We start from the raw sequence: 41403 nt of genomic DNA on the forward strand, positions 1-41403 counted from the left end.
CTTGTGAGTAGATTTTTTTCTGGGTCATAATTGGGATTTTTCTTGACTACCCCATTTACCCAGATTTTTCTGTTTTGTCCAACCCCTTCCCTACTTACTTTTCAACCACTTGTGTCCGTCAGCAAGCCCGTCGTGTCCGTTTCATCCCGGAGACGAAACCTTAGAAGAGTGGAGCCTTATTTCATGAGTTTTAACCCTTTTTTGCATAGTCTGTCGCCTATAAAGGCTCCACTCTTCTTACGGTAACTTCTGACCCTCCTTAAAAGAGAGGGGTTCTCACGTTCCCGGATATTTGGATAGACCCAGCATTGAGAGGAAAATTGGTCATGGTAGGTGACAACAGGCAACAGGGGATAGGGGATTTGACCCATGATTAATCATTAATTATTAATCCATTATATAGCGTTTATCTTCCGGTTCAGGTAGATTCAATACCTTGAAAGCCCCGTGGAAAAAGCCTTTGGCAGCACTACATCCCGACTCCCGACTCCCGACTCCCGACTCCCGACTCCCGACTCCCGACTCCCGACTCCCGACTCCCGACTCCGATTAACCCAAGACGAAAGTCCCTAAACCCATTGATAACTGCTATAATTGTAAGGTTGTGTTCTGCGATATGGGAATTGATTGAGCGCTACACCCTACCCGAGATGGGGGAATTGTGGACGGATACCTACAAGCTCAAAACCTGGCTTCAGGTGGAAATAGCTGTTTGTGAAGCACAAGCGGAACTGGGTAAGATTCCCGGTGAAGCAGTAGAGGAAATTAAGGCAAAGGCGGATTTTGACCTCAAGCGGGTGCAAGAGATTGAGCAAGAAGTCCGCCATGACATGATTGCCTTTCTGACTAATGTGAATGAGTATGTAGGGGATGTGGGACGCTACATACACTTAGGCTTGACTAGTTCCGATGTTTTAGACACTGCCTTGGCACTGCAACTGGTTGCTAGTCTAAATATTATCCTCGAACAGATCGAGAAGCTTGCTCAAGCGATTCGCTACCAGGCACAACAACATCGCTACACGGTGATGATTGGTCGTTCTCACGGAATTCATGCTGAACCAATTACCTTTGGTTTTAAGCTGGCCGGTTGGTTAGCAGAAGTTTGCCGCCATCGCGATCGCTTAGTGGGTCTGCGTGAAAACATATCTGTGGGCAAGATTTCTGGTGCTGTGGGAACCTATGCCAATATTGACCCTCAAGTGGAAGCGATCGCATGTCAAAACCTGTCACTGCAACCTGATACTGCCTCAACCCAAATTATTTCTCGCGATCGCCATGGTGAGTTTGTCCAACAGTTAGCTCTGTTAGGGGCAACCATTGAACGGTTTGCTGTGGAAATTCGCAATCTCCAAAAAACCGATGTCTTAGAAGTAGAAGAATTCTTTTCTAAAGGACAGAAAGGTTCTTCTGCTATGCCACACAAACGTAATCCAATTCGTTCTGAACGGCTAAGCGGGATGGCACGAATTCTGCGGAGTCATGCGGTGGCTGCTTTAGAAAATGTTGCCCTATGGCATGAGCGGGATATTTCTCATTCTTCTGTAGAACGAGTCATTCTGCCAGATGTGTGTATTTTAACTCACTTCATGTTAGTGGAAATCACAGATTTAGTGAAACACTTGTTGGTTTATCCAGAAAACATGAAGCGGAATATGAATGTTTATGGGGGTGTGGTCTTTAGCCAAAAGGTGTTGTTAGCGTTAGTAGAAAAGGGGATGAATCGGGAAGATGCCTACAGTATTGTTCAGTCTTGTGCCCATCAAGCCTGGAATCAACCTGAGGGAGACTTCTACAATTTGATTACTAAGGATCCTGAGGTTACTAGTAAGCTAACTCCTTCAGAAATAGAGGAATGTTTTAATCCCCAGCATCATTTTCAACATTTGGACGAGGTTTATCAACGGTTGGGAATCTAGGCCACTGATTGTAAGCATATGCGCTACGCGCACGCTACTTGAGGTGCCGTCAGCTGTCAGCCGTCAGCTTAAAATAAACCTCGTTTCCCGTAGGGTGACCCAAAGGTCAAGGCCAAGGCTGATAGCTAAATGCTTACTACTTATTTTAGCAGTTCTTAATTGGGTATTTAGAACTGCTAAAATAAGTAGTAAGTATACCTAAATCATTGTAAGTATTCAGCTATCAGCTATCAGCTAAAGGCTGACCGCTGACGGCTATCAGCTAAAGGCTGACCGCTGACGGCTGACCGCTGACGGCTGACCGCTGTTCGCGTAGCGTGCGCGTAGCGCATATGCTTACAAATCATTTCCCAAGATGAGGTTGTCATGACCCAGAGCTTAGAGCGCACAGGTCTAACTATTTCGTTACCGGATCATACTCAACTACCAGAATCCAATGGCGAATTTGTGAAGAACTTCCATGAGCATCCCCAAAGCATTATTTTAACTGATTCTATTGAACCGGTTCTCCAGAAAATTCATCCGGACAGACAATACGCTATTGGTCAAGACTCAGGTATCTATTGGCGGATCACAGAACCTTTAGAAAGAGGAGCAGAAGCTCCGGATTGGTTTTATGTACCGGGAGTACCTCCTCTGTTAGATGGTAAAATTCGTCGTTCCTATGTACTTTGGCAAGAACACCTAGCACCTCTGATTGCTCTGGAATTTGCTAGTGGCAATGGAGACGAGGAAAGGGATTCTACTCCTTTATCTGCTACTGGGGAAGAAAAAACTAAACCAGGTAAATTCTGGGTTTATGAACAAATTATTCGCATTCCCTACTACGGAATCTATATATTTGATACTGGGGAGTTAGAAGTCTATCATCTAGTTAATGGTAAATATCACCAGATGAAGACTAATCAAAGGGGACATTATCCTATTGAACAGTTAGGGGTAGAATTAGGTGTATGGGAAGGCTCATATCAGAATCTTAATCAGAATCACTTGTGGCTAAGGTGGTGGGATACGGAAGGTAATCTACTGCTGATGGGCAGTGAACGAGCGGAACAAGAAAAACAACGGGCTGAGCAAGAAAAACAACGAGCTGAGCAAGAAAAACAACGAGCTGAGCAAGCTGAACGTTCACAAAGAGATGCTATTCCTAAGCTATTGGCAATGGGACTAACAGTGGAGCAAGTGAGTTCAGCTTTAGGCTTGTCTATTGAGGAAGTAGAGAATGAAGAATGAAGAATTTAGAATTTAGAATTTAGAATTTAGAATTTAGAATTTAGAATTTGGAATTTAGAATTTGGAATTTAGAATTTAGTTGGGACAGTCCGTCCCGTAAGGCACCACCGGGTCAAACAGCAAATATGAGATGCACCCGATTGCTGTAGCAATAGTAGAGTGGGTAAAGCTTTTCCTTACCCACTCTATCAGCTCTCCATGGCACGGCTTTTGAGTGCGACACCTAACGGGATTTTACTTATCCGTTAACTGGTTTAACCAATTGGTCAAATCCACTTCAGTTTCAAAATCTAACAACGCTTCTCCTAAATCCTCCAACTGCTCAAAGGATAACTGCTCAATTTGATTTTGTAATTGGGGATTTATCTTACCTAAGCGACGGTTAATTTGACGGATAATCAAATTAAGCTCATTTCTTGATGCAGTCGCTCATGGGGGAAACCCCCAAGACCGCGCTGCATCGCTGCGCTTTCCTTGTTCTAATCCCTGTCCTAATCCTTGTTCTAATCCTTGTTTTAATCCTTGTTTTAATCCTTGTTCTAATCCTTGTTCTAATCCTTGTTCTAATCCTTGGCGAATAATTCGTTGATAAACTACTGACTCTTGCATCATATCCTCCCGAAAATAAGCTTGAATTAACTGTTCATCAAATTTAACCCCAGCCAACAGTTGCACGCAGGCAGATAGGTTACGCTGCTGTTGTCTATCTTCAATCATATCGATTCTGGCTGCTACCTGGGATAGCAAGGTTTCCCCCATGAGCGACTGCATCAAGACAATGTCAAACATCTTAATGGGTAGTACTATATATAGTATTTCTAGCTAATTAATGAATAATATTGCTGATTTAGGATAACATCAAAAACTATTCGGATATCGTTTATTCTGTTCCCTGTTACTTTTTTATATCGCGCAAACTTTCTAGATTCTTACGGATGCTTACAGTGTTAGGATGATTTGACCCTAACTTCTGTTCTGCAATCTCCAAAGCCTGGACAAATAGGGCTTCGGCCTGATCATAGCGCCCCTGATTACAGTAGAGTAATGCCAGGCCGTTGAGACTTTTGGCCACCGAGGGATGGTGGTGATCCAGCAGCTGCTTTTTCATCTCCAAAGCCTGTTGATAGAGGGGTTCCGCCTGGTCATAGCGCTCCATTGACTGGTAGAGAAATGCCAGGTTGTTGAGACTGGTGGCCACCGAGGGATGGTGGTGACCCAGCAGCTGCTTTTTGATCTCCAATGCCTCTACATGGAGGGGTTCGGCCTGTTCATAGCGCCCCATTAACTCGTAGAGTCCAGCCAGGTTGTTGAGACTGGTGGCCACATCGGGATGGTGGTGACCCAGCAGCTGCTTATACATCTCCAAAGCCTGTTGATAGAGGGGTTCCGCCTGGTCATAGTGCCCCATTGACTCGTAGAGTCCAGCCAGGCCGTTGAGACTTTGGGCTATATCGGGATGGTGGTGACCCAGCAGCTGCTTTCTGATCTCCAAAGCCTGTTGATAGAGGGGTTCGGCCTGGTCATAGCGCCCCATTAACTCGTAGAGTCCAGCCAGGTTGTTGAGACTGGTGGCCATATGGGGATGGTGGTGACCCAGCAGCTGCTTTCTGATCTCCAAAGCCTGTTGATAGAGGGGTTCGGCCTGGTCATAGCGCCCCATTGACTTGTAGAGTGCAGCCAAGTTATGGAGACTGGTAGCCACATGGGGATGGTGGTGACCCAGCAGCTGCTTTTTCATCTCCAAAGCCTGTTGATAGAGGGGTTCGGCCTGGTCATAGCGCCCCATTGACTTGTAGAGTGCAGCCAGGTTATGGAGACTGGTGGCCACATCGGGATGGTGGTGACCCAGCAGCTGCTTTTTCATCTCCAAAGCCTGTTGATAGAGGGGTTCGGCCTGGTCATAGCGCGCCATTGACTTGTAGAGTAATCCCAGGTTGTTGAGACTGTCGGCTACATCGACATGCTCCTCACCCAGCAGCTGCTTTCTGATCTTCAAAGCCTGTTGATAGAGGGGTTCGGCCTGGTCATAGCGCCCCATTGAGTAGTAGAGTCCAGCCAGGTTGTTGAGACTGGTGGCCACATCGGGATGGTCTTGACCCAAGCGGGTTCTGGTTATCTCTAAACATTGCTTACACAACGCTTCAGCCTGGTCATAGGTACCTTGACCTTCATAGAATCTTCTTAAGCCAACAAAAGGCCATATTAAATCTTCATCCCTGAGCCAATCAGTTAGGACTGTGGCAGTTTCAACTAAATGAGGGATGGCGGGGTTAACTGCTGCAATGATTTCCTGAGTTGGTGTCTGGGGAATCAATTGAGCTACAGCCACCATTACCTGACAAAAGCTTTGCTTGTAGCCATCGGCCTCTGGTAATTGAGCCAGCTTGGTCTGGAAAAATTCTCGAATTAGTTGATGGAGTCGATAGGTTTGCTGTTCGGTCAGTTGCAATAGATTACGATTGACTAGGAAACTATCCCGTAATTCTTCCAAGTCTTCTTGTTCTTCTTCCCATTCCTCCTCATCTTCAGTTTCGATAACACAAGACTCTACTAGTGACCAATCAAAAGGAGCAGGAGCAAACAAACTCAAACGACATCCCAACTGTTGGGCTTCTGGAGACTCTTCCAAATCTTCCCAGGATAACTCAAAGGCTGCTGCAACTCCCAACTGGGCTGTGATCTCCCCTTGTTCTGTTTGATAAAGTAATGCCTTTGCTGCTAATTTCTTTTTCTCTAAACGTTTCTGAACTTTAGGGATAGTTAAATTTGGATGTATATCTAAATATCGTCCGACTAACTCCAAAGCTAAGGGCAAATAACCCAACCATTCACATAACGCTTGTGCTTCTTTTCGTTCCTGATCAATGCGCTCTTTTCCAACAAGGGATTCCAATAATTCCAATGCTGCTTCTGGGGATAGTACATCCAAGTCAATTCGTCGGTAAGAAGCCCCTGGACGCTGACGGCTGGTGACCAGTACTTTGAAGCGGGATTGGGCTGGAGGTAAGTAGGGCTGAATTCTCTGTTTGTAGTCGTTGCTGAAAGAAGGCACATCATCCAGCACGATCAATGCTGTTCCTTCTGGCCAATGCCCCCAGCAGTATTCTACCTGTTGGTTGAACTCTAGTTGATCTGGAATGGTTAATCCTAATTTAGTACGGGCAAAATTGACAACTTGAGTCCCGAGATCCAACCCTCGCACTGGGAACCAGCACAAACCACCAGGGTAGTTGTGCTGATTGTTCAGAGCATATTGTAGAGCTAATTCGGTTTTGCCCACACCGCCCATTCCGGCAATGGCACAAATCACTAATTGATTGGTCTGTTCAAATTCCCGATGGAGCTGCTCAAGTTGAGGGTCCCTACCGACAAAGTGGGGAGTGCCTCGATTGATAATGTTACTGGGGGGATTTAATTTTGTCCGTTTTTTTTTACTTCTATTCCATTGATGTTATACAGCCACCCAGGAGTTTTGAGGCATTCTTTGATAAATTTCTTGACACTAAGATAGAGCTCACTGTCTGGAGACTTGGGTTTGGATATCGAAATGTGGTCATCTGGCATGGCAACCGGCTTCACTCCTGCAATGCCTGGGTTGGCACTATCCTCGTCTACAACCAAAATCCCTTTCAAAGGCTGGGTTTCGTAATAGACCTTTGTGTCAATTCCTAAACGAGGAGCATTTTGTGTATACCACTGATTTAATTCCCTTAACTGAGGGGCATGAGCTTTGAGTTCCTCCACACTTACTGTAGTTCGTGTAACAATGCGAATTTTATCAATTACATCAGCTAGATCAGATCCAGTGTGGGGAGTACCCAGAAATACTATTCCTTTAGTCTGCTCAATAATGCCTTTATAGTTATCATAATCATTAGCACTACGAAGCATCTTTTTGACTAAAAGCCCGCCCAGACTGTGAGTAATAAATACTAATGGACGTTTACCCAGATCCCGACTATCTAAGCAATCTAATAAATTACTGGCTTGATCGAAAAGAGGCATACTGCTGTTGCTTTTCCAGTTTGTCGCTTTAGCGTTATACCCAAAAGACCAGATGTTAAGACCTAGCTGATCGTTTCCTAACCAAACTGGCCAGAAGTCATCATCATCCTGTTTTTCCTTAGGATGCCACGTGCTTCTAGCATCCCCTCCCAGCCCGTGAACAAACACGATATCCGCACTGGGCAATGAGTCCTGGTCGCTTGAGATTTTAATGAAGCCCGTCAATTTATTCAAGGATTAGCCTCCAGTTAATTATATAGCATTAACCAGTAGATGCATGAAACCCAATCTCGATTTAGTTTAACACAGGGAAATATAGGGAGTAGGGAGTAGGGAGTAGGGAATAGGGAGCAGGGAACAGGGAACAAAAGTTATAACAATTCATTTTATATACCTATCACAATTTCTATTATATATTTTATTTTTTTTCTTATTTTTGCCGATGATATCAGTAAATTAACTCCCCAAAAAAACGCGATTGACCTGCATGTCACGCTAAGCGAAGGCATTCCCGATTCCCGATTCCCGATTCCCGATTCCCGATTATGATTGGGTATTGGTGGGCATTGCCCATTTCATTAATCGCCGTTCAATCATGATATTTATCGGCAATGCCCACCCTACGATTCTTTTGCTGTTTGACCTGGTGGTGCGTTACGGGGCGGACTATACCAAGGCTGGCGCTTGAGCAAACAATTAGGGCAAGTCCGCCCCTAACGCACCCTACGCAACTGTTCCCGATTCCCAATTCCCAATTCTAAATTCTAAATTCTAAATTCTAAATTCTATTTCTTTTCCGTACATTTTCTTTCAATACCCCTTCAGAAAAAAAATTCTAAAATTCCTTGACAATTTTAACTATAATCGTTATGATTATATTTGTAAACTTCAAACACGAGTTTAATTATGACTGAAGACTTTGTACCAAACGAAAACAACAATCCTGAAGAGACTACTCCCGGTAATACTCCTCAGGAACCTTCTCCAAAAAAATACCCAGTTAAGCACATTTTGAAAGGGTCACGTAAGGCAATACTCAATACCATGTATGCCCTTTATGCACTGCGTTACGCGGAAATCTCGGAGTGGAGCCCCCTTCAGCCCACTGGGATCCCAGGGGAATTCATTACGATAATGACGAAGTACTTAATTATCGGTTAAACTAACTTATGGGGGGTTTTACCCCCTTGGCAAAAAAATCGGGTCTGATGTCAGTAGTCAGCGGTCAGCGGTCAGCGGTCAGCAGTCAGCGGTCAGCAGTCAGCGGTCAGCAGACATAACTCAGATTAAACAAATAGTTACCTGTTTTATTCAAAAGCTGTTGGCGTAGCGCATAAGCTGATAACTGATAGCTGATAACTGATAGCTGATAACTGATAGCTGTTCCCGTAGCGTGCGCGTAGCGCATATGCTTACGGTCTAATCATATCGGATTATGTTGTCTGGTTTGGTTTACAAAGTTGAGTCATAAAGATAAATTCTAGCCGTGGAAAGTATTTCTGCGGCTATTTTTTTGGGGGTTGAAAGTTGTTCGGTTGAAAGTTGTTCGGTTGAAGGTTGAAAGTTGTTCGGTTGAAGGTTGAAGGTTGTTCGGTTGAAGGTTGTTCGGTTTAAGGTTGAAGGTTGTTCGGTTTAAGGTTGAAGGTTGTTCGGTTGAAAGTTGCGTAGGGTGCGTGATAAGACGGGCTCACCCTCATTTTCTGCCTCGTCGTCAGCATTGCTACAGCCGGTCGGTGTAACGCACCACCGGGTCAAACAAGAATCAAACCGGTTAGTATGATTAGTGAAATTGTTAAATGCGTTCGCATAGGGTCGGCGAAGCCGAATCCCATTGAGTATCAGTTAACAACAATTGTTCGATTGTAATTAATTCTTGGTGGGCAGTGCATACCTACGCAAAATCCAAGCCAGATCAATCGGTCTGTTGCACTGCCCACCCTACATCTACTCTTGCCTATTGCTAGCATGCCTATTGCCTATTCAAAAGGGTGACAAACATCATTAACCTCCGAGTTGGTCTTCAAATAATCTTGTATCCAATTGCAACCATAGATTAGTAACTGATCTAAATCGAGGACTTGATCTAAATCCCATATAATAACAGTGTTGTCTCCACTAGCGGAGGCGAGCATCTCACCATTTGGGCTGAAAACTACGGCTAAGACGCCATCGCTATGTCCTTTCAGGGTAGTTAAAAGGGTTCCATCCTGCTTCCAGAGTTTGACGGTTTTGTCATAACTAGCGCTAGCAATTCTGTTACCGTCAGGGCTAAACACTACTGCTAATACCCCTGCTTGATGACCGTTGAGGGTAGTAATCAAGGTACCATCGCGCTTCCAGAGTTTAATGGTTTTGTCCCAACTCGCTGACGCAATGGTTTCACCGTCGGGACTGATGGCAACGCTGTAAACCCGGTCATGGTGTCCTTTCAGGGTAGTAATCAAGGTTCCGTCTGGCTTCCAAAGCTTGACAGTTTTATCCCAACTGGCGGAAGCAATTAGAGTCCCGTCTTTCTTGATGCAGTCGCTCATGGGGGAAACCCCCAAGACCGCGCTGCATCGCTTGCTGAAGGCTACTCCATCAATGCGATCGCTATGGCCCTTGAGGGTATTAATTAAGGTACCGTCCTGTTTCCAGAGCTTAATGGTGTTATCGGCACTAGCGGAGGCAATCATCTCACCGTCGGAGCTGAAGACTACTGCTAAAACGGCGCTGGTATGATTTGTTAAAGTTTTTAGCAAGCTACCGTTTCTGTGCCAGAGCTTGATGGTGTTATCGGCACTAGCGGAGGCAATCATCTCACCATCTGGGCTAATCGCTATTCCGGAAACTCTAGCACTATGGCCAGTTAGGGTTCTTTGTAGGCTACCGTCTTTATTCCACAGTTTGACTGTGTGATCCCAACTCGCCGATGCAATGGTTTTTCCGTCTGGGCTAATGGCCACTGCCCAAACTAAATCACTATGCCCCCTGAGCCTGGTGAGGATGATGCCATCGGGTTTCCAGAGCCTGACCGTTCCATCCCAACTCGCGGATGCAATAGTTTTTTCGTCTGGGCTAATGGCCACACCGTACACTAAATCTTGATGTCCTCTGAGGGTAGTGAGTAATGTGCCTTCCCAACTCCACTGGTTAACGGTTCCGTCCCAACTCGCGGACGCAATGGTTTTACCATCTGGGCTGATCGCAAGGTTGTAAACGCGATCGCTATGGCCCTGAAGGGTGTTTAGTAAAGTGCCATCAGTACCCCAAAGTCTAACGGTTTTATCCCCTGACGCTGACGCAATGGTTTGACCATCTGGGCTGATGGCAACGTTGTAAACGCGGTCATTATGCCCCTGAAACGTCCTTAGTAATTTCCCATTATAGCCCCAAAGTTTAACGGTTTTGTCCCCTGACGCTGACGCAATGGTTTGACCATCTGGGCTAATGGCCACTCCATAAACAGTAGCGCTATGGTCTTTAAGAGTAGTAATCAAGGTACCGTCAGCTTTCCAGAGCTTAACGGTTTTGTCTCCAGACCCTGAAGCAATCATCTGGCTGTCGGGGCTAATGGCAACACCATAAACGCCAGCTTGATGGCCGTTGAGGGTTTTATAGGGTCGGGGTTGAAACGTTCCCTGACTATCCCGTTTCCAGAGTTTGACGGTTTTGTCGTCACTAGCGGAAGCAATCAGATTGCCGTCTAGGCTAATGGCAATGTCGTAAACTCCAGCTTGATGACCGTTGAGAGTAGATAGTAGTTTACCATCCAGTGTCCAGAGTTTGATGGTCTTATCGTAACTAGCGGTAGCGATTAGATTAGCATCCTGGTTAATGGCAACTGCCCAAACCTGATTACTATGCTTTACTAAGCGATTATATTCAACAGTCCCATAAACTGCCTGTCTTAGCACCGATTCTACTTGAGTTTCCGTAGTGGGGTCTGCGTTACCAAAGCTTTTCAATCGTTCCTTGGCTCTGATCGCTTCTACTAGGGCGTCCAATTGTTGATTGGAGGCAAAGAGCGCTGCTGAGGATTTTGCGATCGCATTCATTTCGCTAATAGCTGAGCGTCTATATCCGAGGTAAGTGGTCACCCCTAACCCTGTGGAAACCATCAATGCTGTGCCCACTGCCATTAGCAAGAACTTGAGTCGTCTGGCACTTTTTTTCTGTTCTGCTAATCTTGCTTCTGCTTCCTTAGCCCGTTCTGCTTCTAAATACCGTTGCTGTTCAATCCAGCTTAATTCTTGAGAAGCAGCTAAGAATTCATCATCTACTATACTCAACCGTTTGCCCGCTTTCCAGTTTAAGGCTTCTGCTAAAGCTTGTCCTCGCAACAGCCGAGAATTATCTTCACGGTTGGAGGCTAACCAAGCGTTTAGGGCTTGATTATAAGGTCGCAGATTCCCTAATTTTTGCTCAACCCAATCCTGATTAAAAATAGACTGGTAGATGGGATTATAAACCCTTAATACTGGGGAAGTTTTGTTATCCTGACCAGGCTCCTTGACAACTAACCCACTTAGCCGTAATTCTATTTGTTCAGGAGTATCATCTGCAGCAATTTCTCCCTGTTGTAAGATTTCCTGATAAAGGGCTAATAACCGACTAGAGCCTTGTTCATTTCTGAGAATGCGTTCCCGTAGGGTTCGTAAATGCTCCGGTTGATCATTGGCTTCCCAGTTTTCAATAATTTCCTTACGCACAAGCTGCTCTAACCAAAATCCTTCCGTACCAGGGGGAATCGTCAGAGAGCCACTAATTGCCTTTTGATTCGATATCTGCACCAGATAGCACAGCTTTTGAGTCAGAAATGGTTGTCCTCCTGTCCAAGCCAATATCTCTTTGAGAATAGTTTGATGATTCTCTACTAATCCTACTAATCCTGATGCTAATGGTTGAGCTTCTTCTAGGGTAAAACCATGCAAATCAATAGCTTTACCAATATTAAAAGGAGTTCGTTTTATCTGGGAAATTAAATCCGAAGGGGTGGCGACTCCAAATAAAGCAAAGGTGAGGCGATTGTAGTCTGGATTTTCTGCTCGCTGGTTATAGCAGGATCGAATCAGAGCAAAAAAATCATCGGTCGGGAAATTGAGGCTAATCACGCTATCGATTTCATCGATAAAAATAAAAATCTTTTCGCTTTTGAGGTTAACTAACAAAATCTCTTCGATCACCTGACTCAATCGCTGGATTTCCGATAAATCATCGTGCTCACGCCACCAAGTTTTTAAATTAACCTTCCGGTAAAGTTTGAAATTCCTTAATAACTCAACTACTAATCCCTTATACCACTGCTGGGGAGTAATAGTTTCGCTACCAATGCGCGTCATATCAATAGAAGCGCAGCTAAAACCAGCCTGTTGCAGTCGATGCTTGATCCGTAAGCGCAAGCTAGACTTACCCATCTGTCGGGAGTTGAACACATAACAAAACTCACCCCTAATTAAGGCATTATAAAGTTCAGCATCAGCTCGACGCTCTACATAACTAGGGGCATTTAATTTTAAACTACCACCGACTTGATATTCGTAGGTGTCCATGTGTAGCAGTTTTGAATTGGGTGAGCTATTTTTATTCTGGGTTTTAGGGAGTAGGGAGCTAAGCTATCAGCTATCAGCTATCAGCTATCAGCTTTCAGCTATCAGCTATCAGCTATCAGCTATCAGCTATCAGCTTTCAGCTATTAGCTATTAGCTATCAGCTTTCAGCTATTAGCTATCAGCTTATGGGTTAGGTCACAGCGTCGAAGCCTGTGCCACCCTACTGTTCGCGCAGCTTGCGCGTAGCGCAATCGGTGCTTTTGAATAAAATAAGCTGACCGCTGACCGCTGACTGCTGACTGCTGACTGCTGACTGCTGAATGCTTACAAAATCTTGAACTATTAAATTCTCCCGTCAAGGTTTATCTTAAGCACCTCAAGTAGCGTGAGCTTTTAGCTGACGGCTGACAGCTGACGGCACCTCAAGTAGCACCTCAAGTAGCGCATATGCTTACTGGGAATCAAAATTTGGGATACGTAACAATAAAGTTATCCTCCGCTTGAGCATTGTAATTCAGTCCAGATTCAAAACAGGTTACCGGAAATCCCATGGGAATACGGAATCCCTGACATATTGAGTAGTGGGGTTTTTGTCGTTGTTGGTTCATTGTTTCCTTAGGGAGTAGGGAGTAGGGAATCGGGAGTCGGGAATCGGGAATCGGGAGCGGTGCGACCCGTGGCGAATTTAATTCGCCTACGGAAAGCGCACCGAGGGAGTCGGGGGAAGAAAATTGACTGTACCTCATCTAGCAATTATCAGACTCATTCGGAGTTTTTTTAGGGTTATGTTATATCAGCAATACTTTTGATTATATACACAACATACTATAGCATTAAATTTAAATTATAGGTCATAAATTTGCAGTTTTATTGTTAATATAAATAACCATAATGAATGAATTAGTATACTTCTCAATATTGTTGAGATATAATCGAAAATTGGATGGCTGATAAAACGCTGATGAATTACTAATTATTGGGTAAATAATTTATAATTACTCCTGAGGCGATACTCCTGAAGTGATATTACTGACGCGATACTCCAAATTCTTAACTTCTGGATAACGTTGGTTATATAGAACTAAGGTAAATCCGTTTAATCACATTATTTATAGTAATATTGTTTGTTGTCCTTTGTGTTTTATACAAAATTAATTAAAAATTCACTATATAGCGTTTATCATACTTATGAGGTACAATTTTTTCCCGATTCCCGATTCCCGATTCCCGATTCCCGTTCCCCTCCTGGGAGGGGTTAGGGGTGGGTTCCGATTCCCAATTCCCGATTCCCGATTCCCGATTCCCTGAAATGATTATTCAAACCCTACCTAAAAACGTAGTTCATCTAATTGCTGCTGGGGAAGTCATTGATTCAATAGCGGCAGTGGTGCGAGAACTGATCGAAAATTCCCTTGATGCTGGGGCAACTCGGATTACTGTTTCCCTGTGGACTGAGCAATGGCGGGTACGAGTGGCAGATAATGGCACAGGGATGGAGGTGAAGAATTTGCAAAAAGCGGCTTTTGCCCACAGTACTAGCAAAATCTGTAGTAGTGATGATCTGTGGAAGATTACTAGTTTGGGATTTCGTGGGGAAGCGTTGCATAGTTTGGCGGCTGTGGCAGAGTTAGAAATTTTGAGCCGATGTCCAGGAAATAGTCAGGGGTGGCGAGTTATCTATAATTCCCAAGGTCAACTGCGTCAGATTGAATCTGCTGCGATCGCACCCGGTACGATTGTGATAGTGTCTAATTTATTTGGTAAATTGCCCGTGCGTCGCCAGGGTTTACCGCCGATGGCACAACAGTTGCGTGCTGTCCAAACCATTATTCATCAACATGCTCTGTGTCATCCTAGGGTTAGCTGGCAAGTGGAGCAAAATGGACGTCCATGGTTTAATCTTTGTCCTGGTCATACTGCCCAACAGATTCTGCCTCAAATTATCAAGCAGTTAAAGGAAAGTGATTTGCAGCCGTTAACGGTAGAAGTGCCCATACCGGATTCGGCAACAGAACAACAACAGGATAAAAGCACCAAGGGAAATGTCGGAAATGGTTTGATGGAGCTAGTGTTAGGATTACCCGATCGATGCCATCGCAGACGTCCAGACTGGGTAAAGGTAGCGACTAATGGACGAATTGTGCGATCGCATGAATTGGAACAAACCATGATCACAGGATTAGCTCGAACCTTGCCTCGCGATCGCTATCCCATTTGTTTCCTGCACCTGCGGATTTGTCCGAGTCAAATCGACTGGAATCGTCATCCAGCAAAGACCGAAATTTACTTACACTCCGTATCTTACTGGCAAGAGCAAGTTGCTGAAGCTATCGAGCACGCTTTGCGAATCACCCCAGCCAATCTCCCAGAAACCATTCACTCCAACAGGGTAAAACAGTTACTCAAAACATCAGAAGCTAGAGGAGGTTACACCACCAGTCGTTCAATTCAAGGGATAGTAGCTACTCAAGAAATTACTGACAAAACTGATAGCAAAATTGATAGCAAAATTGATAACAAAACTGATGATATTGGGCTAATCCAACTGCGAGCCATGGCTCAGCTTCATAATATGTATATTGTAGCCGAGCATCCTACTGGTATTTGGTTAATTGAACAGCACATTGCCCATGAACGGGTGTTGTATGAAGAATTATGCGATCGCTGGCAGTTAGTCCCCTTAGAACCTCCCATCATTCTCCAGCACTTATCCCCTAGCCAGGTGGAACAACTACAGCGCATTGGTTTAGAAGTGGACCCCTTTGGAGAAGAGCTGTGGGCAGTACGGAATGCTCCAGAACTGTTGCGTCAACGAGATGATTGTGCCAAAGCCCTATTAGAGCTGAGTTTAGGAGGAGACTTACAAACCGCTCAAGTAGCAACTGCCTGCCGCAGTGCAATTCGCAATGGCATCCCCCTGAGCTTGTCAGAAATGCAGCAGTTATTAGATCAGTGGAAAAAGACTAGAAACCCTCGCACTTGTCCCCACGGGCGTCCCATTTATTTATCCTTAAAAGAGTCTGCTCTTTCCCGTTTTTTCCGCCGTCATTGGGTAATTGGAAAAAGTCATGGGATATAAGTAAGAGTTGGCAGGTTGAAGGTTAGAAAGTTGAAGGTTAACAAGTTAGCAAGTTGTTCGCCCAAGGCGTTCGGTGTAGGGTAGGTTAGCCAGTTGTTCGCCCAAGGCGATTCGGTGTAAGGAGTGACTGAATAGAAAATATCTATAGCGTTTATAAATGAGATGTAAACCTAGGAGGTATTTTTTTATTGGACAATACACTTCAGATCTCTTTACCCTCTTGCCTTTAGCCTTTTGCCTCTTGCTTCTTGGCGTTTGGGAGTATGTTCACAACTCAAATATAAACCCTATATATAATGACTGCTAGACATTGTGTCTTTAGTCATGGTGCTAGAGGGTAGACAATTAATTCTATAATCAGGATGAATAAAAAATGGCAATAGTTGTCAGGGTTTAAACACTATGTCGTCTACTAAAAAACAAGCCAGAGGTTTTCCACAACAACTTAAGTTGAGCAAGCCTCGCCATAGATTATCGATTTGGCTCAAAACTCAGCAACCTAGTAGTTTAGGTCGTTCTAAAAATGATTGGAACTTTAGCAATCAGGAACAAGGCTTCACACTGCTTGAGTTGCTTGTAGCAATTATTATCATAGGAATTTTGTCTGCCATTGCACTTCCTACATTGCTGAGACAAGCTAATAAAGCAAAAGAAGTTGAAGCTACTACTAGGGTGCGGAATCTACTACAACTTCAACATGAATATTATATCACTAATGGAGAATTTGCTAATTCCCTAGGGGAATTAGGATTTTCACTTTCTTATGAGACTGAACAATACCAGTACATGGTATTACCTCCTCAGCCATTATTAGATGGTTCAGTTTTGTTAGGTTTATCTAAACAGCCTGAGCTGAAATCTTATGCAGGAGTAGTGTTTTTACAAGATGGTCAGACTAATACCTGTCCTAAGATTCCTATAGATATCAACACGGATAATTTGAATAAGTTAATCATCCCACTTATTTTTAAGATTCTTGCTAATCCCAAAGAATACTGTTCATAACTCCTCTAGAAGATGCCGTGAACTCAAAGTGTCCATAAACAGGGTAGTGATCACAAAGATCCCGTCGGAGGGTTTCTGTTGCTTGATTCCATGGTTGGTCTGCACGAATGAGACGAACCTGATAGAATGCTTCTACTAGACGTAAATGGTTGTTTGAGTAAAAAATAGGAGATAGTTTTCGGTGTGTTGTAAGCATTCAACTGTGAGGCTATCAACTATCAGCTGTCAGCGTCACAGCGTCGAAGCCTGTGCCACTATTCCCGATTCCCTATTCACTGTTCCCTGTTTCCAGAATATCTTTGAGCAAAATGTTCTTGCAGTATGCGGTGAATGAAGATATAACCACCCCCAACTTTTCTTAACAAGATACGTTCTGTGGCGTAGTCAAGGAAGCGGGCATAATGCCAAGGAGTATAGCCTTGCCACCAGAGAATTAGACGTAACGTAAAGTGTTGAATTAAAACAACTCCAGCAAATACTGGTCCTGTTCCACCTACTATCCCAGTAAGTAAACCAACCGCTAATGCAATACTGATGAGCTCATGAGGTGCTTGGATGTAATTTAAGCTATAGAGTATTCCTACAAAAAAAAAGATTCCAAAGAAAATACCAGCATTTTTAGCTGACTTCCAAACACCCTGGTTAGGAATTATGGTTTGTTCTAGGTTTTCTCCTTTGCCTAAAAAACCAACCAGTCCAGGAAGTGTTGAGAATACTATAACCTCAATAAAGATATCAAAATAAGCTCCGAACTGGCTGAGATCATATCTTTTTGTAAACAACAAACGCACAAGGATATAAATTAAACCACCTATTAGTCCAACCGTTCCATATCTTATGGCTTGCTTAGGATCTCGCTTGATAGTGTCAATAATTCCTATTTCTCTGTTGATAAAGCTTAACAAGAACCCCATAGCTACTCCATCAGCCGTCACAGGAGATAGAATAGCCCTCCATTTATCATCTTTTATGCCCTCTCCAACCATGGGATAGATCATTAAAGCAGTAATGATGATATAGAGTAGCCCAGATATAATTCCAGGAATAAGCTTAGATAGTTTTTGAGATAGTTTTTGGATTTTTTGAGGGATCAACTCAACCCTAAAACCTGGTATAGTTATAGTTTTCAAATAAGATAGCACTGGAAAACTTAGACAGGATACTATAGCTGCTATCACTGAAGGAATTACCAAGGAGATTTGTACTCCTATATCATCGGTAACCTGGGTACCAAAGTGTAAGGCTGTAGTCAATCCAGCTATCAGTCCAAGAATCACTCTAAAAACAACACTATAGATCCATTGTTGAATACCTACAGGTAAGCAATCAGGCTGCATCCGCTCAATTAATAATTCTTTTCGCTCTCTTTGTGTGATTTGATGAGCTATCCAAATTAACCATTTTTTTGAGCTTTTTTTTGAAAATTTTACCGGCTTTTCTTCAATTTTTTTTTGAATATAAGCATCAAGTAAATGCTTTCGACGTTTTTCAAATAAGCTTATGTCTAATAAGTCATTGTTTAAGTCATTGTTTAAGTCATTGTTTAAGTCATCTTTTGTCTGACCTTTATAGGCAACAGCAATAAAGTTTAGAGTCAGAGGACTTTTCACTAATTCCTGTATGGCTTCGTCTTCTTCTTTTAATTCCTTAACTCCTGACAAGGCGTCTCCAGCATCGTCAAAATACCGTTGGATTTGTTGGTCTGTAAGTTGCCTATAGAAAACAGCAGTTTGAAATTGAAGCTTCTCTGAAATTTTGTGGTAATCTCGAATTCGAGAGCAAACCACCATTTCGGTTTCTTTATAGTTTCCTATAAACTGATTGATTGCTCTAATGCAATCTCCTCTTTTGCTTTCTCTGACTTCATCTAAACCATCTAATAAAAGTAGTAGTTGCTGATTTTTTACCCAATCCTTACACTGCTTTTCAGAAAACTGATAGATTCTATTCAGTTCCGTAACCAGCCACTGGGCTAAGGGTTTTGGCTCTTTCTCCCCAGCCCAACTGGAAAGGTTGAGCACTACAGGAATTGGTAGGGTTGTGTTTTTCCTGGCATCACTGATTAATTCATCAGCAATTTCGAGAAGTGCGGTGGTCTTACCTGACCCCGATCTACCAAGAATCAGCATTGTTCTGGTGTTTTCAAGTTCCCCAAATACGTCAATTGCTCTAGTTCCTTCAGGCAGATATTGTCTTTGCCGACTTGAATTTGCTCCTTGTTGACTTGAGGGATTGATCACGGCGCTAGGGTCTTCAATTAGACCCAATTCAAGGGTTTCTTCGATATGTAAAGACTTCTTAAGAACACCTTGAATCCAGAATTTTTCTACCCGCTTAAGTAAGGTTTCACGGGGACTAGCTTTCTTGCTGGCAATATCAATTTTCATTAATTGCAAGAGAGATCCTACTATCCCCCAGGAACTGACAGGAGCTGGAGTTGAGGGCATAGTGTCCGTATCTGAGAGTCCCCGTAACTGTTTCCAGGTGATGCTTTCTTTAGCTAGATTGTGATGAATGACTGGTAGCCAACTGACTTTTGGTAGTTTATTTTTGTTCTTTTTGATATAGCTCTGTAGCTTGATTCTAGCTTCCTGTACAGAGCGATATAGAGATAAATGCGTAGTGAAAAATCCCAGAAAATATTTGAGAAACTCTTGTGCCACTTGATCAGGAACGGGTTCTCGCCAAACAATAATCTGAGCAATATCTAAATCTGCGAGTTGACGTGCTAATCCCAGTCCATTGCAGGAATTAAAAATAGCCAACTTCATACCTTGCTCAATGGCTCTTTCCATCGTCTCTCTAATCGTTTGAATATCTAGAGATTCTTCTGAATTAATTTTGAGCAAGCCAGTTTGACCATCTTCTTGAACATCACTATGTCCAGCAAAAAATAGAATATCCCAAGATTTATTTAAAAATGATTCCAATTCTTCAAGAGTTGGCTGTCGCAGAAAAACACAATATGCTCCTGGTATCTTTCGGAGTAATCGTCTATCAGCTTCCACATCAATACCTTGACCGCTGTCTCCTAAAATACATAAGATTTTGACCCGTTTCGGTCTTTGGGAATTTGAGTTCTGGTCAGTAACAATAGCAGCGGCAATTTGCTCTGATGCAGCGAAGGAGAGAGCAACATCACCAAAACAGTCATCAATAAACAAGTCCCAGCAGTGCCAGGGTAGTTTGTGTAATATATTTTTGGTGGATTCAGAGGTAATCTCATGTGTTTGAACAACGACCTGAATTTCATCCTGGGAGTTTAGATCGAGAATTTGTTCGAGTTGTTGTTTTGTAGTCCTCAGCCAATGATTGAGATCGTTGCGTAAAAGATCAAGGGACTGATCACACTTAGCTATGTACTCAGGGATAGAAAACCGAGGACGTATAGTCCGTATAATACCTCTAGAATCCTCATCCCTAGAAGACTCCAGAAGGGTTTTATATTTATCCTGCCATTCCTGATAATACCTGAGAATTTCTGGGATTTGAGGTAGTTGACAGTATATCTGTCTGTAGTTCTCTGGATCATTTTTACCTTCCTCCACAATCTTGATGGTAGCTTGACCAAAACCTCGCTGAAAATTGCCATCTTCTGGGATAATAATAACTGTCTTACTCATTTTATTTGCCTTTGTGTAGAGCTAAGCAACAAATTCCTCAGTTACAGATTCATCATTTAGATAAATTTGAACAGTGACTAGTTTTCCTGGAAGTTCAGTTAAGGCAATCTGAATCCAACTGTCTGCTTCCTGGGCTTCTACTTCCTCACTATCTGACTCAAGCATGACTTTTAATTTTAAACCCAAAGGCAAAAACTCATTCTTTTCTGTAGGATGAACTTGAAATAAAAATCCCACTTCTTGATTTTCTGCCAACCATTGACTCACTACTAAATCTACTTGTTGAGAATCTGCTGATAAACCTAGAGTAATTTTTTTAGCCCGTTCAATAACATCATCGTTTATTTCTAGATTTCTAAATGCAAATTGTCTAGGTGCCAGGACAGCATCTACAGCTTGCCATGTGTCATCAAAAAGCTTTTCCAAGTCTTTTAATTTTAAGGGGTTTACTACCGGTAGAGGTGAGAGTTCACCAATCAAGTCATCAACCGAGCGCAACCGACTAACTTCGATAACATCTGCAACGACTGTTTTAGCAAATCCTAAAAGCTGGACTTGATCTAAGTGTTCGCTAAACTGAATAGCAAGATAACCAATCCGGTCTTCGGTTACTTCTGGAGGTAAAGACACAGTAGTTTCTCCAGGTAGCACAGGACGACATTCTAATCTGCCAATGTCAGGAACAACTAAATCAGCAACATTCCATTGATGTCTTAGAATTGGATTCCAACAATCACTTTCGTTTAAATCCGTGTCAATGCCAAGATACTTAAGATATCTGTGAACTGCATAAACCGCTAATGTATTAAAATAAACCTGTTTACTTTTTGCAGTTGTGGCTTGTTCCGCTGCGAATTTGCTAGCGAAGCGGTGAGCTTCAATGCCGAGAGTAATTTCTAAATTTTCCATGTTTTGAGTTGTCATGATTCTTCCTCTCCTGAGTATCCTATATCCTTCAATTTTTTTTGAAGGAGTGGTAGGCATTTTCTTTTCCAATGGGATATGATAGTATCGTACTTAATGCCCAACTCCCTGCTGAGGTGAGTTAACTTCTCTGGTGGGTATTTGAAAAGTAACCTTTGGCAAAGGAGCTGACAGTTACAATCGGGACGCTTACGAGGATGACACTTTTGAAAGCTATGGTCTGGATCTTCCTCTACGTAACGTTCTAATTGTTCAAATATTTCCAGAATTTTCTGATTTCTGAGTTTATCAATGTAAGCGTCAATTCCATTGAGAGTAGGAGTCTCAAAACCACCATCTGGAAGTTGATCTAGTAGTGTTGAGGGATTGTCCGAATTTTCATTGATGTAGACATCTAAACTAGACTCACGACTATGTTGGTATGCTTGGTTAAGATATAAATCTTTAATCCGCCATATTAGATAACCATTTATCCATTTTAACAAGCTTGTCTGAACTGCTAAGTCTGGTTTGGGTTCAAAAGCACAAATATTTTTGATTACCCATTCCCAAGTTTGGTCTAAAGCTTCCAAATAAAGGGGATAAGAAGATTTTCGGAGTCCGGGTAACTGCTGACATTCAAGTAATAGTCGATGGATATCCCGTCGCCGTTCTTCACTCTGAAAGTCCTGATTGCCACAAATCTTATTAATAAGTGCCAGTAATTGTTGATCTGTCATAGTCATCTTTTTTTTGATAACTGGTGTAGATTACTCTTTAATCCCTGATATTTCAATAAACAAGAATATTCAGAGGGAACTTAGGGTAAGCGCCAGAAAAATTGAGCCAAAATGTGATATGGGGCAATAATTATGACCATATTAAGCCTTGATTATCAGCACTATTGCATACTTTTATCAATAGTGTTGATAATTATGCTCCATTATTAATTTTTGCCTTTACCCTGAGAGGGAACTAACAATGACTCTTCTGTTGATAATTATAATTCTTATGAAGCACTTGAGATTGAAGGGCTGCATCTCACTGTCTTGATGGAGTTGATCATGGCGGGAACCACGGCAGTCGTTCATGGGGGAAACCCCCAAGACCACACCGGTAGTCCCTGATTACTCAAGCCTCCCGAAGCTCTACTGGCTGTATGGCTCATCATTACTAGCTTTGCAACTTTTTAGATCAGATTTTGCACATTTTTTTTTTCTAGGGCTGAGTCTTAAATATAGGGGTGCGTTCCACGTCGCCTCAAAACTTAAATAGTCCACGAGGATCATTAATTTCTCACTCATACCCCACATTCCACCTTCAGAATGGGTCAACTTGAGAAATATACACATTCTTGTGAACTATTCTGCTTATGGAGCTTGGAGTAATGTCTAGAGTAGATTTTGTTGGAAGTGAGTTATTGACAGATAGTGGGATATTAATCCTGGATAGGGCATTGGATCAGGCTCTATCAATTTTGGCTGATTTTGCAACAGATGAGTCGTTTGAGCAGAAGATTATTGAAGTCTTTGGTGATCAGTTTGATACCCAGAAGCTAGATGAGTTACGTCAGAATTTTACCTCAAGCAGCTTAGACTGGTTACCAAAATTTGAGATTCGCTCTGCTGATGAACTAAATGGAGCAAATGCTGCATTTGCGGCAAGTAACAACAGAGTGTACCTTTCACAGGATTTTATTAGTGCCAATAGCTCTGATATTCAGAAAACTACGGATGTTCTCTTAGAGGAGCTAGGTCATTTAATTGATTCAACTATTAATACTGAAGATACACCTGGAGATGAGGGAGAGTATTTTAGCTATCTAGTTCAAGGTAAAGAATTAGATTCAGAAAAAGTAGCAACTATCAAAAGCGATCAGGATTTTCTGTCTCTTCATTTAGATGAATCAAGTACACTTTTATATGAAACTCAGACTTTCAGACCAGAAGAAATTGAAGGAAAATTATACGTGGCGGCAAGAGACCTTGCTCGTTTTCCAGTTGGAACTCATCAATTTTTAATAATTGAGATTTTTAATATTGATAGTAATTTATCAAAATACTTAACTGAAAATTACTCTGATATAGATATTGAAATTGAAAATTTCAATAATTCAAGTCAACAACTGAGCAAGAACTACATAGTCATTGGTGCTCATAATCCATCTGATAGGCTTCAAGTAGAATTTTCCAGAGAATCAGATCTTGATGCAGCTCGTGAAAAATTTACAGGTAAACGTGAAGCTCTAATATCGTGGGACCCTGAGTTACATGAAGTTAAGTTTTCAGATAGTACAAGCGTATCATCTGATTTTATTTATGACTTACTAGATGCTGTCAGAGCTTATACCTTAAATGAGAGTGAGATACCTATATACTACCCTGATATATTAGGTTCAGGGGAACCTGGATGCGCAGCAGATTCAAAAAACCATAAGTCTAAAGAAAAAGCTATAAATTTGGGCTTTCCTTATACAGGTGATTATGTAGAAAAGCCCGTCAATAGTAATAGTTGGGCACAGTCTATTGTTCGTTTTGTAGGTAAAAACAGAAAAGAAAAAGTAAATTTTCCCGAAAATTATATGGGATTTGATTGTCTTTCTGAAAACCGGATTGATAATTGGTATTTCACTTTATCATCACAATCCAATAGTGCAGGAACAACAATTGCTGATGCCTTAGATTCTAGCCTTACGACGTTAGAAACACTCACAGAAGATAAATGGTCATCAGTGTTTTCATCAAGTCCAGTACCTTTTTCCAATCAAGAAGACGTAGAACTCAAATCTTTTTCAAGTTCAAGCTCTGAGCTTACTCCTGTTGAAAATAGCCGATCGATTCAGGTTGAAGCTTCTTATGATTCTGTTGAAGAACAAAAGCTGAACCAAACAGCTTATTATGATGTAGAGAATGATTCAATATTGGTTTCAGTAGAAGCAAACTCTTCACTACCGAAACCTATAAATTTTCTTGGTGAAATCAGAAATACACTGGTTCCTATTTTCAGGCAATTGTCGAATGAAGATAACTTAGAATCCGTCCAAAAATTACTTGTTGATGCTCTTGATTCTGATGGCTTAAATCTTGTTGATAGTGAGGATGATATTGAGGTGACAGGAGATATCAATGGAGATTTTGCTGTTAACCTTTCATTAAACTCGGATTTACCACTAATTGAAAGATCTCTAAGTGCAGACTTCGGTTTGCCCTGGCTTGGATTAGAAGTTGTTGATGGTGGGACTGTCAAAACAGCGTTCAACTATGAGTTCGACTTTTCATTCGGACTTCGAGATGGTGAATTTTTCTTTGATACTCCAGAAGAAGAAGATCTTTCAATCAGACTTGATACATCGATCCCTGATGTAGATTTTAATGGTAACTTGGGCTTCTTTCAGTTTAATATCACTGATGAGGATACAGATACCAATTCAGACAATGATGGAGTTGATATTGATGGCGATGGACTTACTCCTAGTAAAGTCAGCTTAGGGGCAGCAATTGACTTAGATTTTTCCGATGAGAGTATTGCCATTAAAGACTTTAACCCTACAGGAGAAGCTGATATCAACCTTAACTTAAAAACAAGTTTTGATGATTCTGTCGTTTTGCCCTCTATTGAAACGGATTTAGACATTGATATTGATTTTCTTAATGAAAGTGATCCTGAAATTACATTTAGGGATGTTCAGCTTGGGTTAGGAAGCTTCCTCAGTCGCGTTGCTGGCCCTACCTTTGATGTTATTCAGGAAGTAACAGACACTTTCCCGATTAAAAAAATAACAGATACGCTTGGAAAAAAACAGTTTCTTCTTTGGAGAAAGTCCCTGGCTGAAGTTGCGGAAAAGGCTGGCTCATCCTTTTTCGAGCCACAAACTCTAGAGTTTATTAAAGTTGCTAGTGAAATAGCTGAAGTCGTTAATTTGATTAACTCTATTTCAGCAGATTCCCAAAATACAAAGATTAATTTTGGAGACTTCACTGTTAATGGTGCAGAGGTTCAAAATGGTGGGCTTGAAAGTGTTTCTCCTATTCTATCCGGTGAAGAAACTGATGATTTTCTAGATTCTTCAGAGAACGTTATTAATGGATTTACTTCAACCTTAGAAGATTCTTCAACAAATCTGACGTTCCCAATCCTAACGGAACCAACTACAGCCTTCAACCTTTTACTGGGGAAACCTGTTGATTTATTCAACTTAGATCTACCCGTTCTAGGTTTAGGGTTTGAATATAAGTCACCAGAATTTCGTATCTTTGGCCCTCTCACTGTTCAGATTTTAGGTAGAGCTGGAGCTGCGGCTAACTTAGACTTTGGATTTGACACCTATGGTCTAGAACAATTTAAAGCCAGTGGCTATCAAGATCCATCTTTGATTGCCCAAGGACTTTACGTCGCTGATCTGCCTACTGATTCAGTACCACAGCCTCTTGATGGTAGCCGAGAAGGGGGATTTGCCGCTGGTTTGGGGGCAGCAATTGCAGCAGACGTAGGCATTAATTTAGGGATATTAAGAGGTAGTGTTGAGGCAGGGATTGCAGGAACAACTTATTTAGACCTTCTACCAGACGAATCAAACCTCCCAGATGACGACCCACGTAAATATAGAGAAGGCAGAAAGCATATCCTTGATTTTGATAACCTTGGCTGTTTATTTGAACTAGAAGGAGGTCTGGATGCAATTCTAGGAGCCAAGATTCGGATAGGCTTCGGGCCTTTTAGCTTTAGCAAGCGAATTACTATTGTTAGAGAAACCTTGGTAGATTTCCATGCTGGATGCTCTGATGGCGATGGTGATGGTGCTATTGAAGAAGATGGCATCCTTAAACTGAAGACCAATGGTGGTAATGACTTAGTTCTGGTTAACCACATTGATGGTGAATTGGGTGCAGAGACTATCGAAGTTGAATCCTATGCTGTAGAATACCAAGATACTGAGAACGGAGAAATCTCTGGTCAAAATGAACCGCGAGGTAATGCCTCTTACAACAATATTAAACAAATAGAAGGTAATGGAGGCAAAGGTAAAGATCGTATTGAGATTGGAAATACTGTCTTAGCTCCTACCTTTATTAAAGGTGGCGGGAATGATGATGAGCTATTCGGTGGAAGTGGTTTAGATACATTTGAAGGGAATGACGGAGATGACTTCCTATCTGGAGGAAAAGGAAATGATGTCCTCAAGGGTGGCAAGGGAAACGATTTCTTTGAGGGAGGTGAGGGTAACAATACCATTGATGGCGGTAAAGACGATGATGGGAAAGACGTTGATGCTATTAGTTACGCCAATGAAACTGAGGGAATCACGGGAAAACTTGCCCCAGATGCAGATGGGAAGATTTATGTGAAACGAGCCAATGGTCAGACTGATACAATAATCAATGTTGAGCAGTTTGATCTAACAAACAAAGATGATGTCATGACTGGCACCGATCAAAATAATGAAGTTATTGACGGTCTAGATGGAAATGACAAAATTTACGGTTTGGGCGGTGATGATTTCCTTATTGGTGGTCTTGGTGCAGATTTGATTGATGGTGGTGAAGAAGGAAATAAGGGAGATGGAACTAGCTATATCAAGGGAGATAGAACTAGCTATATCAAGGGAGATGGAACTAGCTATTTAAATTCTTTTGCTGGTGTGAGAATTGATTTAGAGACAGGCTTTGCTACAGGTGGAGAAGCAACAGGTGATCAGCTAATCTCTATCGAGCATATCTTAGCAACAGTACATCCAGACGATCTCAGAGGTAACGAGAAAGCAAATATTTTAAACGGCTCAGAAGGTAATGATGTTATAGAAGGTCGTGAAGGGGCTGATCAACTTGATGGTGGTGGTGTTCGTCGATCCTCGGAGAGTTCTGATAAAGATGTACTTTCTTATGAATCTTCTTCAACAGGTATAGCAGTTAGTCTCAAAGATGGTAAGGGTACTGGAGGAGAGGCAAATGGAGACAGTATTGCTTTTGCATTTTTTGAAAAAACTTCTGAGTTCAGCAAGTACAGTTCCTTTGAAAATCTGACAGGTTCACATCAAGATGATAACAAACTGGAAGGTGATTTAGGTGACAATGAAATACGAGGTCTTGAGGGTAATGACAAATTATATGGTGATGGTGGTAATGATACGCTAATTGGTGGAGTAGGAGCTGATCAGTTTAACGGTGGAGAAGGAGAAGACTGGGCTGACTACAGTGAAGCTCTTTCCAGTGTTGGTGTTGACTTAGCCTCTCAAGGATTTAGGGGAGAAGGGACTGGTGATACTTTTGAAAAACAAAATAGCCAGTCAACAACTGAAAACCTAAAGGGTTCTCCATACGGGGATACCTTCTTTGGAGATATTGGCAATAATGATATTGATCCAGATATAAGCAGTGGTGAAACTGACTTTGTTGATGGAAGAGAAGGAGATGACCTCTTAATTGTCAACTATGGTATCAGGAATGACTGGGGGAGTGGCATCACTGGAGGTTTCGACAGCGATAATGCAACCTCTGGTTATATTTCTAGACAAAGAACAGATTTAAATGGTCAGCAATTAAATGATGCTATTAGTTTCTTTAACATTGAACGAAGTCAAATAATTGGCACGATTCAAAGTGACAATATCCAAGGTGGTGGTGGTTTTGATACTATTTTTGCTGGGGTTGGTGATGATCTAATTAGTGGTGGTAATGGAAATGATAGGATTCAAGCTGATGATGGAGATGATATTTTAATTGGAGGAGCTGGTGCTGATGTGCTAGATGGTGGTGAAGGTCAAGATACAGCTAGCTATGAAAATGCCCGTTTCTCAGGTGTATATGTTGACCTAGAAAAATCTTTTCAAGAATTTGTATATCTGAACCCATTCAGCGATGCTGCTGGTGATCAACTCATCTCAATTGAGAACTTACATGGTTCTATATATGATGATTGGTTATTCGGTAATAATCAAGCTAATCAGCTTTATGGAGATGCAGGAAATGATAACCTGACCGGGAAAGGCGGTGCAGATACATTAGATGGTGGAAGTGGTATCAATACAGCTTCTTATTCTAATTCCCTTGAAGGTGTCAGGATTAACTTAGAAACTGGAAACATTCTAGGTGGTGATGCTGAAGGTGATACTCTCATTAATATCCAAAACATTACAGGTTCTAGTCAAGACGATTCTCTTGCTGGTGATTCTAGTAGTAACAATTTAAGAGGTTTAGAAGGTGATGATCTACTTCAAGGCAACGGTAACAATGATACTCTCTTGGGAGGTAATGGTAGCGATACTTTAGAAGGGGGTTCTGGTAATGATGTCCTAAAAGGAACTTCAAATAGCAACAATGTACAAGAGATTGATGTTCTCACTGGTGGGGATGGTGCTGACGAATTTTATCTGGGGAATAGCTCATCATATTACTATAAAGCTTCAGACAGCTACGCTATCATTACAGACTTTAATCCTTCTGAGGATACTATCCACCTTTATTTTACAGAAAAAGGTTGTATTCAGTTATTTCATGATTACTACTTGGCTTCTACAGGGGATACTTTACCAACAGGAATAGGAATTTTTAGCCGTGGGTCTCGTGAGACAAATAAAGATGAACTAATTGGAATTGTTCAAGGAGGTTTCGACCTAGATATTCAGGATGATTACTTTATATTCAACAAAGTAGAAGATCACTGCGGTGTTCTTTTAGAGTAAAAATAATACTCTATTTCTGTTTGATTGTATCAAAGTTTAGCAAGACTCAAAGTGAAACTTGTAAATTCATATTAAATACCTTAATTGGAGAGGTAAAATGAAATCAATAAAAATTGAGAGCTTGTTGTTCATCTTAACGAGCACCTTAACATTTATTCCTGTGCAACCAGCAACAGGTTTTGATGTGCAACAAAACAGTTCACCTAATTTTTTAATTGACTTTTTGTTGGGTGATACTACAGGACTTAGTGATTTTAAAGTTGAATTAAATGGAGATTCAAGAGGATTTGGTGTTTTTGAAGATGATCCATTTAGATTAGAATCGGGTATTGTATTGAGTACAGGAAAAGTCAATGAGATTGTCGGTATTAACAGTTTTGATGGAGAAAATCCTAGTTTTACACAAGATTTAAGTACAGATTTTGGTACTCCAGGTGAAGATATAACGTCATTGGTTATTGAGTTTGATGTTAGTTCAGAAAAAGATACTCTGTACTTTCAATATATATTCGGATCCGAAGAATTCATTGAGTATGGTGGAAGCCCTTTCAATGATTCATTTGAATTTCTGTTAAATGGGGTTAACCTAGCAACATTAACTGATGGTCGTCCAGCAACTATTAACCAGTTATTTTTCGATCCTGAACCAGGTATTGAAAGCGAAGCTGACCCATATCATCCTGATTTTATCTATAACCCTGTTGGGACAGGTTCAGTTAGTAATTTTACAAAAATAGATGGCTATACACGTCCTTTGCTTTTCTCGGGGCCACTACTACAAAACTCACGCAACAGACTTGAAATTAAGATTCAAGATGTCAGAGATGGGATATATGATTCTGCTGTTTTCCTGAAAGCTGGAACTCTTGGTACTGTGAAACCACCTTCAATTGTTGGTGATGGCCTTGATGGTGCTTTAGATGATGAAAGCAATCTGAAAGTGCCAGAACCAGCGTCTTCATTAGGGATGCTTTTTCTTGGTGGATTGCTTCTGACTGGACTTTTAACCAGAGATTAGTTTTAAAATAAATTTTTGGGGGAATGATATACCAGCCCGAACAGTTACGACACAGAATAATTGAGACCTTTGAATTATCTCAGTTTCAAAAGACTTTGGCAGATTTAATTGAAAACAAGCTCTCCTACAGAAGTCAGCATAACTATTCATCTTTTAAAAACCTGAATTATCTACAATTTATATCAAAAATTATGGAACATTAATGTCAGAGTAAGCGCAAGAAAGAGAACGCTATTTTGTGCTAGCAGCCGATAGTTATCAATAAACCCTGCCTTGTCTTGATGCAGCCCCTCCCCATGAGCGACTGCATCAGGACAAGGTTAAAAACTGTAATCCTTGTTTACAATTCCTACACGAAACGCTATAATTCAAAAGAACTTTTACCTGGTAATTGCAAATTGCTATAGCAATCCGTGTAGGAATTGTGATAATTTTTCTTCCCGACTCCCGACTCCCGACTCCCGACTCCCGACTCCCGACTCCCTGTACCCTTTGCTAAATGCAAATCCAAGACTACTTCAACTTCCTAGCCTCTGATGATATCCGCATCAAAGGTAGCCGCATTGGCATCGAAAGTGTCCTCTACGAATACATCTATCGTGCCAAAACCCCCGAAGAAATTGCTGAACAATTTGAGACCATTACCCTAGAAGAAGTCTACGCCACCATCCTCTACTATCTACACAACAAAGAGGAGGTCAGGGCTTACTTGGCTGACTGGCTAGAGTTTTGCCGTCAACAACGAGAACAGCAAAAACGTAATCCTTCCCCTGCACGGCAGAGGTTTCGGCAATTAAAAGCAGAAGCAGATGCTCAGCAAGAGTCTACTAAATCAGTTAAGGCTGTAACCTAAAACGCATTTGAAATAGGTTTTAGGTAAGCATTCAGCTATCAGCTATCAGCTATCAGCTATCAGCTATCAGCTATCAGCTATCAGCTATCAGCTATCAGCTATCAGCTATCAGCTATCAGCTATCAGCTATCAGCTATCAGCTATCAGCTATCAGCTATCAGCGATTAGCTATCAGCGATTAGCGCTACGCCCACGCTACGCGAACAGTTTTCAGCTAAAGGCTAAAGGCTGACCGCTGACCGCTGACGGCTGACGGCTGACTACTGACCGCTGACCGCTGACCGCTGACCGCTTACCCCGACTCCCGACTCCCGACTCCCGACTCCCCAAAACCATTAAGAACTGCCATAAAATGGCATAATTGCCTGATGCCCAAATAAATAATAGGGTAATCCAAGATAATGTGAAGGTAATCGACATCTGTTACCTTCAGGCCATGACCGAAGGACCAAACCGCGATCAGACTAGTCGTCTGGTCTTATTCATTACCCTCTGGCTCAGCTTGTTTGTTTTATCAGTCAAGGTGTCAGCAGCTTGGGCTACCCAATCGCTCAGTCTGATGGGGGAATCTCTGTTCACCCTATTAATTTGCTTTAATACCCTTGTCAATTTGCTGATGATCACTACCTATGACAATTCGCCAGATCTGTCAGTCTATGGTCATGGTAAACGGGAAACGGTGATTACCTTTGTGCTAATTGCCTTTTTCGGCTTTGCTGGGGGAAATTTGTGCTTACTGTCCTCTCAGCAGTTACTAACCCTGATTCAGGGAGGAACCTTAACTATTGGTGTCCGGCTCAGTTTACCCTTAGTACAGCTGTTGGGAGCAGTATTAGCCATGAGCCTTGGTTGGTCTTGCCTGATGGTTTACCAAGCTAGAGTGGTCAGGAGTCCTACCCTACGCTTTCAGGCGGCTCAAATGCTTCAGGATGTGGGCTTAACTATACTAGTACTCGGTGGGCTTTGGGGCGTTTCCCAAGGTTTCCTATGGCTGGATCCACTGTTGAGTAGTGTGCTGGTGCTCTTTGCCGGGGCAAATTGTTGGCAAGTTATCAACTGGCAATTGCCCCTGCTAGTCAAACAAAATCCCATTGATCCAGAAGCGATCGCTCAAATAGCCCATCAAGTTGGAGGTGTCACTCGCTGTGATCAAATTCAGTGCCGGGGTGTTGTAGGACGCTTCATGTATGTTGAAATGCATTTGGTAGTGCATCCAGAGTTTTCAGGAGTCATTTCCCTGATTGCTGAACGGATTCAGGGAGGAATTCAAGAACGCTACGGACCAGTACAAGCTATTTTCCACATCGATGATGACTTAACCGAATCCTTACGATGGAATGGCTCGAACCGTAACCAACAAATGAACGGTAAAGATGACCCAGATGGGGAGTAGGGAGTAGGGAGTCGGGAGTCGGGAGTAGGGAGTCGGGAGTTGGGAGTTGGGAGTCGGGAGTAGGGAGTAGGGAGTTGGGAGTCGGGAGTCGGTGTCCGAAGTTCAACACTTCTGCCGATTACCCTTAATCATTCCACTATTGAGCAATGCCCGATGTCTGTGAAGCCTTTAACTATAAACTGAAAAGGATAATGTTACCAATTTTTCAATGTTTGACTTTAATATCCTATGTGATTTCTCCCGTAACCATTGTGTAGCCATCTGTGCCATTTTAGTTCCTGCTAACTTGCTGCTGACCTTGCAAAGCATCATTTTTACTGTCATTGGTTATCCCCAAGTTCAGGTGCGAAAAGCTGCTTTACTTGCCTGCATCCCAGCTTTGGCAGTAATATTCCATGTCTGTAGTTGGTTGATGATTGGAGTGGTGATGGCTCCTACCTACATTCTGTTTACTTTAGGAGGTATCTGCTTAAGTATTAATGTTTGGGCTATCAACCATTCTACTAGAATGGCCTATCATAGCAGTTCTCAATTCGGTGAGGTACAAAATCCTGGGTTTTAGGGAGCAGGGAATAGGCAACAGCTAATAGGCAACAGGGAAAAAATCGGTAGTGTCAAACAAGTAATGATTTTAGCTCCCGTTACCTTGACCAGACCAACGCCGACTCCCTACTCCCTACTCCCTACTCCCTACTCCCTAAAAAGCTAATCAAAAGGATAAGCCATCCGATAAGGATCAACAATCTGGTCAAATTCAATAGCAGAAACATAGCCTAATTCTAGGCAAGCTGCTTTCAGGGTAAGGTTCTTCTCAGAAGCATGGTGCGCCACTTCTGCAGCTTTGTCGTAACCGATGATTGGACTCAAAGCAGTGACTAGCATCAGGGACTGTTCCAGGAAATACTGGATTTTCTCTCGATTCGGTTCCAGTCCCTTCAGCAGGAAGTCTGTGAAATTGTTGCAGCTGTCAGCAAGTAGATGGACAGATTGGAGCAAGTTGAACACAATCATAGGCTTAAAGGTGTTCAACTCAAAGTGCCCCTGAGCACCAGCAAATGCGATCGCACTATCGTAGCCCATCACCTGAGTAGCAGCCATAGTCATCGCTTCGCACTGGGTCGGATTAACTTTCCCTGCCATAATCGAAGACCCTGGCTCATTGGATGGCAGCTTCAGTTCCGCAAATCCGCACCGTGGTCCACACCCAAGGAAACGGATATCATTAGCAATCTTCAATAACGAGCACGCTAGGGTTTTCAGGGCACCGCTAGCCATAACCATGTCATCATGAGCTGCTAGAGCCGCAAACTTGTTAGGAGCAGACACAAAGGGCAAGCCGGTTAACTTAGCAATATGCTCAGCAGCCTTTTCAGCAAACCCCTTGCCAGCATTTAACCCAGTCCCGACAGCGGTTCCACCAATCGCCAACTCGTATAAGCCAGGAAGAACAGAGTCTATCCGTGCTAAATTAGCATCTAGCTGGGCAACGTAACCGGAAAACTCTTGACCCAAGGTTAACGGTACAGCATCTTGAAGGTGAGTGCGCCCAATTTTAGCTATATTATCCCATGCTTTCGCCTTCTCCTCTAGAGAATCCCGCATTTTGTTCACCTTGGGCATCAGTTGCTCATGAAAGGCTACCGCTGACGCGATGTGCATGGCCGTGGGAAAGGTATCATTAGAAGATTGGGACATATTCACGTGGTCATTGGGATGAATGGGTTTTTTGCTACCCATCACCCCCCCAGCTAGTTCAATAGCACGATTAGCAATCACCTCGTTCACGTTCATGTTGCACTGGGTACCACTACCAGTCATCCAAACACGGAGAGGGAAGTTACCGTCTAGCTGGCCTTCGATGACCTCTGTTGCTGCTTCAATGATTAACTTAGCTTTATCCTCTGGTAGTTTACCCAGTTCACAGTTAGTCAGAGCAGCCGCTTTTTTCAGAATAGCCATCGCTGTTATCACTTCCGGAGGGATAAAGTCTTGTCCAATCGAGAAATATTTTAGCGATCGCTGAGTTTGAGCGCCCCAATACCGATTAGCAGGAACTTCGATTTCCCCCATGCTATCGGTTTCTGTTCGCATCTTAGTCATCAGTGATATCAACTCCCCTTGCTTCCTTCGTTTATGGTATAGCAAAGACAGTAGGGAGTAGGGAGTAGGGAGTAGGGAGTAGGGAGTAAGGATGCATCGCTTTTCTGGTACTTCATGCTATGTTTAAAATAGCGATAGATATCAGCAATTTTGGTAACCGTTTATGGCTGTATTAAAACTTGATTATGATTTCCCAATCAATCATTAAAACCAATCTTGATCATAAAAACCAATACCGATCGGCTCTAGTTTAGACTGTTACCTGTTATATTTGTCTAGATAACCTCTTATAGTTAGTTTCAAATCAATAGAGTTTTTTCTAGAAGAAGTGTAAGATAAATTCTTAATTATTAATTCTAAATTATAAATTTTTCATTATAAATTTTTCATTATAAATTCTAAATTATAAATTATAAATTCTAAATTATTAATGATGGAAGAATGGTTAATTTACAAGGAGTTTCGGTTTGAAGCTGCTCATCGCCTTCCCCATCATGACGGCAAATGTAGTAGGTTACATGGCCATAGCTGGGTGGGGCGAGTTTATGTCAAAGGTAATCAACTGATTGAGGAGGGTTCCAAACAGGGGATGATAATGGACTATGGAGATATCAAGACCTATCTCAAGCCTCTGTTGGATAACTTTTTGGATCATTATTACCTCAATGAGACAACCGGCTTGGAAAATCCTAGTAGTGAAGCGATCGCCAAGTGGGTTTTTGAGCGACTTGAAGAAGCCGGTTTACCAGGATTGTATGCCGTTGAAATTCAAGAAACTTGTACCTCTGGTACGCGATACATGAAACCTAAGCCCTGAATGGAAAGCCATAGAAGTTAACACTCAACACTCAAAACTCAACTTCAAGGACTTAGTTACCCGAATAGGAGTTGCCAACCGACAAATGCGATCGCTAAATCTGCAAGAACATGACTAACATAACCAGACCAGATTGAACGGTAGGTTAGATAGCACCACGACCATACCGCTCCAGCCATGAACACCCCTAATGAGCCAAGTATGACCACCAGCCAATCCTGGGTATAAAAGGTTAAAGCAATAATGTGATGGAGGGTAAACAGCAATGCACAAAGCAATACTGACCCAAGTCCGGGGATGAGAATCTGGCACTTGCTCCAGACAAACCAACGCCAGATATACTCTTCCAGGAAGGCATTAATAAAAGTCCAATACATCGCCCCGAGTACATAAATGTATGCACTAGTTATGCCAGCTTCTTGGGCTTGACTTTGAACATCCGTCTGATCAATCCAGTGCTGACCAAAAAGCCAATAAGCCCCAAGGATGATCCCAAACATCACCAGTCCCAAAATAGTTCCAGTCAACAACTCCTGCCGCTTCGGCCAGGATAAACGTAACTTGCCACGATCCACCCAGAAAAACCAAGCAAGAGGCAGTGCTAGTAACCAGACTTTGCAAAATGAGAATACTGCCTGCCCTAATGATCCTGGAGCAATATATAGTGCCATTGCTATACCGATACTCCCAGCAGGAACTAGCAGTAGCAGAGCCAATAGGGGATTTTGACCAGAGTCAGTCTTGAGCATTGGAAATTCTCCGGTGGTAACTTTATTGGTTATGCTATAAGCTTTGCTGCAAACTATCGGTAAGTTCTGTGCCAGTTGTAAAAGTTTCCTAAGGTTTTAGCTAGGATAACGTCATGTCTTTAAACCTTTTTGCCATACTGCCCTCTTCCAACGCCATAGCTTCGCTGATGTATAGTTCCTGCCTCGGCAGTGGGATCACAATTCCCTCTTCTTCAAATCTTTCTTTGATAATTTGTCTGAGGTCACAATAGGCTGTCCAGTAATCCTCTCTTTTAGTATATACCATAAACCAAATGTTAACAGCATATTCAGCCAATTCACCGGTATCAATCCAAGGTCCAGGGTCTTTCAATACTAAAGGATGAGAGTTAGCAATATCCTGAAGAACTTGGATCGCCTGAGTAATACTATTGGCGTAGCTGATCCTAACTGTAATAAAGATAGCGCGGACGGGGCTAATGGTTTCATTCTCGATAACGTTACCCCAGACTGAGTTGTTCGGCACAATAATAATTTTATTTTGAGAAGTCTTGATGGTGGTGCAAATTAAGTTAACATCTTGAACCTTTCCTTTTACCCCAGCTACTTCAATGGTATCCCCCACATCGAAAGGTTTATAGAGTAAAATCATTAACCCATTGGCCAAGTTACCGAGGGTACTTTGGAACGCAAACGCTACCACAAAACCAGCAGCTCCAATCATAGCGATCAGTGGTCCAATACTGACCTCTAGGGCAGTAATCCCTACAAGAATACCCACCACAAATAATCCTTGGCGGGTTAGAGTAACCAAGAACTGACCCAGCATAACTGAGATATTCGGGAACATCCCCAAAGATTTCTCGAGGACTGTACTTAAGATCACCGAGAGGATGCTAAAGCCAGCAATGATTCCTAGACATTTGCCAATGTTATTGGCCCAGCGCTGACCTCCTTCTTTAGACTGGAGCCAGCCAACAATGGTAATCCAGGTTCCTTGAGTGTCGGTTACGTCAACCTTAATCCCACTGATGGCATTGACGTATTTTTTGTACAACTCGACATCACCACCTTTAGTTTCCAGCTCTTCAAGTACCACCTCAAAGCGTTCGCTCAAACCAGCCCGTTCATCCCGCAGTTTCGTGAGGTTGACCAGTACTTGCTTTTTAACTTCGGTCTTGGCCTCGACCGCTTCTTCTATCTTTTCTTGAGCTTTTTCCAGTCCCTGTTCAGTCTTTTTATGCTGTTGTTCATCAGTAACGACTTTGTTGCTAATTGTCCCAATCTGCTCTTGAACCTTAGCAACTTCATCGTCTGAGGTTTTGGCTTTATTTTTATCCTCTTCCGTACCTTCAACTGCTTTATCAATTGCCCCCTGCAAGGTTTTATCCTGCTGGGTCTTTTCTTCTTCTTTGACCGCTTCTTCTACTGACTTCTGAGCTTTTTCGAGAGCTTCCTGTGCTTCAACAGCCGCGTCATTAGCTTCAACGGAACCTGATGGTGCTCCCTCAGTCTCGATTTTTTCTTTAGTGTCTTTGGCTTCCTCAAGAGCTTCTTTGGCCTCTTCTAGGGCATCAACAGCTTCCTTAGATTGTTGAAGCTCTCGATTTTTGCGCTTGACAGCAATTTCCGCATCGCTGAGTTCTTTAACTTTAGTTTTAAGCAAGAACATCCACCCTTTAGCTTCACCCTCCAGCTCATCTAATGTCAAGGGCTTGAGCATTAGCTCTAGCTCCTCAATCGGAATAGTTGGATCTTCAGTTGTAACTGCTTTCTGATTAGGTGCATTAGTGCTTTGTTGAGCTTGGACAGGTAACCACCATGCCCCAACGATTAAGAGACTGCCAAACAAAATGCTAATTTTCTTTTGTCGGTAACGAATCATTAGTTTTTGGTGTTGATAAGACGTTAATTAGGTGTGCTTGACCTATTAAGAATTAAATTCGCACCTCATGGCGCGCGCCTTCGGGTCGCACCTGAAGAGTTAACAAGTATAGTTGGCTTCACTATTAAGTGTTAACCAATGAAGATGCAACCTGTATAGTTGGCTTCACTAGTTGAGTGTTAACCATTGACTTTGAACAGTTAGTTACCCATTACCCCCTAAAGATGGGCAGGGCTGTAACATTGCTCTATTTAGGCTGAGGAGTAGAGCACCAGAGGAGCGGAGGAGCAGAGCTGAATGCTCCCCAACTATTCGGGATTTTGACAGAATTTATCCGTTTATAATTCTCTTTATCTAACCAAGAAATAAAGATACCGCAGAAGTCAATAGTTAACGGTAAATATTTTACTATAAACAGTAAAATATATATAGATAGCTTTTTATTGGATCAAATCAAGAGATGTCCTTATTGTTAACCAACATTTTTGATCAATAAGCACCTTGGACAAAAATTTTGCCCAATCTTCCCTGAGCACCGATTGAGTGGTATATTATCACATTTTTATTTCCCCGAGTGTTAATTTTTGTTTCCATCATCCATGGCTTATGGTTTAACATCACTTTGAAAACGTGCGGAATTAGCAGCTTCTGCCGCAGCCACATCCCCTTTACCAAAAAAGGCAGGAAAAGGTTTGGGGAGCTCTAGTGCACGTTGAGTTGCAGGTCTGGCATCAATACGGTCAAACCAGGCTTGAAGGTTATTCAGCCCATCCACTGATACTTTCGCCCAGTAATAAGCTCGTGCCCAAGGATAAGTGGCCATATCTACAATCGTGAAGTCATCGCCAAGGATGTAAGTTTTCCCCTCAAGCTGCTGATCCAAGACTTCCAGCAGCCTGCGTGATTCTGTCCCATAGCGCTTGATGGCAAATTCATCACGATGCCCTTGAGGTTCTGCAATCCGCTGAAAGTACATAGCTTGACCCATCATCGGTCCAATACCACTCATCTGAAACATCAGCCACTGAAGTGCTTGGGATCGTGCTTTTTCCCCTTCGGGAAGGAACTTCCCATATTTCTGAGCCAGATACCAAAGAATAGCACCCGACTCAAAAACCACAAAATCGTCATTACCACGATCAACGATGGTCGGGATACGCCCGTTAGGGTTAAGAGATTTGTACCAGTCTGACTTTTGTTCTTTTTTGGAAAAGTCAATATGGGTCATCTCATAGTCCACTTCTGCTTCTTCAAGAAAAATCAGCGGCTTCCATCCGTTCATAGTCGATGCGGTGTAGAGATGAATCTCAGGTTGTTTTGTCATGATTTTTCTTTGGATGAGATACTTACTAAGAGTTAGTTTTAATGAGTTTTGGAGCACGGAGCAGACAGAGGCTCGGCTACTTCAACACCTAAATCATGGGCGGAGTCAAGAAACACCATCTTTAGGTGACTGATGTATCGGTCTCGGTCAGCGTCAAATTGTGGATTTTTGATCACGTTGTAGCAAGCGAAATGGGGCAATTCCTCGAAGCCACAAAACTCATGGCTTTTACGCATGGGCAGCAGCACCTCTTCTAGTGAGCGTCCTTCAAAGAAACTATTGGGATTATTAAAAACATCGGCGGGCGCATTCCATGTAGTAGACAGCATGAATTTCTTGCCATTCATCAGGCCACCCGATCCGTATGAGCCATCACTGTGCCCGAAAAACTCACCATAGGCGTAAACATCGTCTATGTAACGCTTCAGGATTGACGGCATCATGAACCAATACACTGGGTACTGAAAAATTACCCCATCAGCTTGCTTGAATTTCGCAATCTCCTCTGGGATGTTGTAGCCTTCTTCCACAACAGTGGTGAGTAGCTCGTATTGATCTTTCAATATTTCCACCGCTATCTCGAAAAGACCTTGATTGTAGCGGCCTTTGGCGAACTCCTTAGTCTCTTTGCCCAAAATCAAAAGCAAAGTTTTCATGACTATTACTTCCCCCCATCAGATAATGTGTACAGTTATTGCTTCATGTATTGCTTCATGGTAAAAATTAAAGTTACTATAGTCAACTAGTATACGTTTAGTAACCAGGTATAAAAAATGAGTTCCGTCATGGACATGGAAACAGATAGCGATATCGACATCAAAACCAATAGCGATAGCGATCGCATCAAGAAAGCCATTGACCCCTGTCTCAGCCCCTGTCCAATCGAGCGTGGAATGAGGATTTTGGGTGGCAAATGGAAAGGATCGATTCTTTGGCATCTCAAGGATGGCCCGATGCGATTCAACGATCTGGCGCGCCAGATCGGCGGAGCTAGCAAAAAAATGGTGACCCAGCGGCTAAGAGAAATGGAGGATACGGGCTTAGTCAACCGTAACGTCATCAGTACCAAGCCCATTGCTGTGGCCTATGAAATCACAGATTTTGGTCGAACAGCCCTCAGATTTCTGGAGGAGCTAAAGAAATGGGCAGAGGAATATAATATCTAATCTTTTAGCAGTTCTCAATTCGGTGAGGTAACCCGCCCTTGGGGTTAATGGGAGTCGAGAGTAGCGATGCATCGCTGTATCGCTTTTTCTATCAATCCTATGTTTACATCTCAAATAAAAATGCTATATTTTGTCATACTATTAATTGGTTTTTATCTTGGGTAAACCTCAAAAGCTAACTGGTGCCGATAAAAACACACGTTGAATTCCGCGAAAAAGTTCATGTGTCCGAGAATTACAGGCACGTCTTTGGATTGAGTCCAAGCAAATGCCAGCAAAACAGGCGAAAACGAAGCAACTGTACCCGAAATAACCAATCCTCGTGCCTGACTTTGAGCCAAGTTCCCACTCAAGGGAATGGAGATGGTTTGGTTCTCCCAGACTGCCCCTAGCTGTACGCCAATCTCGTAAGGCAGAACATTGACACTTGCACCGGTATCCAACAATGCCATCACTTCTAGAGAACGGTTCCCCAAACTGAGAATCAAGGGTAAATATGGCATGATGCTCGATCGCCCAAGGCTATCGGTTCGCTCTGTGAATGAAAAACGTTGACCATCAACCATTGGCTGCTTCCTGTGCTGCTACCAGAAGATCTGACAAGGCTTGAACTGCCTCGTGATCTGCCTGAGGAGACCAGAACACAGCTTCAGTTGATGCCAACTGATTCAGAAGCACGTTTTCAGAATCACTATCTTCAACAGATTCTAGGCTACATCCTTCTTCTTTAGCAACTGCAAGGAGAAGAAAGTGGATGAGTCGAAGTTTATCTTGATGAGATAGTTTACTAACCGTGGGTAAAAGTTCGCTGAGGGACATATTGGTTCTCTCAAATGAAAATGCTATAGGTAGAATGTAGAATGTAGAATGTAGAATGTAGAATGTAGAATGTAGAATTTAGAATTTAGAATTTAGAATTTAGAATTTAGAATTTAGAATGTAGAATGTAGAATTTAGAATGTAGAATTTAGAATTTAGAATTTAGAATTTAGAATTTAGAATTTATAATTTAGAATGTAGAATTTAGAATTTAGAATTTAGAATTTAGAATTTAGAATTTAGAATTTAGAATTTAGAATTTAGAATTTAGAATTTAGAATTTAGAATTTAGAATTTAGAATTTAGAATTTAGAATTTAGAATT

31 protein-coding genes are annotated in these 41403 nt (G+C 42.3%); 13 read left to right on the top strand and 18 right to left on the bottom strand.

All coding sequences use genetic code 11. The features are described 5' to 3' along the window. Nucleotides 1-447: 447 nt before the first annotated feature. Both F6K63_RS29575 and purB read left to right on the top strand, forming a co-directional pair. Nucleotides 448-573, top strand: a complete 126-nt coding sequence (locus F6K63_RS29575; RefSeq protein ID WP_267871988.1) for a hypothetical protein — start codon at nucleotides 448-450, stop codon at nucleotides 571-573. Nucleotides 574-623: 50 nt separating this feature from the next. Beyond that, on the top strand, nucleotides 624-1919 hold the full coding sequence (gene purB, locus F6K63_RS29580) for an adenylosuccinate lyase (RefSeq protein WP_044492320.1): 1296 nt from the start codon (nucleotides 624-626) through the stop codon (nucleotides 1917-1919). A 230-nt stretch (nucleotides 1920-2149) separates the two neighbouring features. Here purB and F6K63_RS29585 read toward each other — a convergent pair whose 3' ends face one another. Continuing rightward, a complete protein-coding gene (locus F6K63_RS29585) occupies nucleotides 2150-2287 on the bottom strand; it encodes a hypothetical protein (RefSeq protein ID WP_287265840.1) in 138 nt (45 codons plus the stop codon). On the opposite strand from F6K63_RS29585, the gene F6K63_RS29590 reads away from it, so the two are divergent. After that, nucleotides 2286-3152 carry a Uma2 family endonuclease gene (locus F6K63_RS29590; protein ID WP_287313941.1) on the top strand — a complete coding sequence of 289 codons (867 nt, stop codon included), beginning with the start codon at nucleotides 2286-2288 and terminating at the stop codon, nucleotides 3150-3152. The genes F6K63_RS29585 and F6K63_RS29590 overlap by 2 nt on opposite strands. A gap of 234 nt (nucleotides 3153-3386) precedes the next feature. Here F6K63_RS29590 and F6K63_RS29595 read toward each other — a convergent pair whose 3' ends face one another. The 4 genes from F6K63_RS29595 to F6K63_RS29610 form a co-directional block, all read right to left on the bottom strand. Continuing rightward, the gene (locus F6K63_RS29595; RefSeq protein ID WP_008180046.1) at nucleotides 3387-3554 is read right to left on the bottom strand and encodes a DUF4351 domain-containing protein; all 168 of its coding nucleotides are present in this window, start codon (nucleotides 3552-3554) and stop codon (nucleotides 3387-3389) included. A gap of 27 nt (nucleotides 3555-3581) precedes the next feature. Further along, nucleotides 3582-3941, bottom strand: coding sequence for an RpnC/YadD family protein (locus tag F6K63_RS29600; protein WP_287313942.1), 360 nt, complete (start codon nucleotides 3939-3941; stop codon nucleotides 3582-3584). Between the two features lie 106 nt (nucleotides 3942-4047). Next, the gene (locus tag F6K63_RS29605) at nucleotides 4048-6462 is read right to left on the bottom strand and encodes a tetratricopeptide repeat protein (RefSeq protein ID WP_287313944.1); all 2415 of its coding nucleotides are present in this window, start codon (nucleotides 6460-6462) and stop codon (nucleotides 4048-4050) included. A gap of 101 nt (nucleotides 6463-6563) precedes the next feature. Further along, nucleotides 6564-7391, bottom strand: a complete 828-nt coding sequence (locus F6K63_RS29610) for an esterase/lipase family protein (RefSeq protein ID WP_287313945.1) — start codon at nucleotides 7389-7391, stop codon at nucleotides 6564-6566. A 672-nt stretch (nucleotides 7392-8063) separates the two neighbouring features. On the opposite strand from F6K63_RS29610, the gene F6K63_RS29615 reads away from it, so the two are divergent. Then, nucleotides 8064-8318: a hypothetical protein gene (locus tag F6K63_RS29615; RefSeq protein ID WP_008184674.1), complete on the top strand. Its 255-nt coding sequence runs from the start codon at nucleotides 8064-8066 to the stop codon at nucleotides 8316-8318. Nucleotides 8319-9133: 815 nt separating this feature from the next. On the opposite strand, the gene F6K63_RS29620 is transcribed toward F6K63_RS29615, so the two are convergent. Both F6K63_RS29620 and F6K63_RS29625 read right to left on the bottom strand, forming a co-directional pair. After that, nucleotides 9134-12688 (bottom strand): AAA-like domain-containing protein, encoded by a 3555-nt coding sequence (locus F6K63_RS29620; protein WP_287313946.1) that lies wholly within the window; start codon nucleotides 12686-12688, stop codon nucleotides 9134-9136. A gap of 461 nt (nucleotides 12689-13149) precedes the next feature. Then, nucleotides 13150-13434 carry a hypothetical protein gene (locus F6K63_RS29625; RefSeq protein ID WP_287313948.1) on the bottom strand — a complete coding sequence of 95 codons (285 nt, stop codon included), beginning with the start codon at nucleotides 13432-13434 and terminating at the stop codon, nucleotides 13150-13152. A 563-nt stretch (nucleotides 13435-13997) separates the two neighbouring features. Between F6K63_RS29625 and mutL the strand changes: the two genes are divergently transcribed. Together mutL and F6K63_RS29635 are read left to right on the top strand one after the other, a co-directional pair. Then, entirely contained in the window at nucleotides 13998-15767 is a 1770-nt protein-coding gene (mutL, locus tag F6K63_RS29630) for a DNA mismatch repair endonuclease MutL (protein WP_287313964.1), read from the top strand. A 402-nt stretch (nucleotides 15768-16169) separates the two neighbouring features. Next, entirely contained in the window at nucleotides 16170-16772 is a 603-nt protein-coding gene (locus F6K63_RS29635) for a type IV pilin-like G/H family protein (RefSeq protein WP_287313950.1), read from the top strand. 272 nt (nucleotides 16773-17044) lie between these two features. Here F6K63_RS29635 and F6K63_RS29640 read toward each other — a convergent pair whose 3' ends face one another. From F6K63_RS29640 to F6K63_RS29650, 3 genes are read right to left on the bottom strand one after another with little or no spacing between them, the layout of a single operon-like run. Next, a complete protein-coding gene (locus F6K63_RS29640; RefSeq protein ID WP_287313952.1) occupies nucleotides 17045-20395 on the bottom strand; it encodes an NACHT domain-containing protein in 3351 nt (1116 codons plus the stop codon). 21 nt (nucleotides 20396-20416) lie between these two features. After that, nucleotides 20417-21319, bottom strand: coding sequence for a DUF1822 family protein (locus F6K63_RS29645; protein ID WP_287267944.1), 903 nt, complete (start codon nucleotides 21317-21319; stop codon nucleotides 20417-20419). Then, the gene (locus F6K63_RS29650) at nucleotides 21316-22038 is read right to left on the bottom strand and encodes a hypothetical protein (RefSeq protein ID WP_287257206.1); all 723 of its coding nucleotides are present in this window, start codon (nucleotides 22036-22038) and stop codon (nucleotides 21316-21318) included. The genes F6K63_RS29645 and F6K63_RS29650 overlap by 4 nt, the downstream gene beginning before the upstream one ends. Nucleotides 22039-22685: 647 nt before the next feature. On the opposite strand from F6K63_RS29650, the gene F6K63_RS29655 reads away from it, so the two are divergent. From F6K63_RS29655 to F6K63_RS29665, 3 genes are all read left to right on the top strand, one after another. Then, nucleotides 22686-28976, top strand: coding sequence for a calcium-binding protein (locus F6K63_RS29655; RefSeq protein WP_287313953.1), 6291 nt, complete (start codon nucleotides 22686-22688; stop codon nucleotides 28974-28976). Nucleotides 28977-29073: 97 nt separating this feature from the next. Then, entirely contained in the window at nucleotides 29074-29994 is a 921-nt protein-coding gene (locus F6K63_RS29660; RefSeq protein ID WP_287313955.1) for a choice-of-anchor L domain-containing protein, read from the top strand. A gap of 499 nt (nucleotides 29995-30493) precedes the next feature. Further along, a complete protein-coding gene (locus tag F6K63_RS29665) occupies nucleotides 30494-30847 on the top strand; it encodes a DUF433 domain-containing protein (protein ID WP_287313956.1) in 354 nt (117 codons plus the stop codon). Between the two features lie 210 nt (nucleotides 30848-31057). Here F6K63_RS29665 and F6K63_RS29670 read toward each other — a convergent pair whose 3' ends face one another. Then, nucleotides 31058-31267: a hypothetical protein gene (locus F6K63_RS29670; RefSeq protein ID WP_287313957.1), complete on the bottom strand. Its 210-nt coding sequence runs from the start codon at nucleotides 31265-31267 to the stop codon at nucleotides 31058-31060. 16 nt (nucleotides 31268-31283) lie between these two features. Between F6K63_RS29670 and F6K63_RS29675 the strand changes: the two genes are divergently transcribed. Together F6K63_RS29675 and F6K63_RS29680 are read left to right on the top strand one after the other, a co-directional pair. After that, the gene (locus tag F6K63_RS29675; protein WP_287313958.1) at nucleotides 31284-32240 is read left to right on the top strand and encodes a cation diffusion facilitator family transporter; all 957 of its coding nucleotides are present in this window, start codon (nucleotides 31284-31286) and stop codon (nucleotides 32238-32240) included. A 208-nt stretch (nucleotides 32241-32448) separates the two neighbouring features. Then, complete coding sequence (locus F6K63_RS29680; protein ID WP_071105686.1) at nucleotides 32449-32802, top strand: hypothetical protein; 354 nt, start codon at nucleotides 32449-32451, stop codon at nucleotides 32800-32802. 143 nt (nucleotides 32803-32945) lie between these two features. Here F6K63_RS29680 and fumC read toward each other — a convergent pair whose 3' ends face one another. After that, nucleotides 32946-34340, bottom strand: a complete 1395-nt coding sequence (fumC, locus tag F6K63_RS29685) for a class II fumarate hydratase (RefSeq protein ID WP_071105685.1) — start codon at nucleotides 34338-34340, stop codon at nucleotides 32946-32948. Between the two features lie 433 nt (nucleotides 34341-34773). On the opposite strand from fumC, the gene queD reads away from it, so the two are divergent. Beyond that, on the top strand, nucleotides 34774-35157 hold the full coding sequence (gene queD, locus F6K63_RS29690; protein ID WP_287313965.1) for a 6-carboxytetrahydropterin synthase QueD: 384 nt from the start codon (nucleotides 34774-34776) through the stop codon (nucleotides 35155-35157). Nucleotides 35158-35213: 56 nt separating this feature from the next. Here the strand turns inward: queD and F6K63_RS29695 are convergent, their stop codons facing one another. The 4 genes from F6K63_RS29695 to F6K63_RS29710 all read right to left on the bottom strand — a co-directional run bounded on the left by F6K63_RS29695 (nucleotide 35214) and on the right by F6K63_RS29710 (nucleotide 39750). Next, the gene (locus tag F6K63_RS29695; protein ID WP_287313959.1) at nucleotides 35214-35906 is read right to left on the bottom strand and encodes a CPBP family intramembrane glutamic endopeptidase; all 693 of its coding nucleotides are present in this window, start codon (nucleotides 35904-35906) and stop codon (nucleotides 35214-35216) included. Nucleotides 35907-36006: 100 nt separating this feature from the next. After that, nucleotides 36007-37770, bottom strand: coding sequence for a mechanosensitive ion channel domain-containing protein (locus F6K63_RS29700; protein WP_287313960.1), 1764 nt, complete (start codon nucleotides 37768-37770; stop codon nucleotides 36007-36009). A gap of 604 nt (nucleotides 37771-38374) precedes the next feature. Continuing rightward, nucleotides 38375-39094 carry a glutathione S-transferase family protein gene (locus F6K63_RS29705; protein WP_287313961.1) on the bottom strand — a complete coding sequence of 240 codons (720 nt, stop codon included), beginning with the start codon at nucleotides 39092-39094 and terminating at the stop codon, nucleotides 38375-38377. A 38-nt stretch (nucleotides 39095-39132) separates the two neighbouring features. Next, on the bottom strand, nucleotides 39133-39750 hold the full coding sequence (locus tag F6K63_RS29710) for an NAD(P)H-dependent oxidoreductase (protein ID WP_287313962.1): 618 nt from the start codon (nucleotides 39748-39750) through the stop codon (nucleotides 39133-39135). A gap of 129 nt (nucleotides 39751-39879) precedes the next feature. Between F6K63_RS29710 and F6K63_RS29715 the strand changes: the two genes are divergently transcribed. Then, complete coding sequence (locus tag F6K63_RS29715; RefSeq protein WP_502708382.1) at nucleotides 39880-40260, top strand: winged helix-turn-helix transcriptional regulator; 381 nt, start codon at nucleotides 39880-39882, stop codon at nucleotides 40258-40260. Between the two features lie 152 nt (nucleotides 40261-40412). On the opposite strand, the gene F6K63_RS29720 is transcribed toward F6K63_RS29715, so the two are convergent. Then, nucleotides 40413-40826, bottom strand: coding sequence for a pepsin/retropepsin-like aspartic protease family protein (locus F6K63_RS29720; RefSeq protein ID WP_287267730.1), 414 nt, complete (start codon nucleotides 40824-40826; stop codon nucleotides 40413-40415). After that, nucleotides 40819-41079, bottom strand: coding sequence for a hypothetical protein (locus F6K63_RS29725; RefSeq protein WP_008184627.1), 261 nt, complete (start codon nucleotides 41077-41079; stop codon nucleotides 40819-40821). Before F6K63_RS29725 ends, F6K63_RS29720 begins: the two co-directional genes overlap by 8 nt. Nucleotides 41080-41403 lie beyond the last annotated feature (324 nt).

Source organism: Moorena sp. SIO1G6 (genome assembly GCF_010672795.1).
In the GTDB taxonomy this organism is placed as follows: Bacteria; Cyanobacteriota; Cyanobacteriia; order Cyanobacteriales; family Coleofasciculaceae; genus Moorena; species Moorena producens.

Bases quoted from the DNA above. Each gene is read 5' to 3' on its own strand.
- F6K63_RS29635 (WP_287313950.1), top strand. From the start codon at position 16,170: ATGTCGTCTACTAAAAAACAAGCCAGAGGTTTTCCACAACAACTTAAG.
- F6K63_RS29715 (WP_502708382.1), top strand. From the start codon at position 39,880: ATGGACATGGAAACAGATAGCGATATCGACATCAAAACCAATAGCGAT.
- F6K63_RS29720 (WP_287267730.1), bottom strand. From the start codon at position 40,826: ATGGTTGATGGTCAACGTTTTTCATTCACAGAGCGAACCGATAGCCTT.
- F6K63_RS29665 (WP_287313956.1), top strand. From the start codon at position 30,494: ATGCAAATCCAAGACTACTTCAACTTCCTAGCCTCTGATGATATCCGC.
- F6K63_RS29600 (WP_287313942.1), bottom strand. From the start codon at position 3,941: ATGTTTGACATTGTCTTGATGCAGTCGCTCATGGGGGAAACCTTGCTA.
- F6K63_RS29680 (WP_071105686.1), top strand. From the start codon at position 32,449: ATGTTTGACTTTAATATCCTATGTGATTTCTCCCGTAACCATTGTGTA.
- F6K63_RS29645 (WP_287267944.1), bottom strand. From the start codon at position 21,319: ATGACAACTCAAAACATGGAAAATTTAGAAATTACTCTCGGCATTGAA.
- F6K63_RS29705 (WP_287313961.1), bottom strand. From the start codon at position 39,094: ATGACAAAACAACCTGAGATTCATCTCTACACCGCATCGACTATGAAC.
- F6K63_RS29615 (WP_008184674.1), top strand. From the start codon at position 8,064: ATGACTGAAGACTTTGTACCAAACGAAAACAACAATCCTGAAGAGACT.
- mutL (WP_287313964.1), top strand. From the start codon at position 13,998: ATGATTATTCAAACCCTACCTAAAAACGTAGTTCATCTAATTGCTGCT.
- F6K63_RS29590 (WP_287313941.1), top strand. From the start codon at position 2,286: ATGACCCAGAGCTTAGAGCGCACAGGTCTAACTATTTCGTTACCGGAT.
- F6K63_RS29660 (WP_287313955.1), top strand. From the start codon at position 29,074: ATGAAATCAATAAAAATTGAGAGCTTGTTGTTCATCTTAACGAGCACC.
- F6K63_RS29710 (WP_287313962.1), bottom strand. From the start codon at position 39,750: ATGAAAACTTTGCTTTTGATTTTGGGCAAAGAGACTAAGGAGTTCGCC.
- F6K63_RS29700 (WP_287313960.1), bottom strand. From the start codon at position 37,770: ATGATTCGTTACCGACAAAAGAAAATTAGCATTTTGTTTGGCAGTCTC.
- F6K63_RS29655 (WP_287313953.1), top strand. From the start codon at position 22,686: ATGTCTAGAGTAGATTTTGTTGGAAGTGAGTTATTGACAGATAGTGGG.
- F6K63_RS29670 (WP_287313957.1), bottom strand. From the start codon at position 31,267: ATGTCGATTACCTTCACATTATCTTGGATTACCCTATTATTTATTTGG.
- F6K63_RS29675 (WP_287313958.1), top strand. From the start codon at position 31,284: ATGACCGAAGGACCAAACCGCGATCAGACTAGTCGTCTGGTCTTATTC.
- queD (WP_287313965.1), top strand. From the start codon at position 34,774: ATGGAAGAATGGTTAATTTACAAGGAGTTTCGGTTTGAAGCTGCTCAT.
- F6K63_RS29640 (WP_287313952.1), bottom strand. From the start codon at position 20,395: ATGAGTAAGACAGTTATTATTATCCCAGAAGATGGCAATTTTCAGCGA.
- F6K63_RS29725 (WP_008184627.1), bottom strand. From the start codon at position 41,079: ATGTCCCTCAGCGAACTTTTACCCACGGTTAGTAAACTATCTCATCAA.
- F6K63_RS29620 (WP_287313946.1), bottom strand. From the start codon at position 12,688: ATGGACACCTACGAATATCAAGTCGGTGGTAGTTTAAAATTAAATGCC.
- F6K63_RS29625 (WP_287313948.1), bottom strand. From the start codon at position 13,434: ATGAGGTACAGTCAATTTTCTTCCCCCGACTCCCTCGGTGCGCTTTCC.
- F6K63_RS29695 (WP_287313959.1), bottom strand. From the start codon at position 35,906: ATGCTCAAGACTGACTCTGGTCAAAATCCCCTATTGGCTCTGCTACTG.
- F6K63_RS29650 (WP_287257206.1), bottom strand. From the start codon at position 22,038: ATGACAGATCAACAATTACTGGCACTTATTAATAAGATTTGTGGCAAT.
- fumC (WP_071105685.1), bottom strand. From the start codon at position 34,340: ATGACTAAGATGCGAACAGAAACCGATAGCATGGGGGAAATCGAAGTT.
- F6K63_RS29585 (WP_287265840.1), bottom strand. From the start codon at position 2,287: ATGACAACCTCATCTTGGGAAATGATTTGTAAGCATATGCGCTACGCG.